Annotated in this window: 56 protein-coding genes and 1 other RNA gene (1 of these 57 cut by a window edge); 18 read left to right on the top strand and 39 right to left on the bottom strand. The window is 65.3% G+C overall.

Annotated elements, in window-relative coordinates:
* From purH to RM96_RS24940, 8 genes are all read left to right on the top strand, one after another.
* A protein-coding gene (gene purH, locus RM96_RS24975) for a bifunctional phosphoribosylaminoimidazolecarboxamide formyltransferase/IMP cyclohydrolase (protein WP_039014414.1) crosses the window boundary here: on the top strand, positions 1-1168 show its 3' portion. Its footprint begins 407 nt before the window's first position; the window shows 1168 of its 1575 coding nt (coding positions 408-1575); its start codon lies beyond the left edge, outside the window; its stop codon occupies positions 1166-1168.
* A 131-nt stretch (positions 1169-1299) separates the two neighbouring features.
* Positions 1300-1845 carry a crossover junction endodeoxyribonuclease RuvC gene (ruvC, locus tag RM96_RS24970; RefSeq protein ID WP_039014413.1) on the top strand — a complete coding sequence of 182 codons (546 nt, stop codon included), beginning with the start codon at positions 1300-1302 and terminating at the stop codon, positions 1843-1845.
* Positions 1846-1943: 98 nt separating this feature from the next.
* Positions 1944-3137 carry a glycerophosphodiester phosphodiesterase gene (locus tag RM96_RS24965; RefSeq protein ID WP_052279728.1) on the top strand — a complete coding sequence of 398 codons (1194 nt, stop codon included), beginning with the start codon at positions 1944-1946 and terminating at the stop codon, positions 3135-3137.
* 70 nt (positions 3138-3207) lie between these two features.
* Positions 3208-3789: a Holliday junction branch migration protein RuvA gene (gene ruvA / locus RM96_RS24960; protein ID WP_039014412.1), complete on the top strand. Its 582-nt coding sequence runs from the start codon at positions 3208-3210 to the stop codon at positions 3787-3789.
* A gap of 34 nt (positions 3790-3823) precedes the next feature.
* Positions 3824-4882, top strand: coding sequence for a Holliday junction branch migration DNA helicase RuvB (gene ruvB / locus RM96_RS24955; RefSeq protein WP_039014411.1), 1059 nt, complete (start codon positions 3824-3826; stop codon positions 4880-4882).
* Positions 4883-5098: 216 nt separating this feature from the next.
* A complete protein-coding gene (locus tag RM96_RS24950) occupies positions 5099-5701 on the top strand; it encodes a hypothetical protein (RefSeq protein WP_039014410.1) in 603 nt (200 codons plus the stop codon).
* Positions 5702-5745: 44 nt separating this feature from the next.
* A complete protein-coding gene (locus RM96_RS24945; protein WP_039014409.1) occupies positions 5746-6330 on the top strand; it encodes a BPSL1445 family SYLF domain-containing lipoprotein in 585 nt (194 codons plus the stop codon).
* 169 nt (positions 6331-6499) lie between these two features.
* Positions 6500-7225, top strand: coding sequence for a queuosine precursor transporter (locus RM96_RS24940; RefSeq protein ID WP_039014408.1), 726 nt, complete (start codon positions 6500-6502; stop codon positions 7223-7225).
* Positions 7226-7247: 22 nt separating this feature from the next.
* Here RM96_RS24940 and RM96_RS24935 read toward each other — a convergent pair whose 3' ends face one another.
* Genes RM96_RS24935 through tyrS form a run of 4 tightly spaced genes read right to left on the bottom strand, consistent with a single transcriptional unit; the run spans position 7248 to position 10363 of the window.
* Entirely contained in the window at positions 7248-7922 is a 675-nt protein-coding gene (locus RM96_RS24935) for a histidine phosphatase family protein (protein ID WP_039014407.1), read from the bottom strand.
* A gap of 16 nt (positions 7923-7938) precedes the next feature.
* Positions 7939-8586: a YbhB/YbcL family Raf kinase inhibitor-like protein gene (locus tag RM96_RS24930; protein WP_039014406.1), complete on the bottom strand. Its 648-nt coding sequence runs from the start codon at positions 8584-8586 to the stop codon at positions 7939-7941.
* Between the two features lie 54 nt (positions 8587-8640).
* Positions 8641-9111: a D-aminoacyl-tRNA deacylase gene (gene dtd, locus RM96_RS24925; protein ID WP_039014405.1), complete on the bottom strand. Its 471-nt coding sequence runs from the start codon at positions 9109-9111 to the stop codon at positions 8641-8643.
* Positions 9112-9121: 10 nt separating this feature from the next.
* A complete protein-coding gene (gene tyrS / locus RM96_RS24920) occupies positions 9122-10363 on the bottom strand; it encodes a tyrosine--tRNA ligase (protein WP_039014404.1) in 1242 nt (413 codons plus the stop codon).
* 231 nt (positions 10364-10594) lie between these two features.
* Here tyrS and RM96_RS24915 point away from each other — a divergent pair, with 231 nt between their 5' ends.
* Positions 10595-11983: a M23 family metallopeptidase gene (locus tag RM96_RS24915; protein WP_039014403.1), complete on the top strand. Its 1389-nt coding sequence runs from the start codon at positions 10595-10597 to the stop codon at positions 11981-11983.
* An 11-nt stretch (positions 11984-11994) separates the two neighbouring features.
* Positions 11995-13122: an anhydro-N-acetylmuramic acid kinase gene (locus RM96_RS24910; protein ID WP_039014402.1), complete on the top strand. Its 1128-nt coding sequence runs from the start codon at positions 11995-11997 to the stop codon at positions 13120-13122.
* Between the two features lie 36 nt (positions 13123-13158).
* On the opposite strand, the gene RM96_RS24905 is transcribed toward RM96_RS24910, so the two are convergent.
* A complete protein-coding gene (locus RM96_RS24905) occupies positions 13159-14064 on the bottom strand; it encodes a LysR family transcriptional regulator (protein ID WP_039014401.1) in 906 nt (301 codons plus the stop codon).
* Between the two features lie 92 nt (positions 14065-14156).
* On the opposite strand from RM96_RS24905, the gene RM96_RS24900 reads away from it, so the two are divergent.
* Positions 14157-14957, top strand: coding sequence for a phytanoyl-CoA dioxygenase family protein (locus RM96_RS24900; RefSeq protein WP_039014572.1), 801 nt, complete (start codon positions 14157-14159; stop codon positions 14955-14957).
* A 46-nt stretch (positions 14958-15003) separates the two neighbouring features.
* Here the strand turns inward: RM96_RS24900 and erpA are convergent, their stop codons facing one another.
* The 4 genes from erpA to rplM form a co-directional block, all read right to left on the bottom strand.
* Complete coding sequence (gene erpA / locus RM96_RS24895; RefSeq protein WP_039014400.1) at positions 15004-15372, bottom strand: iron-sulfur cluster insertion protein ErpA; 369 nt, start codon at positions 15370-15372, stop codon at positions 15004-15006.
* Between the two features lie 103 nt (positions 15373-15475).
* The gene (locus RM96_RS24890; RefSeq protein WP_039014399.1) at positions 15476-15961 is read right to left on the bottom strand and encodes a bactofilin family protein; all 486 of its coding nucleotides are present in this window, start codon (positions 15959-15961) and stop codon (positions 15476-15478) included.
* A 241-nt stretch (positions 15962-16202) separates the two neighbouring features.
* Positions 16203-16595 carry a 30S ribosomal protein S9 gene (gene rpsI / locus RM96_RS24885; protein ID WP_018312775.1) on the bottom strand — a complete coding sequence of 131 codons (393 nt, stop codon included), beginning with the start codon at positions 16593-16595 and terminating at the stop codon, positions 16203-16205.
* Between the two features lie 12 nt (positions 16596-16607).
* Complete coding sequence (gene rplM, locus RM96_RS24880) at positions 16608-17036, bottom strand: 50S ribosomal protein L13 (RefSeq protein ID WP_010813907.1); 429 nt, start codon at positions 17034-17036, stop codon at positions 16608-16610.
* 747 nt (positions 17037-17783) lie between these two features.
* Between rplM and RM96_RS24875 the strand changes: the two genes are divergently transcribed.
* A complete protein-coding gene (locus RM96_RS24875) occupies positions 17784-18206 on the top strand; it encodes an OsmC family protein (RefSeq protein WP_039014398.1) in 423 nt (140 codons plus the stop codon).
* A gap of 55 nt (positions 18207-18261) precedes the next feature.
* On the opposite strand, the gene rnpB is transcribed toward RM96_RS24875, so the two are convergent.
* The 5 genes from rnpB to RM96_RS24855 form a co-directional block, all read right to left on the bottom strand.
* An RNA gene (rnpB, locus tag RM96_RS36450) (RNase P RNA component class A) lies at positions 18262-18602 on the bottom strand.
* 35 nt (positions 18603-18637) lie between these two features.
* Positions 18638-19495: a DUF3025 domain-containing protein gene (locus RM96_RS24870; RefSeq protein WP_052279727.1), complete on the bottom strand. Its 858-nt coding sequence runs from the start codon at positions 19493-19495 to the stop codon at positions 18638-18640.
* 9 nt (positions 19496-19504) lie between these two features.
* The gene (pyrC, locus tag RM96_RS24865; RefSeq protein WP_039014397.1) at positions 19505-20539 is read right to left on the bottom strand and encodes a dihydroorotase; all 1035 of its coding nucleotides are present in this window, start codon (positions 20537-20539) and stop codon (positions 19505-19507) included.
* A 46-nt stretch (positions 20540-20585) separates the two neighbouring features.
* Positions 20586-21893, bottom strand: coding sequence for a glycerate kinase type-2 family protein (locus RM96_RS24860; protein ID WP_039014396.1), 1308 nt, complete (start codon positions 21891-21893; stop codon positions 20586-20588).
* A complete protein-coding gene (locus tag RM96_RS24855) occupies positions 21890-22963 on the bottom strand; it encodes a tartrate dehydrogenase (protein WP_039014395.1) in 1074 nt (357 codons plus the stop codon). Before RM96_RS24855 ends, RM96_RS24860 begins: the two co-directional genes overlap by 4 nt.
* Before the next feature lie 117 nt (positions 22964-23080).
* Between RM96_RS24855 and RM96_RS24850 the strand changes: the two genes are divergently transcribed.
* A complete protein-coding gene (locus tag RM96_RS24850; protein WP_039014394.1) occupies positions 23081-23911 on the top strand; it encodes a class II glutamine amidotransferase in 831 nt (276 codons plus the stop codon).
* Between the two features lie 70 nt (positions 23912-23981).
* Here the strand turns inward: RM96_RS24850 and RM96_RS24845 are convergent, their stop codons facing one another.
* From RM96_RS24845 to RM96_RS24820, 6 genes are all read right to left on the bottom strand, one after another.
* Positions 23982-24716, bottom strand: a complete 735-nt coding sequence (locus RM96_RS24845; protein WP_039014393.1) for an amino acid ABC transporter ATP-binding protein — start codon at positions 24714-24716, stop codon at positions 23982-23984.
* On the bottom strand, positions 24713-25396 hold the full coding sequence (gene gltK, locus RM96_RS24840; RefSeq protein WP_039014392.1) for a glutamate/aspartate ABC transporter permease GltK: 684 nt from the start codon (positions 25394-25396) through the stop codon (positions 24713-24715). The genes RM96_RS24845 and gltK overlap by 4 nt, the downstream gene beginning before the upstream one ends.
* Positions 25397-25405: 9 nt before the next feature.
* Positions 25406-26134, bottom strand: a complete 729-nt coding sequence (locus RM96_RS24835) for an amino acid ABC transporter permease (protein WP_039014391.1) — start codon at positions 26132-26134, stop codon at positions 25406-25408.
* 64 nt (positions 26135-26198) lie between these two features.
* The gene (locus tag RM96_RS24830) at positions 26199-27098 is read right to left on the bottom strand and encodes a glutamate/aspartate ABC transporter substrate-binding protein (RefSeq protein WP_039014390.1); all 900 of its coding nucleotides are present in this window, start codon (positions 27096-27098) and stop codon (positions 26199-26201) included.
* Positions 27099-27349: 251 nt separating this feature from the next.
* Positions 27350-28657: a Glu/Leu/Phe/Val family dehydrogenase gene (locus RM96_RS24825; protein WP_039014389.1), complete on the bottom strand. Its 1308-nt coding sequence runs from the start codon at positions 28655-28657 to the stop codon at positions 27350-27352.
* Between the two features lie 162 nt (positions 28658-28819).
* The gene (locus RM96_RS24820; protein WP_039014388.1) at positions 28820-29764 is read right to left on the bottom strand and encodes a LysR substrate-binding domain-containing protein; all 945 of its coding nucleotides are present in this window, start codon (positions 29762-29764) and stop codon (positions 28820-28822) included.
* Between the two features lie 210 nt (positions 29765-29974).
* Here RM96_RS24820 and RM96_RS24815 point away from each other — a divergent pair, with 210 nt between their 5' ends.
* Positions 29975-30535, top strand: coding sequence for a cysteine dioxygenase family protein (locus RM96_RS24815; protein ID WP_039014387.1), 561 nt, complete (start codon positions 29975-29977; stop codon positions 30533-30535).
* 65 nt (positions 30536-30600) lie between these two features.
* Positions 30601-31059: an Lrp/AsnC family transcriptional regulator gene (locus RM96_RS24810; RefSeq protein ID WP_039014386.1), complete on the top strand. Its 459-nt coding sequence runs from the start codon at positions 30601-30603 to the stop codon at positions 31057-31059.
* Between the two features lie 111 nt (positions 31060-31170).
* Here the strand turns inward: RM96_RS24810 and RM96_RS24805 are convergent, their stop codons facing one another.
* Positions 31171-33060 carry an ABCB family ABC transporter ATP-binding protein/permease gene (locus RM96_RS24805; RefSeq protein WP_039014385.1) on the bottom strand — a complete coding sequence of 630 codons (1890 nt, stop codon included), beginning with the start codon at positions 33058-33060 and terminating at the stop codon, positions 31171-31173.
* Positions 33061-33192: 132 nt separating this feature from the next.
* On the opposite strand from RM96_RS24805, the gene RM96_RS24800 reads away from it, so the two are divergent.
* Complete coding sequence (locus tag RM96_RS24800) at positions 33193-33597, top strand: acyl-CoA thioesterase (protein ID WP_039014384.1); 405 nt, start codon at positions 33193-33195, stop codon at positions 33595-33597.
* Positions 33598-33644: 47 nt separating this feature from the next.
* Here RM96_RS24800 and RM96_RS24795 read toward each other — a convergent pair whose 3' ends face one another.
* The 7 genes from RM96_RS24795 to clsB all read right to left on the bottom strand — a co-directional run bounded on the left by RM96_RS24795 (position 33645) and on the right by clsB (position 43426).
* Positions 33645-34421 carry an enoyl-CoA hydratase gene (locus RM96_RS24795; RefSeq protein WP_039014383.1) on the bottom strand — a complete coding sequence of 259 codons (777 nt, stop codon included), beginning with the start codon at positions 34419-34421 and terminating at the stop codon, positions 33645-33647.
* 47 nt (positions 34422-34468) lie between these two features.
* Positions 34469-35425, bottom strand: a complete 957-nt coding sequence (locus RM96_RS24790) for a DegV family protein (RefSeq protein ID WP_039014382.1) — start codon at positions 35423-35425, stop codon at positions 34469-34471.
* 126 nt (positions 35426-35551) lie between these two features.
* Positions 35552-36751 (bottom strand): acetyl-CoA C-acyltransferase, encoded by a 1200-nt coding sequence (locus RM96_RS24785; RefSeq protein ID WP_039014381.1) that lies wholly within the window; start codon positions 36749-36751, stop codon positions 35552-35554.
* 29 nt (positions 36752-36780) lie between these two features.
* Positions 36781-39204 (bottom strand): 3-hydroxyacyl-CoA dehydrogenase/enoyl-CoA hydratase family protein, encoded by a 2424-nt coding sequence (locus RM96_RS24780; protein ID WP_039014380.1) that lies wholly within the window; start codon positions 39202-39204, stop codon positions 36781-36783.
* A 107-nt stretch (positions 39205-39311) separates the two neighbouring features.
* Positions 39312-41099 carry an acyl-CoA dehydrogenase C-terminal domain-containing protein gene (locus RM96_RS24775; RefSeq protein WP_039014379.1) on the bottom strand — a complete coding sequence of 596 codons (1788 nt, stop codon included), beginning with the start codon at positions 41097-41099 and terminating at the stop codon, positions 39312-39314.
* 74 nt (positions 41100-41173) lie between these two features.
* On the bottom strand, positions 41174-41764 hold the full coding sequence (locus RM96_RS24770) for a TetR/AcrR family transcriptional regulator (protein WP_039014378.1): 591 nt from the start codon (positions 41762-41764) through the stop codon (positions 41174-41176).
* 336 nt (positions 41765-42100) lie between these two features.
* The gene (gene clsB / locus RM96_RS24765; protein WP_152624204.1) at positions 42101-43426 is read right to left on the bottom strand and encodes a cardiolipin synthase ClsB; all 1326 of its coding nucleotides are present in this window, start codon (positions 43424-43426) and stop codon (positions 42101-42103) included.
* Positions 43427-43521: 95 nt separating this feature from the next.
* On the opposite strand from clsB, the gene mobB reads away from it, so the two are divergent.
* Positions 43522-44037, top strand: a complete 516-nt coding sequence (mobB, locus tag RM96_RS24760; RefSeq protein ID WP_039014376.1) for a molybdopterin-guanine dinucleotide biosynthesis protein B — start codon at positions 43522-43524, stop codon at positions 44035-44037.
* A 13-nt stretch (positions 44038-44050) separates the two neighbouring features.
* On the opposite strand, the gene RM96_RS24755 is transcribed toward mobB, so the two are convergent.
* The 7 genes from RM96_RS24755 to RM96_RS24725 all read right to left on the bottom strand — a co-directional run bounded on the left by RM96_RS24755 (position 44051) and on the right by RM96_RS24725 (position 51076).
* On the bottom strand, positions 44051-44824 hold the full coding sequence (locus RM96_RS24755) for an endonuclease/exonuclease/phosphatase family protein (protein WP_039014375.1): 774 nt from the start codon (positions 44822-44824) through the stop codon (positions 44051-44053).
* The gene (gene nudB / locus RM96_RS24750) at positions 44821-45285 is read right to left on the bottom strand and encodes a dihydroneopterin triphosphate diphosphatase (protein WP_039014374.1); all 465 of its coding nucleotides are present in this window, start codon (positions 45283-45285) and stop codon (positions 44821-44823) included. Before nudB ends, RM96_RS24755 begins: the two co-directional genes overlap by 4 nt.
* A gap of 94 nt (positions 45286-45379) precedes the next feature.
* Entirely contained in the window at positions 45380-46270 is an 891-nt protein-coding gene (locus RM96_RS24745; protein WP_039014373.1) for a hypothetical protein, read from the bottom strand.
* Positions 46271-46482: 212 nt separating this feature from the next.
* A complete protein-coding gene (aspS, locus tag RM96_RS24740) occupies positions 46483-48288 on the bottom strand; it encodes an aspartate--tRNA ligase (RefSeq protein WP_039014372.1) in 1806 nt (601 codons plus the stop codon).
* A 52-nt stretch (positions 48289-48340) separates the two neighbouring features.
* Positions 48341-49078 (bottom strand): DUF502 domain-containing protein, encoded by a 738-nt coding sequence (locus tag RM96_RS24735; protein WP_039014371.1) that lies wholly within the window; start codon positions 49076-49078, stop codon positions 48341-48343.
* Positions 49079-49090: 12 nt separating this feature from the next.
* Positions 49091-49420, bottom strand: coding sequence for an FmdB family zinc ribbon protein (locus RM96_RS24730; RefSeq protein WP_039014370.1), 330 nt, complete (start codon positions 49418-49420; stop codon positions 49091-49093).
* A 219-nt stretch (positions 49421-49639) separates the two neighbouring features.
* A complete protein-coding gene (locus tag RM96_RS24725; protein WP_039014369.1) occupies positions 49640-51076 on the bottom strand; it encodes a sodium:solute symporter family protein in 1437 nt (478 codons plus the stop codon).
* Between the two features lie 465 nt (positions 51077-51541).
* Between RM96_RS24725 and RM96_RS24720 the strand changes: the two genes are divergently transcribed.
* A complete protein-coding gene (locus RM96_RS24720; protein ID WP_039014368.1) occupies positions 51542-52162 on the top strand; it encodes a hypothetical protein in 621 nt (206 codons plus the stop codon).
* A 33-nt stretch (positions 52163-52195) separates the two neighbouring features.
* Here RM96_RS24720 and RM96_RS24715 read toward each other — a convergent pair whose 3' ends face one another.
* The 4 genes from RM96_RS24715 to RM96_RS24700 all read right to left on the bottom strand — a co-directional run.
* Complete coding sequence (locus RM96_RS24715) at positions 52196-52822, bottom strand: methyltransferase domain-containing protein (protein WP_039014367.1); 627 nt, start codon at positions 52820-52822, stop codon at positions 52196-52198.
* 55 nt (positions 52823-52877) lie between these two features.
* Positions 52878-54455, bottom strand: coding sequence for a ubiquinone biosynthesis regulatory protein kinase UbiB (gene ubiB, locus RM96_RS24710; RefSeq protein WP_039014366.1), 1578 nt, complete (start codon positions 54453-54455; stop codon positions 52878-52880).
* Between the two features lie 77 nt (positions 54456-54532).
* Positions 54533-55201, bottom strand: a complete 669-nt coding sequence (locus tag RM96_RS24705) for a ubiquinone biosynthesis accessory factor UbiJ (protein ID WP_039014365.1) — start codon at positions 55199-55201, stop codon at positions 54533-54535.
* A gap of 168 nt (positions 55202-55369) precedes the next feature.
* Positions 55370-56134 (bottom strand): Tim44 domain-containing protein (locus RM96_RS24700; protein ID WP_039014364.1); only part of this gene is annotated, 765 nt, incomplete at its 5' end.

Below are 56134 nucleotides of genomic sequence, written 5' to 3'. Positions count from 1 at the left end.
GAACCATCGCGACGTGACCGTGATCGTCGATCCGGCCGACTACGCGGTGGTGCTCGACGAAATGCGCGCCAACGGCAACAGCGTGGGCTATGACACCAACTTCCGCCTGGCGACCAAGGTCTTCGCGCACACCGCGCAATACGACGGCGCAATCACCAACTACCTGACCAGCCTCGGCGCCGACAAGTCGCACCTGGGCCGCAGCGCCTACCCGCAGACGCTGAACCTGGCCTTCGACAAGGTCCAGGAAATGCGCTACGGCGAGAACCCGCACCAGTCGGCGGCCTTCTACCGTGACCTGAAGACCGTCGACGGCGCGCTGGCCAACTACGTGCAGCTGCAGGGCAAGGAGCTGTCGTACAACAACATCGCCGACGCTGACGCGGCTTGGGAATGCGTCAAGTCGTTCGACGCCGCCAACAGCGCCGCCTGCGTCATCATCAAGCATGCCAACCCGTGCGGCGTAGCCGTCGGCGCCAATGCGCTCGAAGCCTACGACAAGGCCTTCAAGACCGACTCGACCTCGGCCTTCGGCGGCATCATCGCCTTCAACGTCGAGCTGGACGAGGCCGCCGCCCAGGCCGTGGCAAAGCAGTTCGTCGAAGTGCTGATCGCGCCGTCGTTCAGTGCCGGCGCGCGTGCCGTGTTCGCCGCCAAGCAGAACGTGCGCCTGCTGGAGATCCCGCTGGGCAAGGGCGTGAACCAGTATGACTTCAAGCGCGTCGGCGGCGGCCTGCTGGTGCAGAGCCCGGACGCCAGGAACGTGCAGCCGTCCGAACTGCGCGTGGTGACCCGCCGTCACCCGACCCCGAGGGAAATGGACGACCTGATGTTCGCCTGGCGCGTGGCCAAGTTCGTCAAGTCCAACGCCATCGTGTTCTGCGGCGGCGGCATGACGCTGGGCGTCGGCGCCGGCCAGATGAGCCGCGTGGATTCGGCACGCATCGCCAGCATCAAGGCGCAGAACGCCGGCCTGACGCTGGCTGGCTCCGCGGTGGCGTCGGATGCGTTCTTCCCGTTCCGTGACGGGCTGGATGTGGTGGTGGATGCGGGCGCGACCTGCGTGATCCAGCCGGGCGGCTCGGTGCGCGACGATGAGGTGATTGCCGCTGCCGACGAGCGCGGCATCGCCATGGTGCTGACCGGCACCCGCCATTTCCGCCACTGATTGACTGGCCTTCCGGCCGGTAAGCCAGAAAGCCGTTCCGCTCCTGTCTAGGGAGCGGAACGGCTTTTGATTTTGCAGTTATGCTTCTGCATCGAAACGACTGAAGGCTCCGGCCCCGCTGCGACTCATCCATGCGTATCCTAGGCATCGACCCCGGCCTCCGCACCACCGGTTTCGGCGTGCTCGAAAAGCACGGCAACAAGCTCGCCTATGTCGCGTCGGGCACGATCAAGAGCGATGGCAACACCAGCCTGCCGGAACGCCTGAAGACGCTGTTTGACGGCATCAGGGAAATCACCCGGACCTACGCGCCAGACTGCGCGGCCATCGAAAAGGTATTCGTCAACGTCAACCCGCAGTCCACCCTGCTGCTGGGCCAGGCCCGCGGCGCCGCGATCTGCGGGCTGGTGGGCAATGGCCTGCCGGTGTTCGAATACACCGCGCTGCAGCTGAAGGTGGCCGTGGTCGGCTACGGCCGCGCCAACAAGGAGCAGGTGCAGGAGATGGTCATGCGCCTGCTGTCCCTGCCCGGCCGCCCGAGCTCCGACGCGGCCGATGCGCTCGGTGTTGCCATCTGCCACGCCAATGGCGGCGATACGCTCGGCACGCTGTCCGGGCTGGCGCCGGAGCTGGCGCGCAAGGGCCTGCGCGTGCGGCGGGGCCGCTTGATTGGCTGAATGGTTGGCTGAATAGCGACAATCAGACTGCGGCCGACGGGCAATCGAGTCGGCGTCTCTTACAATCTGGCATTCGTCTTCCATCAAGGGAATGCCGCATGCCCCGCCTTGCCAGCACCGCCGGTGCGTCGATTTCCGCATCGCTTGCCGCATCCGTTGCCGCGATCCTCATCGCCGGCTGCGCGGCCGTACCAAAGCCGCATGCGCCGACCCGCGCGCCATCGGCATCGCCTTCGGCGCCGACGCTGACCCCCGAAGCCGCCGCGCCGCCAAAGGCGCTGGTGATCGCCCATCGCGGCGCAAGTGCATTGCGGCCGGAACACACGCTGGCCGCCTACGCCAAGGCAATCGAGGATGGCGCCGACGTCGTCGAGCCCGACCTGGTCGCCACGCGCGACGGCGTGCTGGTGGCGCGCCACGAGAACGATATCTCCGGCACCAGCAACGTGGCCGAGCTGCCGCAGTTTGCCGAGCGAAAACGCACCAAAGTCATCGACGGCGAGCGGCTGACCGGCTGGTTCACAGAGGATTTCACGCTGGCCGAACTGAAAACGCTGCGCGCGCGCGAACGCATTCCGCGCCTGCGCCCGGCCAATGCGCGCCTGAACGACCAGTTCGAGATCCCCACCTTTGACGAGATCGTACGGCTGGTGCAGCAGGCTTCGATGCGCACGGGCAGGACCATCGGCATCTATCCCGAGCTGAAGCACCCGACGTACTTCCGCGCCATCGGCCTGCCGCTCGAAGAGAGGCTGCTGGCGGCGCTGCGGGCGCAACCGTACCTGCACCAGGCGCCGGTGTTCGTCCAGTCGTTCGAAAGCGGCAGCCTGCGTACGATGCGGCGCGCGCTGGGGCACGGCATGCCCAATGTGAAACTGGTTCAGCTCATTGGCAATCCGCGCAAGGGCCCCGCCGACTGGCGGCTGGCCGGCGACACGCGGACCTTCGCCGACATGCTGACCACGACCGGCCTGCGCGAAGTGGCGGCCTACGCCGATGGCATTGGCCCCGAGAAAGACAGCGTCGTCCCGCGCGAAGCCGATGGCGGCCTGGGCGCGCCGACCGCGCTGGTGCGCAACGCCCACGCGGCGGGCCTGCTGGTCCATCCGTACACCTTCCGGCCCGAGAACAGCTTCTTGCCGAAGGCGCTGCAAGCCGGCGGCGATGAAGCCACGCGCAGCCCCTCGGGCATGGTGCGCGAAGTGCAGGCATTCCTGGCCGCCGGCATCGACGGCTTCTTCACCGATGACCCGGCGCTTGGCCGGCGAGCTGTCGATACCGCATCAAAATGAAATCCCGTATGGCCGCTGGGCTACACTTGCGGCCACTCCAGACCCAGACTGAACCGACCCACAAGGCATCATGATCGGACGCATCGCCGGCACCCTCATCGAGAAGAATCCCCCGCATCTGCTGGTCGACTGCCATGGCGTCGGCTATGAGATCGACGTGCCGATGAGCACCTTCTACAATCTGCCCGCGACCGGGCAGCCGGTGACGCTGCTGACGCAGCTGATCGTGCGCGAGGATGCCCACCTGCTGTACGGCTTTGGCAGCGCTTCCGAGCGCAATACCTTCCGCGAGCTGATTAAGATCACCGGGATCGGCGCGCGCATGGCGCTGGCGGTGCTGTCGGGCATGTCGGTATCGGAACTGGCGCAAGCCATCACGCTGCAGGAAGCTGGCCGCCTCACACGCGTGCCGGGCATCGGCAAGAAGACCGCCGAGCGGCTGCTGCTGGAACTCAAGGGCAAGCTTGGCGCGGAGCTGGGGCATGCGCCGGGGGCGGCAGCGGTGCACGACAGCGCCGTGGACATCCTCAATGCGCTGCTGGCACTGGGCTACTCCGAAAAGGAAGCCGCGCTCGCCATCAAGCAGGTGCCGGCCGGCACCGGCGTCTCGGACGGGATCAAGCTGGCCCTCAAGGCCCTGTCCAAGGGCTGAAGCGTAGAATGGCGGCTTACTGCATTCCCCTGCCATGATTGAAACCGACAAGCTTTCCGCCCCCGACCGCGTGATCTCGGCCACGCCTGCCTCAACGCACGAGGAGGCCTTCGAGCGCGCGCTGCGGCCCAAGCTGCTCGACGAGTACGTCGGCCAGGAAAAGGTGCGCGGACAGCTCGATATCTTCATGCACGCGGCCCGCAACCGCCGCGAAGCGCTGGACCACGTGCTGCTGTTCGGCCCGCCGGGCCTGGGCAAGACCACGCTGGCCCACATCATCGCGCGCGAGATGGGCGTGAACCTGCGCCAGACCTCGGGTCCGGTGCTGGAGCGGCCCGGGGACCTGGCCGCGCTGCTGACCAACCTCGAAGCCAACGACGTGCTGTTCATCGACGAAATCCACCGGCTGTCGCCGGTCGTCGAGGAAATTCTGTATCCGGCGCTGGAGGACTACCAGATCGACATCATGATCGGCGAGGGCCCTGCCGCCCGCTCGGTCAAGCTCGACCTGCAGCCGTTCACGCTGGTGGGCGCCACCACCCGCGCGGGCATGCTGACCAACCCGCTGCGCGACCGCTTCGGCATCGTGGCGCGGCTGGAGTTCTATACGGCCGAGGAACTGGCGCGCATCGTCACGCGCTCGGCCAGCCTGTTGTCAGCGCGCATCGGTCCGCAAGGCGCGCTGGAAATCGCCCGCCGTGCACGCGGGACGCCCCGGATCGCCAACCGGCTGCTGCGCCGCGTGCGAGACTATGCCGAGGTCAAGGGCGACGGCACCATCACACGCGAAATGGCGGATGCGGCGCTGGCCATGCTCGACGTGGACCGCGTGGGCTTCGACCTGATGGACCGCAAGCTGCTCGAGGCCGTACTGCACAAGTTCGGCGGTGGTCCGGTGGGCGTCGATAACCTGGCGGCCGCCATCGGCGAGGAACGCGACACCATCGAAGATGTGCTCGAGCCCTACCTGATCCAGCAAGGCTATCTGCAGCGCACACCGCGCGGACGGGTGGCGACGGCCGCGGCCTACCGGCACTTCGGCCTGGCCACCCCTTCCGGCGATAGCACCGGCCCGCTGCTCGGCGACGCCTGACACGCTCCCGCAGCGCAGCAAACCCACGACGCCGGCGCCCTGCCGGCCGCCGCTCTGCGTCAATTAAACGTTTTCAAGCGGCGCTGCAAATTTTTTCGAAGTGGATTGCTGGCGCATGGCCGATTGTCCACAATGGCTTCAACGGTTCCCTCTGCGGTTCCCTGAAAGCCGTGCCACCGCGGCGCGGCATCCTTCGTCAAATCGTCAAGGAAAGCCATGATTCACCGCATCAGCCGTTCGCCGTCCCTGCTTGCCGCTGCCCTCGCCGCAGCGCTGTTCAGCGCCGGCAGCGCCTATGCCCAGCGCCCGCCGGCACCGGTCGGCGTTGCCGAAGAAGCAGTGATCAGCGGCAAGATCGTCGATATCGACCCGACCACCAAGGCAGTCCTGGTGCAGGGCCCCCGCGGCAATGTGGTGGAACTGGTGGGCGGCGATGAAGTCCGCAATTTCGGCCAGATCCGCAAGGGCGACATCCTGACCGTGGCTCGCGGCGCTGCCATCGTGGCCAAGCTCGAACCGGTCGACAGCAAGGCGACGGCGCTGGCCGAGTCGGTGGAGCGCACCTCGCGCGCGGCCGAAGGCGGCAAGCCCGGCATCATGCGCGAAATCACCACGACCGTGACGGCGGAAATCACCAAGATCGATCCGGCGAAGCACCTGATCACCTTCCGCGGTCCGCGCGAAACCCTGCGCACCGTCAAGGTCGAGGATCCCGCCATCGACCTCACCCAGATCAAGCGCGGCCAGATGGCCAAGATCGTCTACCGAGAAGTCGTGGCCATTACGGTTAAGGCCCCGGCTGCAGCGGCAGAAAACTGACCCGGTGTGCCGGGCGCGGTACTTTTCCCATCAGGAGGTTACCTATGAATCGACGCCATTTTGTTACCCGGGTTGCCGGATCAGGCCTGCTTGTCGCCACCGTCTTTGCCGCGGGATGCACGACCACGGGCACCAGCGCATCCACCGATCCCACAGCGAAGAAGAAGGAAATCGATTCAGGTGTCGATGGCGCGCTGATCAAGCTGTTTTCGTCGGTGAACGGTTCGCGCGAGCTGGCCGCGCGTGCCCAGGGTATCCTGGTCTTCCCCCGCGTCATCTCGGCTGGTCTTGTGGTCGGTGCCGAGTACGGCGAGGGCGCGCTGCGCTCCAAAGGCTCGACCGTGGGCTACTACAAGACGACGCATGCCTCGTTCGGCCTGACCGCTGGCGGGCAGTCCAAGTCGGAGATCATCATGTTCATGACGCCGGAGGCCTACAACAAGTTCGTCAGCAGCAGCGGCTGGACAGCCGGTGCCGATGCGAACGTGGCGCTGGCCAAGGTTGGCGCCAACGGCCAGCTCGATACCCTGACCAGCCAGCAGCCCGTGGTCGGTTTCGTGCAGACCAATGCCGGCCTGATGTTCGATGTCTCGCTGAACGGCGCCAAGATCAGCAAGCTCGATATCTGAAACAGCGCCTGGGCGGCATGGTCGCCCAAGCTCCCTTGCATGGCGCGAAAATCCCGGCTCCGGCCGGGATTTCTTTTTTTTGCCATGCAGCACCGAGGAGTCCCGGCTGGCATAATCGCGCGAAAAACCTCGTGCGCGGAGCCAGCGCGCCACCAAAACGGGAATCCCCATGTCCGCCATACCTGCCGCCCCCGCCTATTCCGGACGCGTCTACCGGTACTACGACTTCGTCATGGCGGCCTTCGTCACCGTCCTGCTGTGCTCCAACCTGATCGGCGCAGCCAAGGCCGCGCAGGTGACGCTGCCCGTGATCGGCCCGGTGGCCTTCGGCGCCGGCGTGCTGTTCTTTCCGATCTCCTACATCTTCGGCGATGTCCTGACCGAGGTGTACGGCTATGGCCGCGACCGCCGGGCGGTGTGGGCCGGATTCGCGGCGCTGGCCTTTGCCACCTTCATGAGCCTGGTGGTGCTGCGCATGCCGGTGGCACCGTTCATGGCGGACTATCAGAAAAGCCTGGAAGACGTGTTCGGCAACACCTGGCGGATCGCCTTCGGCTCGCTGATCGCCTTCTGCTGCGGCAGCTTTACCAACAGCTATGTGCTGGCCAGGATGAAGCTGTGGACCGCGGGGCGCTGGCTGTGGACCCGCACCATCGGCTCGACGCTCGCCGGCGAACTGGTCGATTCCTCACTGTTCTATGTGATCGCCTTCTACGGCATCTGGCCGCTGGAGAAGGTCGTGCAGGTCGCGATTGCCCAGTACTTCCTGAAGACCGGCTGGGAAGTCGTGATGACGCCCGTGACCTACAAGGTGGTGGCGTTCCTCAAGCGCGCCGAGAACGAGGACTGGTACGACCGCAATACCGATTTCACGCCATTCCGGCTGCGCGTGTAAGGCGCCGGGCCCGCCGGCAGTTTCAGGGAACGCGCCGGTCGACCTCGTCCAGGGCCAGCGACTCCAGGTGAGTCACATCGCCCCACTGCGCCAGGGTCAGCCGGTGGCTGTCACTGCGCAGGCGGTTGATGCTGGCATTGAGCAATTCATGCTCGCGCGGCGCCTCCAGTGTCATGCCCGTCGCTTCCCGGTACAGGCAGTCCAGCACGCCACCGTGCGCCACCAGCGCGATCCGCTCGCCTGGATGCCGGCGCGAGAGAAACAGCGCGATATCGACCGCCCGTTCATGGAAACCGGCCAGCGACTCGCCCTGGTCCGGCGCGTAATCGGGCACACGCGCCTGCCAACGGGCAAAGTCTTCCGGCAACTGCTCCGCCACCTCGGCGTAGGTCTTGCCCTGCAGCGTGCCGTAGCTGCGCTCGCGCAGGCGCGGCTCGGGCCTGACCTTGAGCCCGAGCGATTCGGCCAGCGGCGTCGCGGTCTGCATGGCGCGTGAGAGGTCGCTCGAGTAGACCGCATCGATCGGCTCGCCCGCCAGCGCCGCCGCAAGGGCGCGCGCCTGGGCGCGGCCGGTCTCGTTCAGCGGAATGTCGAGCTGGCCTTGCAGCCGCCGCTCCCGGTTCCAGGCCGTCTCGCCATGACGGATCACGATCAGGTGGGTGAAGGCCAGCGAATGCGGCCCGGAGCTTAGCGACATGCCCTTTCCTTGCGCCTTATCTGGACAGGTTGGGATTGAGCGTATAGGTGCCGGTCAGGCTGGCCTGCGCCAGGATGTGACCCTCGATCGCCTCGCGCACCTGCGCGCCTGTGAACGTGCCCTCCACCGGCAGCCGCTCGATATCCAGCGCATAGATGGTGAACACGTAATGGTGCAACAGCGTATCGTTCCATGGCGGGCAGGGACCGTCGTAGCCGTAGTAGTCGCCCTTCATGTCCGGATCGTTGGCAAACCAGCCGGTGTAGTCGTTGGTGCCGTGGCGCAGGCCGCCCGCCGTGGCGGTGCCGCCGACAGCGTCGGGGCCGGGCTTGCCGCGTGCGATGACGCCATCACTGTGCGAGCCGGCGGAGATCGTCGTCAGGCCCTGCGGAATATCGACCAGCACCCAGTGGAAGAAGTCCACGCGCGGCAGCGAAGCCGGCACCTCGCGGCCCTCCTGGTTCACGTCGTCGCCCTTGCTCGGGACATCGCGATCGTGGCAGATCAGCACGAAGGAACGCGTCTCGACCGGGGCGTCTTCCCAGTGCAGGTCGGGATTGCGGTTGTTCGACAGGGCCACGTGGGCGGCGGCGTCCGGCACGCAAAAAGCGAACTCGCCCGGAATCGGCGCGTTGTCGTTGAAGGACTTGCTCCAGAGTTTCATTTGTCTCTCCTTGTCTGGTGGCGCCGCACCGGGCGCGGCGCCACTGAATTCCTGTCAGGCCGATCCTGCCGGCGGCACGCGCAGCCAGAACGTCACCGGGCCGTCATTGGTCAGGCTCACCTGCATCATGGCTCCGAACTCGCCGGTCTGCACGTGCGGATGCGCGGCACGGGCCCGGTCCACGAAATACTCGTAGAGGCGTCGTCCGTCCTCGGACGACGCCGCCGGAGTGAAGCTGGGCCGCGTACCGCTGTTGGTATCGGCCGCCAGCGTGAACTGGGACACCACCAGCAGGCCGCCGGCATTGCCGTTGCCGTCCATATTCTGCACCGGCAGGTTCATCTTGCCGGCCGCGTCCGAAAACACGCGGTACGACAGCATCTTGGCGAGCAGGCGCTCCGCCTGGGCCTCGCTGTCGCCGCGCTCGGCACAGACCAGCGCCAGCAGTCCGGCGCCGATTTCACCGGTGGTGCGGCCCTCGACCGTGACCCGGGCCTGCGCGACCCGCTGGATCAGCGCGATCATCCCTGCCGCCTCAGGCCAGCGTGACGCGCGCGAAGCGGCGCTTGCCCACCTGCACCACATAGGTGCCGGCCGCGACCTTGGTCGACTTGTCGCTGACCGTGGTGCCATCGATCTTCACGCCGCCCTGCTCGATATTGCGGTTGGCTTCCGAGGTAGACGGCACCAGGTTGGCCTGCTTGAGCAGCTGGGCGATGCCCAGCGGCGCGCCTTCGAGGCTCACCGCCGGAATATCGTCCGGCACGCCGCCGCGGGCGCGGTGATTGAAGTCTTCCAGCGCTTTTTCGGCATCTGCCGCACTGTGAAAGCGCGTGACGATTTCCTGCGCCAGCATCACCTTGCAGTCGCGCGGGTTGCGGCCCAGCGCCACTTCCTGCTTCATCAGGTCGATCTCGCTCATCGGGCGGAACGACAGCAGCGTGTAGTACTGCCACATCAGGTCGTCCGAGATGCTCATCAGCTTGCCGAACATTTCGTTGGGCGCCTCGGTCACGCCGACGTAATTGCCCTTGGACTTCGACATCTTCTCGACGCCGTCCAGGCCCACCAGCAGCGGCATGGTCAGAATGCACTGCGGCTCCTGGCCGTATTCCTTCTGCAGCTCGCGCCCGACCAGCAGGTTGAATTTCTGGTCGGTGCCGCCCAGCTCGATATCCGCCTTCAGCGCGACCGAATCGTAGCCCTGCATCAGCGGATAAAGGAACTCATGGACCGAAATCGGAATCCCAGACCGGAACCGCTTGGTGAAGTCGTCGCGCTCCATCATCCGGGCCACGGTGTACTTGGCCGCCAGCTGGATCATGCCGCGCGCGCCAAGCGGATCGCTCCACTCGCTGTTGTAGCGGATCTCGGTCCTGGCCGGGTCGAGCACCAGGCTGGCCTGGCGGTAGTAGGTCTGGGCGTTGGCCTCGATCTGCTCGCGCGTCAGCGGCGGGCGGGTGGCATTGCGGCCGGACGGATCGCCAATGGTCGAGGTGAAGTCGCCGATCAGGAAAATCACCTGGTGGCCCAGATCCTGCAACTGGCGCAGCTTGTTCAGGACCACGGTATGGCCGATGTGGATGTCAGGGGCAGTCGGATCCAGGCCGAGCTTGATGCGCAAGGGCACGCCGGTGGCTTCGCTGCGGGCCAGCTTCTGCAGCCATTCGGATTCGATCAGGAGTTCGTCGCAGCCGCGCTTGGATACCTCCAGGGCATGCATCACCGACGGCGTGAGAGGGTATTTGGCCGCGGGGCCCGAGGAAACTTCAGTCATGACGTAAGTCTTTGAAAAACATGGAAATTTAGGAAAATTCCCGACAGCGGCTGGCGCCGGATTTTGCTATAATCCGCGCTTCCTGGCCGCCAGCGGAATCTATCCTGTGCGCCACCCGCCACTTCAGGCGGCAAATAATGATGAATTGCCCGCGCCGCACCTCGGGGGAGGAAGGCAGACGACACACATCGTCGCGGCAGCGGTGCCCGAACCAAGGTTGAATTTTACGTGATGTGGTCAAGACTCCGCGAAGTTTTCGCGCGCGAGCTGGTGGTTCTCGTCGACCCGACCAACCCCCAGCATGCACGACGACGCAAGCAACTGACAGCTTCCGTCGGCGCGATTTTCACGCTCGGCATGGCCGCTGCGATGGGCGTTGCGCCCCGCACCGCCTATGACGACCCGCAAGCGCCGCGCCTGCAGGAATCCCTGCGCATGCCCGATGTGCGCGCGCAACTCGAACAACTGACCGATGCCGAAGCCGTCTACGTGCGCGAAGAGCGCATGCAGCGCGGCGACACCATCGCCACGCTGCTGCGGCGGCTCGGTGTAGACGATCCCGACGCCCAGGCCTTCATCGTCAAGAACCCCACCGCGCGCGGCCTGTTCAATCTCAATCCCGGCCAGGCTGTCCAGGCCGAGATCGACGAAAGCAACATGCTGGTGTCGCTGCAGGCCAACCTCGGTGGCGACGCGGCATCTTCGCGCGAGCTCGTGATCGAGCGCGTCGAGCCCGCCAGCCCGAACGGCAGCACCAGCTACAAGGCACGCGTGCAGAGCGTGGAGAACGACCTGCGCTATGAAATGGCGTCGGGCGCGATTTCCGCCGGCGGCTTCTTCAAGGCCATGGACGCGGCCAGCGTGCCGGATGAAGTGGTCCAGCAGATGATCTCGATCTTCTCCGGCGTGATCGACTTCCATCACGACATCGCCAACGGCGACCGCTTCCGCATCATCTACGAAGCCGGTTTCCGCGATGGCGACTTCGTACGAAACGGGCGCGTGGTGGCCGTGGAACTGATCAACCGCAACCAGCTGCACCAGGCGCTGTGGTTCGCGCCGGATGGCAGCAAGGACGGTGCCTACTACACCTTCGACGGGCGCAGCATGAAGCGTCCGTTCCTGCGTTCGCCGGTGGAGTTCTCACGCGTGTCGTCGGGCTTCGGTGGCCGCGAGCACCCGCTGCACAACTACTGGGCGCAGCACAAGGGCGTGGACTTTGCCGCGCCGACCGGCACCAAGGTATTCGCCACCGGAGACGGCGTGGTCGAGTTCGTCGGCCAGCAGAACGGCTACGGCAATATCGTCATCCTGAACCACGCCAACGGCTACTCGACCTACTACGCGCACCTGTCCGGCTTTGCCGGCATGCAACAGGGCCAGCGCGTGTCGCAGGGCCAGGTGATCGGCTACGTCGGCCAGACCGGCTGGGCAACCGGGCCGCATCTGCACTATGAGTTCCGCTTCAATGACGTGCCGCAGAACCCGCTCACCATCACGCTGATGGAAGCGCCTACGCTGACCGGCAAGGCGCGCCAGGAATTCCTGGGCTACACCAGCGAAATGCTGAGCCGCATCAACGCGCTGCGCACCTACAACGTCCTGACCGCCGCCAACTGATCCGGCCGCCAATGACCCTGCCCTCCGATCGTTTTATCGGCATCATGTCTGGCACCAGCATGGATGGTGCCGATGCCGTCCTGGTGGATTTCGGAGGGCCGCGCCCGGTCGTGCTGGCCGCCGCGCACCAGCCGTTCCCGGCATCGCTGCGGGAAGACTTTGGCAAATTGCAGCAGCCCGGCGAGGACGAGATCCATCGCGAGGCACTGGCGGCCAATGCGCTCGCGCGTGTCTACGCGGAAAGCGTGGCCACTTTGCTGCGCGATGCGGGCCTGGGCGCGGAGCAGGTTGCCGCGATCGGCGCGCATGGTCAGACCATCCGGCACCGTCCAAGGCTTTACGACGGCATCGGCTACACGCGGCAGAGCCAGCATCCCGCATTGCTGGCCGAACTGAGCGGCATCGACGTGGTGGCCGACTTTCGCAGCCGCGATGTGGCGGCGGGCGGCCAGGGCGCGCCGCTGGTGCCGGCGCTGCATCAGGCACTGTTCGGCGACGCGGACGAAACGCGCGTTGCCTGCAATATCGGCGGCATTTCCAATATCAGTGTGCTACCGGCCAACGGCCGCCCGGTGACCGGCTTTGACTGCGGCCCGGGCAACGCGCTGCTCGACTACTGGATCGCGCGCCATCGCGGCCTGCCCTTCGACAGCAACGGCGACTGGGCCGCCAGCGGCACGGTCGACGAAGCGCTGCTCGCGCATTGCCTGTCAGAGCCCTATTTCGACGCGCCGCCTCCCAAGAGCACCGGCCGCGACCTGTTCCACGCCGGCTGGCTGGAAGCCCGTCTCGCGCCCTTCCACAGCCGCGCGCTCGCACCGGCCGATGTGCAGGCCACCCTGGCCGCGCTGACGGCCGAAGCCATCGCGCGCGACGTCAGGACGCATGCGCCTGACGCCCGCCGGCTGATCGTCTGCGGCGGCGGCGCCCGCAACGCCTATGTCATGGCGCGCCTGGCGCTGGCACTGCCCGGCGTAGCCGTGCAGACCTCGGACGACTACGGCGTGCCGGTCTCGCAGGTCGAAGGCATCGCGTTCGCCTGGCTGGCTCGCCAATGCCTGCTGCGCGCCCCGGGCAATGTGCCCACCGTCACCGGCGCCGCCGGACCGCGCGTGCTGGGCGCCATCTACCCCCGCTGAAACGGATCGTCGACAAGCGCTGATCGCCGGCCTGGTTCAGGCCGGCTCGGCGTGACCTGCCTCGCAAACCCACTTCACGAAGGCCTGCGCCAGCGGCGACGCGCGCATGGCCTGTGAACGCGCCAGCACGACCCGCTGCGGCGTCACGGGCTCGCGCAGCGGGCGGCAGGCAATCGGAAGGCCGTCGTAGCTGTGATCCCCCGCCGGCCGCGTGCACGACAGCGCCACCCCGTAGCCATGTGCCACCAGCCCACGCTGCATCTCGAAGGTCTGGGTGTACTGGTGTAGTTGCGGGTGCAACCCATGTGCCCAGAACAGTGACAGGAAGTATTCGCGCGTCTGGGCGATGTCCTCGAGGATCAGGCGTTCCTGCGCCAGCGCAGCGAGGCTCACGTCCGACTGGTTGGCCAGAGCGTGATCGGCCGGCAGCAGCGCATAAGGCGGGAGTTGCGCCAGCGTCCAGCGCTCGACGCGCTGGTCGAAGCCGAGATCGTAAGTCAGTGCCAGCTCTGCCTTTCCCACATTGAGCGTGCGGTGCACCGTGGCCAGGTCGGCTTCGAACAGCGTCACCGATACGCCCGGATGGCGCTCCCGGAAACCGGCCAGCAGCCGGGGGACATAGTAGGGCCCCAGATCCTGGAAGCAGGTCAGCGACAGCTGCCCGCTCAGCCCGCGCTGCCCGCCCTCGTCGACGGTAATGCCAGCAGCAAGCGCCAGGATGTCCCGCGCCTGGCCCAGCAAGCGCTGCCCGGCTGGCGTGAGTTCCAGGCCCCGGCTCACCTGGCGGCGGAACAGCGGCTCGCCCAGTGTCTCCTCGAGCTGCGCGATGGCGGTCGATACCGAAGGCTGCGAAACGTGGCGCGCGCGTGCGGCGGCGCTGATGCTGCCGTGCTCGGCGGCCGCGACGAAGTATTCGAGCTGTCGGAACGAGAAGGCGATCATGATTTCCTATACTACAGCATAGGAAATATATGCTTTTCCTATTGCCCTGCGACACCGATACTGGCGCCATTCCCAATACCAGAGCATTCGCCATGGAAATCACCGCAGCACAGATCGAGACTTACCAGCGTGACGGCGTACTGGTCCTGCGCGGCGCGTTCACCGGCTGGGTCGAACGGCTGCGCGAAGGTTTCGAACAGAACCTGGCCGAACCCGGGCCGTTCGCCATCGAGAACGTGCGCAACGGCGAAAGCGGCCGATTCTTTGAGGATTTCTGCAACTGGCAGCGAATCGCGCCGTTCGACGCCTTCATCCGCCACTCGCCCGCTGCGGCCATCGCCGGACGCATCATGCAGTCGGGAGCCGTGCAGGTCTTCCACGAACACATCCTCGTCAAGGAACCGGGCACGGCCAAGCCCACGCCGTGGCACCAGGACCTGCCCTACTACTGCGTGGATGGCCTGCAGACGGCGAGCTACTGGATTCCGCTCGACCCTGTCACGCATGCCAACACGCTGCGCGTCGTGGCGGGCTCCCATCACTGGCCGAAGCTGGTTCGCCCAAAGCGCTGGGCCAGCAATGAGAACTTCTACGGCGGCGACGATGCCTTCATGGAGATGCCGGACGTGGAGGACGGCAGCCACACCATCCTGGCGCCAGAGCTTGAGCCGGGCGATGCCGTCGTGTTCGACTTCCGCACCGTGCACGGCGCCGCGGGCAATACCGGCACCAGCCGGCGCCGCGCGTTTTCGGCGCGCTTCCTGGGCGACGATGTGCGATATATGGAACGCCCCGGGCGCACCTCCCCGCCCTTCCCCGGCATCAATCAGCGAACAGGGGAACGGCTGCGGGAGGACTGGTTCCCGGTGGTCTGGGAGGCGTCGCGAAAATAAAAAAAGCGCACCGGGCGGTACGCCTTCTTCTGGTGAAACTGGCGGATCAGACCGAGAACGACGAGCCGCAACCGCAGGTGGTGGTTGCGTTCGGATTCTTGATCACGAACTGGGCGCCGTTGATGTCTTCCTTGTAGTCGATCTCTGCGCCGACCAGGTACTGGTAGCTCATCGAATCGATCAGCAGGGTGACACCGTTCTTGACCATCGTGGTGTCGTCTTCATTCACTTCCTCGTCGAAAGTGAAACCGTACTGGAAGCCGGAGCAGCCGCCGCCCTGCACGAACACGCGCAGTTTCAGTTCGGCATTGCCCTCTTCCTCGATCAACTGCTTGACCTTGTCGGCGGCGCTGTCGGTAAAGACGAACGGTGCCGGCACGTCCTCGGTGACGGGTGCCTCTGCGACTGCGTTCATGGGAAGTTCTCCTGTTTAGATACCACTGTATTCTAAGCGCTACTGGGAAATCGTGCCGAAACCCCGTATTTTCAAGGGCTTCTGCGTTCAATTTCTGTGGCGTTCAGGCCGCCTTTTCCGCAGGACTGCCGCTTTCGGCGTCAACGGTCTCTCCGAAGGGCACCTCCGCGACGGCACTTTCCGGCCGTTCCACGCTTTCGGCCACCATGAGATTCGGGAGCGCCTTGATCTCTGCCTGCCCAAGCGGCACGAGGCGGCCTTCGACCAGCGCACCCTGATGCATCTCCAGCGCTGCATAGTGCACCTCGCCCAGCACGCGGGCGTGAGGCTGCAGTTCCAGCAGATCGCCGGCATGAACCGGGCCTTTTACCGTGCCGTTCAGGATCAGGTGACCGACTGTGATCTCTCCCTCGACCATGCCTTTTTCGCTGATGACCAGCATGCTCGGCTTGCCGGCCACGGCATGGATATTGCCGCGCACGCGCCCGTCCAGGCGCAGCCCGCCGGAGAAGACGATGTTGCCGTCAATGGCGGTGTCTTCGCCGATCAGCGTATCGATCGAAAGTCCCTTCTTCTTGGAAAATAGCATCTCACTCTCCTCTTTCGTTCGTCCCGGACACTCTATGCCCTGCAAAAGTGTTCATCTGGCGACATGGCCGAGATTGTATCCGCGGGCCGCGCAATATACCCCACAAAAGTATGGCAAGCGGCATCGTCTTTTCCGTCGAACAGCCATTTTTCCCGGCGCACCGACGAAAAAAAACCGCACGACAGGCGTGCGGTTTTTCCGGCTTCGCATGATCCGGCAGGGCCGGACCAGCGAAAACGCATCAGCGCTTCGAGAACTGCTTGCGACGACGCGCCTTGTGGAAGCCGACCTTCTTACGTTCGACTTCACGTGCATCGCGCGTGACGTAGCCAGCCTTCGACAGGGCCGACTTCAGGGTCGCATCGTAGTCGATCAGGGCACGGGTGATGCCGTGGCGCACTGCGCCGGCCTGGCCCGTTTCACCACCGCCGGTCACGTTGACCTTGATGTCGAACGTTTCGCCGTGGGCGGTCAGTTCCAGGGGCTGGCGCACGATCATCAGCGAGGTTTCGCGAGCGAAATACTCTTTGATGGGCTTGCCGTTGACGACGATGTCGCCCTTGCCCGACTTGATGAAGACACGAGCCACAGCGCTCTTGCGGCGGCCAGTACCGTAATTCCAGTTACCGATCATGGATTGGCCTCCTTAGATTTCCAGCGCCTTGGGCTGCTGCGCTTCGTGCGGATGCTCGGCTTCGGCGTAAACCTTCAGCTTCTTGATCATCGCATAGCCCAGCGGACCCTTCGGCAGCATGCCCTTCACAGCTTTTTCCAGGGCGCGGCCCGGGAAACGCTGCTGCATCTTGCCGAACGTCGTTTCGTAGATACCGCCCGGGTAGCCCGAATGGCGATAGTACTTCTTGTCCGTTTCCTTGGTACCCGTGACACGCAGCTTGGCTGCATTGACGATGATGATGTAATCACCCGTGTCGACGTGCGGAGTGAATTCCGGCTTGTGCTTGCCGCGCAGACGGCGTGCCACTTCGCTGGCGACACGGCCGAGGACTTTGTCCGTCGCGTCAATCACGTACCAGTCGCGCTTTACCTCATGAGGCTTGGCGGAAAAGGTCTTCATGATTTTTCCTGACTATTAGAGACTGCCCGAAACCTGACTCGCGAAGGCTTGTATTCGCCCCTGCAAGTCTTGTGGCCGATCCTTTGGACCTGACCCTCCTGCTTGTATTTGCAGGCTCTCCCTGACTTCTTCTTCCGCGGGCATGACGGAAAAGCCTGCGATTATACTTCTGCCAGACACACCGGCACAAGCAAAGTCTGGCAATTCCGTCAAGATTGTGGCAGCGCTACGCCGGGCCGGCGCCGCTTGCTTCACTTCCTGGCGGGCGAGCGGGTAACAGGGGCGAAAAAAAACCCAAGCCGGTTGAGGCCTGGGTTCGAATCCACCAAAGGAGGAGGGTGGAGGAGACACTTGGAGATCGACGGGGCGTATTGCTTGCGGTGCGGAGGGCTTGGCCTCGGGCTTCGCTTTCGCACTCTGGCGCGCTGTCAGCGCCGTCGTTCAATGATTCAAATTATACATGGGGTAATCCCTGATGCAAGGGAAATCTGCAGTGCGAAATGCAATTTCGTATTATGGAAAGAAAAATGCTCTGCCGCCCGCAGCATCTTCTTGTTTAAAAACAAAGAGATAGTGTTAGGTCATGGCTACCGCAAGCTTGACAAACTAGAGGAAACCCTCAGTTTCCATAGGGATATCGGCACGCCAAAGCCAAACTTGACGATGCCATATACTAAGAATTGCAAGATTCGAGATCACTCGCTTGTGATCGGATACACACAAACACGAACGACAGGAACGAACAAAATGGAATGCAATGTGACATGGATGGGCGCCGAAGGCATGAGCTTTGTCGCCCAGACCGGCAGCGGCCACATCGTCGCGATGGACGGCGCGCCGGAGGGCGGTGGCCACAACCTGGCGCCGCGGCCGATGGAAATGGTCCTGCTGGGTACCGGCGGCTGCACCGCCTATGACGTGGTGCTGATCCTCAAGCGCGGACGCCAGGACGTGCGCGGCTGCAGCGTGAAGCTTGAAGCCGAGCGCGCCAGCGAGGACCCGAAGGTCTTCACCCGCATCAACTTCCATTTCGTGGTGACCGGCAGCAATCTAAACCCCGCCACCGTGGAGCGCGCCATCAAGCTGTCGCACGAGAAGTACTGCTCGGCCTCGATCATGCTGGCCAAGACCGCCGAGATCACGCACACGCTGGAAATCGTCGAAGGCTGAGGCAGGACGGATGCCCGCGCCGTGGCCCTTGCCAGGCCGGGTCATCCTGAAGAAGAAGCAAAGCAGGCCGATAAGCCGGATTCTGTGCACGCCGCCCGCCTTGCGGCCGACAGCGCGTGACAACCATTCCTCTAGGCCGGCTGTTACCAGCCGGCTCCAGCTCCCTACCCGCAGACTCAGCGGGCCGCTTCATCGCCTGCCTATTTGGGATTGCTCCAGGTGGAGGTTACCGCGTTTCACCCTTCCCGCCAGGCGAACCCGGCGGCAAGACTCGTCTCTGTGGCCCTATTCCGCACGTTGCCGTGGATGGCTGTTAGCCAACACCCTGCCCTGTGGAGTCCGGACTTTCCTCCCCTTGCACCTTGCGATGCAAGCAGCGGTTGTCTGGCCTGCTTTGCGGCCCGCAGTCTAACACCGTTGCGGGGTTACGGTCAGCCGGGGGGCAGGTCGCGGCGGCGGCCCAGGCGAAAGACGGTGGTATCGGCATAGAAGCCTGCGTCGGCATTCTCCGCACACCAGCCGGGAATCCCCATCACGGGCAGCGGCGCGAAGCTGCGCCCGCCCTTCAAGGCGTCCCGTTCTGCCGCGGCGAGCAGGGACGCAGCCAGCCGTTCATCCAGTTCCGGCAATGCCGCCTGCTGTGCATATGGCGCGAATGGCAATGTCCAGGCGTGCGCCGTCACGGACTTGTAGGGCCGCACCAGCTTCTCGAGCAGCGCATGCCCGAACGGAACAATGGCGCAGTCACGGCCCCAGGCCGCGCGGGCATTGACGAACAACTGCTGCCAGGCAAACCCCGTCAGCGCCGACGCCAACCCACGATCCGCGCTCAGGAACAGCACGGCGTTCTCGTCGAACAGCGTTGCCGCATCGCGCACGCCGCCGCGGCCGGCGCGCACGCCTTCGCGGTCGATCACTTCTGCCTGGATGCGGTTGAGTTGCCGCTTGGTGTGCGGGAAGAGGAGCCACACCAGCGCGTTAAAGAAATCGTGGAGATTGTCCCGGGTCGGGACCACGCCGGCGGCAAAGATGTGCGCCTCGTAGGCGACGCCGTCGGGCAGCGCATCCTGCGCGATAAACCGTAGCGGCTGGCCGCGCGCATTGCGCAAATCGCGGCCGGCGGCGAGTTCGTCGAGAATCGCCCGGAGGTCCGCGCCGCCGCGCACGGCAGTCGCGAGCGCGGCCCCGGGTTCAGCGAAAGGCCGAAACCAGGGCCGCGACCAATCGATCTCAGCCAGTGAAGCGGCGAACGCGTCGTCCGCCGCCGGCGCCGGAGCCGGAGCCGCCAAGGCTCTGGATCAGCGCGCTTTCCAGCGCAGCGTTTCGCCGCCGCGCAGCGGCACCAGCGTGGTGTCGCCGTACGGCAGTTCGGCTGGCAGCTGCCAGTCTTCGCGTTCCAGCGTCAGCGTGCCGGCATTGCGCGGCAGGCCGTAGAAGGCCGGCCCGTTGAAGCTGGCGAACGCCTCCAGCTTGTCGAGCGCGCCGGCGGCATCGAAGGCTTCGGCGTACAGCTCCATCGCGTGCAGCGCGGTGTAGCAACCGGCGCAGCCGCAGGCATGCTCCTTCAGGCCGCGTGCGTGCGGCGCGCTGTCGGTGCCGAGGAAGAAACGCGCGCTGCCGGAGGTGGCGGCGGCAACCAGGGCCTCGCGGTGGGTCTCGCGCTTGAGCACCGGCAGGCAGTAGTAATGCGGGCGAATGCCGCCGGTAAAGATGGCGTTACGGTTGTACAGCAGGTGATGGGCGGTGATGGTGGCGCCGACCGGGCCGCTCGCTTCGCGCACGTACTCGGCCGCGTCCTTGGTGGTGATGTGCTCGAACACTACCTTCAGCTCCGGGAAATCACGGCGCAGTGGCGTCATCACGCGGTCGATGAAGACGGCTTCGCGGTCAAAGATGTCGATGCTGGCGTCGGTCACCTCGCCGTGCACTTGCAGCGGCATGCCCACGCGCTGCATGGCTTCCAGCGCCGCGCTGCAGCGGCGGATATCGGTCACGCCGGCATCGCTGTTGGTGGTGGCGCCCGCCGGATACAGCTTGACGCCATGCACGAAGCCGCTCGCCCTGGCCGCAATGATTTCCTCGGCCGTAGTGTTGTCGGTCAGGTACAGCGTCATCAGCGGCTCGAACTGCATGCCGGCCGGCAGCGCCGCCAGGATGCGGGCGCGATAGGCCTGGGCCTGTTCCACCGTGGTCACGGGCGGCTTCAGGTTCGGCATGATGATGGCGCGGGCGAACTGGCGGGCGGTATCGGGCAGTACGGCGGCAAGTGCCGCGCCATCGCGCAGGTGGAGGTGCCAGTCGTCCGGGCGGGTGATGGTGAGCTTTTGGGTCATGGCTTGCTTGGCCTGCCGCCACAAGCGGCGGCGGGCATTGGTAGGTTTAGAGAATCAGGATGGCGCGGTAGTCGTTCACATTGGTGCGCGTCGGTCCGGTCACGACCAGGTCGCCGATGGCATCGAACAGGCCCCAGGCATCGTGCGCGTCGAGCTGGCGACGCGCCGGCACGCCGGCAGCTTCGGCCCGAGCCAGCGTGGTCGGATCAGCCAGCGCACCCGCGTTGTCTTCCGAGCCGTCGATGCCATCGGTATCGGCGGCGATGGCATGGACGCCGTCCATGCCCGCCAGTTCGATCGCCAGCGAGAGCAGGAATTCCGAGCACCGCCCTCCCCTGGCCTTTCCGGCACTGCCGGTCGGCAATGTGACCGTGCATTCGCCACCCGAAATCAGCGCGACGGGCGCGGCAAACGGCACATTGTACGCGCGAATTTCGCGCACCAGCGCCGCGTAGACGCGCGCGACCTCCTGTGCTTCGCCCGTCACGGTATCGCCCAGCACCACCGGCGTGATCCCGCGTGCACGGAACAGCTCGGCGGCGGCTTCGAGACTGCCGTGGGCGGTTGCGATCATGCGGTTGTCTACGCGGTCGAACAACGGATCGCCCGGCTTGGGCGTCTCCGCTACCTCGCCGCGCGCGCCGCGCTCGAGGTGCGATTGCACGCTGGCCGGCACGGCGGCGCCATGGCGGCGCAGGATGTCGAGCGCATCGGCATAGGTGCTGGGATCGGCCACGGTCGGCCCGGACGCAATCGCGCTGGGGTCGTCGCCCGCCACGTCCGAAACGATCAGCGTGGTCACCGGCGCACGGCTGGCCTGCGCGAGCCGGCCGCCCTGGATGCGCGAAATGTGCTTGCGCACGATGTTCATCCCGGTGATCGGGGCGCCACAGCGCAGCAGCTCCTTCGTGGTGGCCTTGAGATCGGCCATGGGGATGCCCTCGGCCGGCAGCGACAACAGGCTCGAACCGCCGCCCGAAACCAGCACGAGCAGGCGATCCTGCGGCGTCAGCGCCTGCACGCGCGCAAGGATGTCAGCCGCCGCCTGCTCGCCCGCCTCGTCGGGAACCGGATGGCCGGCCTCGATCACCCGCACGTGTTCGGTCGGCAGGCCGTGGGCATAGCGCGTGACGACCAGCCCTTCCACATCCGCCTTGCCGGCGTAGGCGCGCTCCACGGCCGCAGCCATCGACGCCGCCGCCTTGCCGGCCCCGACCACCAGCGTGCGGCCGCCGGTCTGCGGCGGCGGCAGGTGCTGCGCGACGATCCTGAGCGGATCGGCCGCCGCCACGGCGGCATGAAAACTGTCCAGCAGCAGCGCGCGCGGATCTCCGCTGAATGTGACGGTGCTCACAGCGCCTCCGCAATCGCGCGGCCGAGATCGGCGGTTCCGGCCTTGCCGCCGATGTCGCGCGTCAGCGGCGCGTGCGCCGGGCCGGCCGCGAGCACCTTCTCGATCGCGGCGAGCACGGCGGCGCCGGCTTCCGCGTGGCCAAGATGCTCCAGCATCATGGCGCCACACCAGATCTGCCCGATCGGATTGGCGACGCCGCGCCCGGCGATGTCCGGCGCCGAGCCGTGCACCGGCTCGAACAGGCTCGGGAAGGTGCGGTCAGGATTGATGTTGCCCGACGGGGCAATGCCGATGGTACCGGTGCAGGCCGGGCCCAGGTCCGACAGGATGTCGCCGAACAGGTTGCTGGCCACCACCACGTCGAACCAGTCGGGATGCTGCACGAAGTGCGCGGTCAGGATATCGATGTGGTACTTGTCGACCTTCAGGCCGGGATAGTTGGCCGCCATCGCCTCGACCCGCTCGTCCCAGTACGGCATGGTGATCGAAATGCCGTTCGACTTTGTCGCCGAGGTCAGGTGCTTCTTCGGTCGCTTCTGCGCCAGCTCGAACGCGAACTTGAGAATACGGTCCACGCCGGTACGGCTCATCACGGTTTCCTGCACCACGATCTCGCGCTCGGTGCCCGGGAACATGCGTCCGCCGATGCTGGAATACTCGCCCTCGGTGTTTTCGCGAACCACGTAGAAATCGATGTCGCCAGGCTTGCGGTCCGCCAGCGGGCTCTTGATGCCGGGCATCAGACGCACCGGGCGCAGGTTCACGTACTGGTCGAATGAGCGGCGGAACTGGAGCAGCGAGCCCCACAGGGAGACGTGGTCGGGCACGGCGTCGGGCCAGCCCACCGCGCCGAAGTAGATGGCGTCGTATTTCACCAGCGTGTCGAACCAGTCGTCCGGCAGCATCTTGCCGTGACGGGCGTAGTAGTCGCAGCTGGAGAAATCGAAGTGATCCCACTGGAAATCGATGCCGAAGCGGCGCGCGGCGGCATCCATGACGCGAATGCCTTCGGGCATCACTTCCGTGCCGATTCCGTCTCCGGGAATCACGGCGATCTTGTATTGGCTCATAGTTCTGGAGAGGTTCGTGCAGGATGACCGGGGCGCGCTTGGCAGCGGCCCGTACGCGCGGGATAATGTCTGCATTCTATTGCAAAGCGGCAGCCCGCTGCCGACCGGTGCCCCGCCATGTGCCAGCTGCTAGGCATGAACTGCGCCACGCCGACCGACGTGACGTTCTCCTTCACCGGCTTCGCCGCCCGCGGCGGCCTGACCGACCATCACGCCGACGGCTTCGGCGTGGCGTTCTTCGAGGACAAGGCCTGCCGCCTGTTCATCGACAACCAGTCCGCCGGCACCTCGCCCGTAGCGGATCTGATCAAGCGCTACCCGATCAAGTCGAAGAACGTCATCTCGCATATCCGCAAGGCCACGCAGGGCACGGTGCTGCTGGAGAACTGCCACCCGTTCATGCGCGAACTGTGGGGCCGGCACTGGATCTTTGCCCACAACGGCGACCTGAAAGGCTTCGCCCCCTACCTGTCCGGCGTCTACCAGCCGGTGGGCGACACCGACAGCGAACTCGCCTTCTGCACGCTGATGCAGGGACTGCGCAAGCGCTTTCCCGGCTCGCAGCCACCGCTGAACGAGCTGGGCCATGCACTGGCCGACATCACGCGCGAAATCACGCTGCACGGCGTCTTCAATTTCCTGCTCTGCAACGGCCAGGCCCTGTTTGCGCACTGCTCCACGCACCTGTATTACCTGGTGCGCCAGTGGCCGTTCTCCACCGCGCACCTGATCGACGCCGACCTGTCGATCGACTTCGCCCAGGTCACCACACCCGACGACCGCGTCGCCGTCATCGCCACCCAACCGTTGACCGACAACGAAACCTGGACGCGCTTCGCGCCGGGCGAGCTGATCATGTTCGAGGACGGCCGGCCCACCATGACGCTGACCGTGCCGATCCCGCCGGAAGTGCAGGCCAAGAACGCGGCCAATACCGCCTGCACCTGACAGCGCGGATCGCTGCCTTGACGAAAAAGGGACGCCGCAGCGTCCCTTTTTCGTTGGCCGGCCCAGGTTGTCAGTGATGCAGGATCTTCGACAGGAACTGGCGCGCGCGCTCTGAGCGGGCTTCGATATTGCCGAAGAACTCTTCCTTGTCGCAGTCCTCGACGATCTTGCCCTGGTCCATGAAGATCACGCGGTTGGCCACCTTGCGAGCGAAACCCATTTCGTGGGTCACGCACATCATGGTCATGCCTTCCTGCGCCAGCTGCACCATCACGTCCAGCACTTCGTTGACCATTTCGGGGTCAAGCGCGGAGGTCGGTTCGTCGAACAGCATGCAGATGGGATCCATCGACAGCGCGCGTGCAATCGCCACGCGCTGCTGCTGGCCGCCCGACAGCTGGCCGGGGAACTTGGCCGCCTGGCTCTTTAAGCCCACGCGCTCCAGGTACTTCAGGCCCTTGGCGGTCGCCTCTTCCTTCGAGCGGCCGAGCACCTTCATCTGGGCGATGGTCAGGTTCTCGGTGATCGACAGGTGCGGGAACAGTTCGAAGTTCTGGAACACCATGCCCACGCGCGAGCGCAGCTTGGGCAGGTTGGTCTTGGGATTGCCCACGGAGGTGCCGTCGACCAGGATGTCGCCCTTCTGGAACGGCTCCAGCGCGTTCACGGTCTTGATCAGCGTGGACTTGCCCGAGCCCGACGGGCCGCACACCACCACCACCTCGCCCTTGGCTACCTTGGTGGTGCAGTCGGTCAGCACCTGGAAGGCGCCGTACCACTTGGAGACATTGTTGATTTCGATCATACAGCCACCTTTTTCTGGTAACGCTTGACCAGCAACGAAGCGGAGAAGCAGATAACAAAGTACACGAAGCCGGCGAACAGCAGCATTTCCACGATGCGGCCGTCACGCTCGCCGACGCCGTAGGCCTGGCCAAAGAAGTCGGCCAGCGCGCTCACGTAGACCAGCGACGTATCCTGGAACAGGATGATGCCCTGGGTCAGCAGCAGCGGCACCATGTTGCGGAACGCCTGCGGCAGGATCACCAGCCGCATCGACTGGCCGTAAGTCATGCCCATGGCCTGGGCGGCGAACATCTGGCCGCGCGACACGCTCTGGATACCCGCGCGGATGATTTCGGAGTAGTACGCCGCCTCGAACAAGGCAAACGCAATCAGCGCCGACGTCATGCGCAGGTCGGACGCGGGCGACAGATTGAACGTGCTTTGCAGCAGCTGCGGAATGATCAGGAAGAACCACAGCAGCACCATGACCAGCGGAATGGAGCGGAAGATGGTCACGTACCCCTGCGCAAACCAGTTGAGCGGCTTGATGGACGACAGTCGCATCATCGCGAGGATGGTGCCCCAGACGATGCCGACGATCACCGCGGTAACGGTGATCTTGAGCGAAACCAGCATCCCTTCGCCCAGTACGTCGAGGGTGGCGGAATTGATGGAGCTGAAATCAAAGTGATATGCCATGACGCCCCCTTACTTGCCGCCGATGAAGCCGGGCACGCGGGTGCGGCCCTCGACCCAGCGCATGATCAGCATCACCGTCACGTTGATCAGCGCGTACATCAGCGTGACCGCAATGAACGATTCATACGGTCGCGCCGTGTAGTCCACCAACTGGCGGCCCTGGGCCGCCAGTTCCAGCAGGCCGATGGTCGACGCCACCGCGGAATTCTTGAAGATGTTCAGGAATTCCGAAGTAAGCGGCGGCACGATGACCCGGAAAGCCACCGGCAGCAGTATGTAGCGATACGTCTGCGCCAGCGTGAGACCCATTGCCAGGCCGGCGTTCTTCTGGCCGCGCGCCAGCGAGTTGATCCCCGAGCGCACCTGTTCGCAGACCCGTGCCGCGGTGAAGGTGCCCAGGCACAGCATCGCCGCCAGGAACTGCTGGGCGAACGGGTTCATCTGCTTGATCGCTTCGCCGCCGGGCAGCAGCTCGGGCGCGACGAAATACCAGATGAACAGCTGCACCAGCAGCGGGATATTCCGGAACACCTCGACATACGTCGCGGCAAGTCCCGAAAGCCATTTGTTTGGCACGGTGCGCAGCACGCCAAGCACCGTGCCGATGATCAGGGCAATGATCCAGGACGAAAGCCCGAGAGCGAGCGTGACCTTGAGGCCGGAAATCATCCAGTCCAGGTAGGTCTCGTTCTGGGCGGCCTGTTCGAGGAATACTCCCCAATGCCACGTGTAGTTCATGATGCGTCCTCAAAAAGAAACGGAAGGACATTGCCTTCCGTTTCGCACTCCTGTAGCTGGCAGGTCAGTCGAGTGCCTTGTCGTTCGGGGTCTTGAAGAGCGCCTTCATGTCTTCGGACAGCGGGAAGTCCAGATTCAGGCCCTTCGGCGGCACCGGTTGCATGAACCACTTGGTGTACATGGTGTTGATCGTACCGTCCTTCATCAGGCCGGTGATCACGGTGTCGGAAAGCTTCTTGAACTGCGGGTCGTCCTTGCGGATCATGCAGCCGTACGATTCACGCGATTGCGGCTTGCCGACCACAATCCAGTCCGACGGGTTCTTGGCCTTGGCGCGCTCGCCGTACAGCAGTGCGTCGTCCATCATGAACGCCACGGCACGGCCCGATTCCAGCGTCAGGAACGACTGGCCATGGTCCTTGGTGCTGATGATGTTCATGCCCAGCTTCTGGTCGTCGTTCATCTTGCGCAGCAGGCGCTCCGACGTGGTGCCGGCGGTGGTCACGACATTCTTGCCCTTCAGGTCGGCCCAGTCCTTGATGCCGCCATCCTTCTTCACCATGATGCGGGTGCCGATGATGAAGATGCTGGTCGTGAACGATGCCTGCTTCTGGCGTTCCAGGTTATTGGTAGTCGAGCCGCACTCGATGTCGATGGTGCCGTTCTGCAGCAGCGTAATGCGGTTCTGCGAAGTGATCGGGATTTCCTTCACCTGCAGGTTCGGCATCTTGAGCTGGTCCTTGATGGCTTCCACGATCTTCATGTTGATATCGTAGGAATAGCCGACCTGACGGACGCCGCCGAGGTTGTAGTTGAACGGAATCGACGAATCGCGCACGCCAAGCGTAATCACACCGGTGTCTTTGATCTTCTTCAGCGTGCCCGTCAGTTGCTCAGCCGCCTGTGCGGTACCGCACATGAAGCCAGCTGCAATCATCAGGGAAGCCAACTTGGCAAAATTCATAACATCTCCTTGACCATGAAGAGAAAGGCGGGATTCTAATGACAAACCTCCCACTGATGAAACAGTATTGCGCAGCATGCGGCGCAAGACAACTGGGTTTTCTCCTAGAAGGGCAGATTTGAGGCATAGCTGCGCACCGGCGCAACATATGACAACGCGGCTGCCGGCATTGCCGGCAGCCGCGTCTGGCGCTCACGATTGGATCTGCTGCAGCGCACCATCAAGGACGGCCCGCGCAGCAGCACCTGCCATCAGGGATAGAGGCCGCGCATTTCACGAGCCTGCAGAATGCGGGTACAGGCAACGATAAATGCCGCGGTCCGCAATGTCACCTTGTTGTCCTGGGCGACTTGCCAGATTGCACGGAATGCCTCTTGCATGATTCGTACCAGGCGCTGGTTGATCTCCTCTTCCGTCCAGAAGAAGCTCGAGAAATCCTGCACCCATTCGAAGTACGACACCGTAACGCCGCCAGCGTTGGCAATCACGTCCGGTGCGACCAGGATATTGCGCTCGCGCAAGATATCGTCGGCTTCCGGCGTGGTCGGGCCGTTCGCACCTTCAATGACCATCTTTGCCTTGATCTGGGGCGCGTTCTTGGCAGTGATCTGGCCTTCCAGCGCGGCCGGGATCAGGATTTCGCAGTCGACCTGCCAGAACTGCTCGCCCGAGATGACCTCGGCGCGGTAGCCTTCGATGGTGCCGCTGTGCGATGCATATTCCATCATCGCCGGCACGTCCAGGCCGGCCGGGTCGTACAGCGTGGTGCGATGGTCCTGCACCGCCACGACCTTGGCCCCGGCTTCATGGAACAGCTTGGCGGCGACCGCGCCCACATTGCCGAAGCCCTGCACCACGACGCGGGCGCCCTTGATATCCAGGCCCAGGTTGCGCGCGGCTTCCGAGCCGACCACGAACACGCCGCGGCCAGTCGCCTCGCGGCGGCCCAGCGAGCCGCCAAGCGAGATCGGCTTGCCGGTCACCACGCCGGTCGACGTGCTGCCCGAATTCATCGAGTAGGTATCCATCATCCATGCCATCACCTGCTCGTTGGTGTTGACGTCCGGTGCCGGAATGTCCTTGTTCGGCCCGATGATGATGTTGATTTCGCTGGTGTAGCGGCGCGTCACGCGCTCCAGTTCGGCGCGCGACAGGCTGCGCGGGTCGACGCGGATGCCGCCCTTGGCACCGCCGTAAGGCACATTGACCGCAGCATTCTTGACCGACATCCAGGCCGACAGTGCCATCACTTCGGACAGCGTCACGTCCTGGTGGAAGCGCACCCCGCCCTTGCCCGGGCCGCGCGACAGGTTGTGCTGCACGCGATAGCCTTCGAAGTGGGCGATGGTGCCGTTGTCCATTTCGATGGGCACGTCGACGATCAGCGCGCGCTTCGGGCGCTTCAGGGTCTCGACCCAGCGTGCCAGGGAGCCCAGGTAAGGCGTGACACGGTCGACCTGCTGCAGGTAGATGCCCCACGGGCCGAGATTGTCGGCATTGAGGTAAGACGGGAGTACGTGGTTCTGGACAGCGATATTGGACGGTGCTGCGGATGACATCGGTTGGTTCCGGTGTGAAGGATGCCCGCAAGCTTAGGAGAGGCCGACCCGGCGAATCCAATGCCGTTTGATCATTCCATCATGCAAAACTTGCATAACCATCCCACCCAGTGAAATAGACCAACAGAGCCGCTTTTCACCTGTCAACCGGACCGCCGGTCGCTAGCCAACCAGCGTTGCCCAGACCTGGTCGACCAGCAGGCGCTTGCGGCGAGCCGGCGCGCCGCGCCGCTCGTTGCCGTTCTCGGCCGGCCGCTCGCGGTAGAGGCGGATCTCCATGTCGATCGACAGCGGCAGGCCGCGCGCCGACTCCGCCCGGACCAGCCGGCCCTGCGCCACGTCGTCGTGGACCGCGCTCTCGGGCAGGAAGGCCATGCCATGCCCGGCCAGCGCCATCACCTTGAGGGCTTCGGCCATATCCGTCTCGTAGCATTTGTCGAGCTTGAGTTCCTCCGCCGTATCCGCCAGCAGCAGATCCACCATGCGGCCGAGGAACGCGTTGGGCGTATAGCTGAGGAAGGGCACCGGCTTCTTGTCGGTGCCGGGCAGGCGGAACAGGGGCTTGCCGGCGGCATCGGGCACGCTGTAGGGCGACAGCCTCTCCGTGCCAAGCACGAGCATGTCGTAGTGCGCCGGGTCGAGCTGGATCGCCTGGCGCGCATGGTGATAGACCATGACCAGGTCGCAGCCGCCTTCCACCAGCATCAGCACCGCGTCGTGCACGTTCAGCGCGCGCAGCCGGCACGGCACCGTGCCGACCTTGCGCTCCAGCGCCTTGAGCCATTCCGGAAAGAACGTCAGCGACAGCGTGTGCGGCACCGCGAATTCCAGTACCTGCGCATTCGCCGAACGCTGCCCACGCATCAGCGCGCGCGTCTCGCTGACCTGCGCCAGCATCGCCAGTGCCTGCTCGTAGAACACCTTGCCGGCGGAGGTCAGGCTGGTCGGGTAGCTGGAGCGGTCGATCAGTTCCGTTCCGACCCACGCTTCCAGAGACTGGATGCGCCGCGAGAACGCGGGCTGCGTGACATGCCGCAGTTCGGCTGACCGCGAGAAGCTGTGCGTCTCGGCCAGGCTGACGAAGTCTTCAAGCCATTTGATTTCCATGGTGCGGATTATCCACCTGCGCCGCGGCGCACGTCACCTGACCTTGGCTGGCTTCCTCACTCATGCCAACTTTGAGCATTTAATGCTTATTTCAAACTGTTATGTAGAACAGGAATACAATTGCAGCCGATAACGGACGACAAAACGCATGCCTGTGCTCTGACCCGGCCAATATGATGAACGCATATCAAGAAGGCTCAGGAGCCCACCATGCCATCCCCATCCGCCCTGGCTGCCGCTCGTCCGGCCCGCCCGCCGCTATCCGCGCCACTCGACCAGCTCGCGCTGAGCATGGAAGCCACCTTCGCGCAGAGTGCGCGCATGGTGGCGAGCGGCATCGAGGCACACCTGCCCGATGCCGGCACGCTGCTGGCCTGCCTGCCGCCCGGCGCACTGCTCGGCGATCCGGATACGTATGCGCGCCACCTGGTCTATGCCGATCCGCTGGCGCGCTTCTCGGCGATGCTGCTGGTCTGGAGGCCGGGGCAGGCGAGTCCGGTGCATGGCCATCGCACCTGGTGTGCATACCGGGTGCTGCGCGGTACGCTGAGCGAGCGCCATTACCGCTGGGACGCTGCCAGCCAGCGCGCGCGGCTCACCAATACCGTCGCGCGCAGTGCCGGCGATACCTTCAGCGTACCGGCGGGCCTGCAGCATATCCATGCGCTGGACAATGCAGGCGAGGACGTCGCAGTCTCGCTGCATATCTACGGCGTCGACCGCGATCACATTGCCACTGGCGTCAACCTGCTGGTGGATACCGAAAACTAGCCCGTGCCGCGCGAGGTGTCGGCGCGAGCAGGCCAGCCGAATAACCTCCTGACATAGGCAGACCCATGGACCGCTACGACAAACAGATCCTCGCCATCCTGCAGGAAGACGCCACCGTGCCAGTGGCTGAAATCGGCGAGCGGGTCGGCCTGACCTCCACGCCTTGCTGGCGGCGCATCCAGAAGCTTGAAGAGTCCGGGCTGATCCGAAAGCGCGTTGCACTGCTGGACGCCGAGAAGCTGAACGCCGGAGTAACCGTGTTCGTCTCGGTGCGCACCAGCCAGCACAACCTGAAGTGGCTCAAGCAGTTCCACGGGCTGGTGGCGTCGATTCCGGAAGTCACCGAGTTCTACCGCATGGCAGGCGATACCGACTACCTGCTGCGCGTCGTCGTCCCCGACATTGCCGCCTACGACCGCGTCTACAAGAAGCTGATCCAGGGCGCGGAGCTGGCCGACGTCAGCTCCAGCTTCGCGATGGAGCAGATCAAGTACACCACCGCGCTACCGCTGGACTACGCATAGGCCGGCAGCAACGGCTTATCCCGGTGCGCCCAGCCCGTCATGCGCTTTTCGACAACGGCGAACAGCCGATCACCAAGTCGAGATTCTCGGCCCGTCGCGGCGCGAATGGATTCAGGCGTCCTGGGTAGCGTCGCCCACTTCGATAGCGAGCGCATCCACCACCTGCTCGCCGCTTGCGGCGCTGCGCGCCTGGATCTCCCACATTTCCGCATAGCGGCCGCCGGCGCGCATCAGGTCCGCGTGCGTGCCGCGTTCGACGATGCGACCGTGGTCCATCACGAGGATCTGGTCTGCGTGAACAACGGTAGAGAGGCGGTGCGCGATCAGCAGCGTGGTGCGGTTCTGCGCCAGGCGCATCAGCTCGGCCTGGATGGCTTGCTCCGTACGCGAATCCAGCGCAGAGGTGGCTTCGTCGAAGACCAGGATCGGCGGATTCTTCAGCAGCGTGCGCGCAATCGCCACGCGCTGCTTTTCTCCGCCCGACAGCTTGAGCCCGCGCTCGCCCACGGGGGTGTCATAGCCCTGCGGCAATTCGCTGATAAAGCTGTCAATCTGCGCGGCGCGTGCGGCGGCGATGACTTCATCACGGCTGGCATCGGGCCGGCCATAGGCGATGTTGTAGAAGATGCTGTCGTTGAACAGCACTGTGTCCTGCGGCACGATGCCGATGGAGCGGCGCAGGCTGTCCTGTGTGATGCTGCGGATATCCTGCCCGTCGATCAGGATCGCACCGCCGCTCACGTCGTAGAAGCGGAACAGCAGCCGCGCCAGCGTCGACTTGCCGGAACCGCTGTGGCCGACCACCGCGGTCGTGGTGCCGGCGGCGATGGTGAAATCCACGTCGTCCAGGATCACGCGGTTGGACTCATAGCCGAAGCGCACGTGGCTGAAACGGACTTCGGCGCCGGTGTTCCTGAACGGCTGCGCGCCCGGCGCATCGGCCACCTCCTGGTGCGTGCCCAGCAGCACGAACATGCGGTCCATGTCGGTAGTGGCCTGCTTGATCTCGCGGTAGATCACGCCGAGGAAGTTCAGCGGGATATAAAGCTGGATCATCAGCGTATTGACCAGCACCAGGTCGCCCAGCGTCAGCTTGCCCGCCACCACCCCCACCGTAGCGCGCCACAGGATCAGGATCAGCCCGACCGCGATGATGGCTTGCTGGCCGAAATTGAGGAACGACAGCGAATTCTGCGAGCGGATCGCAGCGGTGCGGTACTTGAGCAGGTTCTCGTCATAGCGCCGCGCCTCGTATTCCTCATTGCCGAAGTACTTGACCGTCTCGAAATTGAGCAGGGAATCGATCGCCTTCTGGTTGGCGCGCGAATCCAGCTCGTTCATCCTGCGGCGGAAATGCGTGCGCCATTCCGTCACCACGATGGTGAAGACGATATAGCCCCCCAGCGCGCAGCCGGTGATGGCGGCGAACCAGATGTCGTAGTGCAGCACGAAGAAGCCCATCACGAGCGCCATTTCCACCAGCGTCGGCAGGATGCTGTAGAGCGAGTACGAGATCAGGGACTGGATGCCGCGCGTGCCTCGCTCGATGTCGCGGCTCATGCCGCCGGTCTGGCGGTCCAGGTGGAAGCGCAATGACAGCGCATGCAGGTGCCGGAACACCTGCAGCGCAATCTCCCGCACCGCGCTCTGCGTGACCTTGGAAAAGAGGATCTCACGCAACTCCGTGAAGAGCGTGGCCGACAACCGCAATACGCCATAGGCAACGATCAGCCCGACCGGCACCACCAGCAGCGCCCGCGGATCGCCCGCGGTGATGTTCATGCTGTCGATCAGCCGCTTCATCAGCACCGGCACGCCCAGGTTGGCCACCTTGGCCGTGACCAGGCACGCCAGGGCCAGCATCACCCGCCACTTGTAGTGCCAGACATAGGGCAGCAGGTTGCGCACAGTCTGCCAGTCGCTGCGGGGGGCGCGCTGGCCGGGGAAGAGTGTGGCGGGCCGTGCGGGGGCAGGCTCGGCAGTCGTGGAATAGCGGCGCATACGTTAGAATTCGGGCCAATGGCCGATTGTCGCAGAGATCGCGCCAGCCGGCAGGAGACGCCCCCGGCATGCGTGCCGCCGCCTCCCTGCCCTGCGCTCCCGCACTGCTGCCCTCCTTCCCCGATTCCCGCCATGAATGCACCCCACACCGTCTCCGCCCTGCCCGCCGGCAAGAGCCCCGCGCTGCGCGTCGTGCCGATGCCCGCCGATGCCAACGTGCACGGCGACGTGTTCGGCGGCTGGATCATGGCGCAGGTCGACATCGCCGGCTCCATCCCGGCGGTAGAACGTGCGCAGGGGCGCGTGGCGACCGTCGCCGTGAATTCGTTCCTGTTCAAGTACCCCGTGTTTGTCGGGGACCTGGTCAGCTTCTATGCGGATATCGAAAAGACCGGCCGGACGTCGATCACCGTGTCGGTCGAGGTCTATGCGCAGCGCATGCGCCATAGCAATGAGATCGTCAAGGTGACGGAAGCCACCTTGACGTATGTGGCGACGGATGAATCCCGCCAGCCGAGGGTACTGCCTGCGGTGTGAGTTCGTGGGGTTGGCCAAGCCTGGAGCCAGCCAACCCCCGGGAAGACTTACGCAAACCGCGAAAAATCCGGCTTTCTCTTCTCAAAAAACGCCGAGAACGCCTCCTTCGCCTCCGGCGCCACCAGCATCCTCCGGAACACGGCCCCCTCTTCCGCCATCTGCTTTTCCACGAGCGAGACGTCCGCGCCCTTCATCAGGCGCTTGGTTTCGCGCAGCGAAGACGCCGGCAGGGCCGCCAGCTTGCGCGCCTGCTGCAAGGCAAAGTCGTGCAACTCCGCAACCGGCAGCACGCGGTTGACCAGACCGATTTCATGCGCTTCCTGCGCGCTGAAAGGCTCACCCAGCAGCAGCTTCTCCGCAGCCCGCTGGTAGCCCAGCAGGCGCGGCAGCAGCAGGCTGGAAGCGGCTTCCGGGCACAGGCCCAGTTGCGCGAATGGCAGCGACAGCTTTGCCGTTTCCGATGCGTAGACCAGATCGCAGTGCAGCAACAGCGTCGTCCCCACGCCCACCGCAGCGCCGCTCACGGCGGCAACGATTGGCTTGCTGGCGTGGCTGATCTGGTAGAGGAACTGGAATACCGGCGGCTGCTCCGCGCCCTCGCCGGCGGTCGGCGGGCGCTGCATGAAATCTTCCAGGTCGTTGCCGGCGGTGAAGATCTCGGCCTTGCCGCGGATCAGGATCGCGCGCACCGCCGGATCGCCTTCCGCCGCGCGCAGCGCATCGGCCATGGCCTGGTACATCGCTGCCGTGATGGCGTTCTTCTTCCCGATGCGGTCGAATTCGATGGTCAGGATGCCCTGATCGATGCTGGTGCTGATGCTCATGGATACCTCGTCTCGTGCATTTGTTGCTGTGATTGCCGCCCGCTGTCCTACTCAAGCGCAGGCGGCGTCTCGGAAAGATAGCTCAGGCCGAAAGCGCGCGCCCCGACGTTGAGCGCAACTGTCAGGCTCATCGGCGCAAGCATCAGTTCAACCTCATGCTCGCGCGCCGCGCGTTCGAGCGACTGGTAGGCCGGCATGTCGCGCACCGTACGGAGCGGCCCTGCGTAGCAGACCGACACCACGGGCGTCAGCAGGCTGCCGGTGCGAATGCATTCCTCCGCATGCGCCAGCACGCGCCGGATGCCTTCATCGGAACCGCGGACCTTGGCCACCGCATCGGTACGGCCCTTGTGCATGCGGATGATGGGGCGGATGTTGAAGGCGCTGCCCAGCATGTAGCGGCCCCACGTAATGCTGTCCTCGCCTTTCAGCTTGGCGCGCGTATACATGTAGAGCAGTTCGTCGGGGACGAGGAACGTGTGGGAGGCGTCGCGCAGCCGGTTCTCGACGGCTTCGACCACCGCCTTCGACCCGGCGCCGTCAGCCACCATGCGTGCCGCCTCCCGCACGATCAGCGCCTGCCCCGGCCCGATCGCGCCGGTATCGACGACGGTCAGGTCGAACAACCCCGAACGCCCCGCCTCCTTGCGCAGCCGGACGCTGCGGGCGGCGGTGCCGATGACCGCGCCGGTCGCATGCATGTAGAGCTTGCTGCGCGTGCTGGCAATGGTCAGCAGGATCGCCCGGTCGCAGCCCGCCACCACGTTGCGCAGCATGTGGTCTTCGAGTTCGCGCTCGACCAGCGGGATCGACTCGGCGTAGTGGTCCTGCTTGCCGATCAGGTACTGCTGGTACAGCGACGGGAGTGCCTCTTCGTCACGCGTATCGGCGACAAAGCGGTCGCCGGCGCGGATGCGGAACGGAATCGTCTGCACCTTCAGCGCGGCCATCACGGAACGCGGCATGTCGCATGCCGCATCGGCCAGAATTGCTGTCTCCTGCATATTGTTGTCTCCTCCTTATCTGGTGTCCCGCATGGCGGGTGGCAGTTCACTCCTTTTGTGGGTCCTGCTTTTCTTCACCTGACGGAAGGGCAGGACGGCCTGCCTCGGCCGCCCCGCTGGCGCGTTTCAGACGCGCTCGAAGATACCTGCTGCGCCCATGCCCGTACCGACGCACATGGTCACCATACCGTACTTGAGGTTGTGCCGACGCAGCGCGTGCACGACCGTGGCCGAGCGGATCGCACCGGTGGCACCCAGCGGATGGCCCAGCGCGATGGCGCCGCCCATGCGGTTGACCTTGGCCGGGTCCAGTTCCAGGTCGCGCATCACGGCCAGCGATTGCGCGGCAAACGCTTCGTTCAGCTCGATCCAGTCGATCTGGTCCTGCGTCAGGCCCGCGGCCTTCAGCGCGGCCGGAATCGCTTCCTTCGGGCCAATGCCCATGATCTCGGGCGGCACGCCGCGCACCGCGAACGAGACGAAGCGCGCCAGCGGCACCAGGTTGAACTGCTTGAGGATCTTTTCCGAGACCAGGATCAGCGCACCGGCGCCGTCTGAGGTCTGCGAGCTGTTGCCGGCGGTCACGCTGCCCTTGTTGGCAAACACGGCGCGCAGCTTGCCGAGGCCTTCGAGCGACGTGTCCGGACGCGGACCTTCATCCAGCGCGATCGTGCGCGTCTTCACGCTCACCTGGCCGCTGGCGAGGTCGGGGAAACGCTCAACGATTTCGATCGGCGTGATCTCGTCCTTGAACTCTCCGGCCTGCTGCGCCGCGACGGCCTTCTGGTGCGAGGCCAGCGAGAACGCATCCTGGTCCTCACGGCTGACCTTCCATTGCTGCGCCACCTTCTCGGCGGTCAGGCCCATGCCGTAGGCAATGCCGACGTTCTCGTCGCGGGTGAAGATCTCCGGCGACATCGACGGCGAGTTGCCCATCATCGGCACCATGCTCATCGATTCCACGCCGGCGGCGATCATCACGTCCGACTCGCCCACGCGGATGCGGTCGGCCGCCATCGCCACCGCGCTCACGCCCGAGGCGCAGAAACGGTTGACGGTAATGCCGCCCACCGTGTTGGGCAGGCCGGACAGCAGCGCGCCGATACGGGCGACGTTCAGGCCCTGCTGCGCCTCAGGAATCGCACAGCCTACGATGGCGTCTTCGATCAGCTTCGGGTCGAGATTGGGCACCTGCGCCACGGCCGCCTTCAGGATGGTGGCCAGCAGGTCGTCCGGGCGCGTGTTCTTGAACGCGCCCTTGGGCGCCTTGCCGATCGGCGAACGGGTGGCCGCAACGATGTATGCGTCTTGCAGTTGTTTCATGATTTCGATGCCTCGCTTGCCTGTTAGTTACCTTAGTTACGTACAGGCTTGCCGGTCTGCAGCATGCCCATGATGCGCTCCTGCGTCTTGCCGGTGCCCAGCAGGTCGACGAATGCCTTGCGCTCCAGCGCCAGCAGCCATTCCTCGCTCACCAGCGAGCCAGCCTCGACGTCGCCGCCGCACACCACTTCGGCGATGCGGGAGGCGATCAGGAAGTCGTGGGCGGAGATAAAGCCGCCGTCGCGCATATTGACCAGCGACGCCTTGATGGTGGCGACACCCGAGCGGCCGGCCACCGGGACCAGCGTCGGCAGCGGCGCGCGGTAGCCGGCGTTGGCCAGCGCGCGCACTTCGTTCTGTGCCACATAGAGCAGTTCGTGCACGTTGAACACGATCCTGTCGGACGGCTGCAGGTAGCCCATCTGGCGCGCTTCCAGTGCAGAGGCCGAAACCTTGGCCATGGCCGCGCTCTGGAAGCGGTTGGTCAGGAACTGCAGGTAGTTGGTGCTGCCAGCCGATTGTGCGGCACGTGCGGCTGCCAGCGCAGCTTCCTTCAGGCCGCCGCCCGCTGGCACCAGGCCCACACCCACTTCAACTAGGCCGATGTACGTTTCCAGCGCCGCCACGCGAGCCGCCGAATGCAGCATCAGTTCGCAGCCGCCGCCCAGCGCGATACCGGATGCCGCGGACACCACCGGCACCGAGGCGTACTTCACGCGCATCATGCCATCCTGGAACTTCTTCACGAACGGCTCGATGCCCTTGGCGCCGCCCATCATGAAGGCAGGCATCGCCGCCTCGAGGTTGGCGCCGGCGGAGAACGGGCCGCCCGGCGCGCCGAGCTGCAGCGAGGTCGGCTGCCACACCACCAGGCCCTTGTAGCCGGCTTCGGCAAGGTCGATGGCGCGGGTCAGGCCGTCGATCACATCCGGCCCGATCGTGTTCATCTTGCTCTTGAACGACACCACCAGCACGTCGTCCTGGCCTTCGCTCACCCAGATGCGCACGGCATCGTTCTCTTCGACGGTGCGGCCCGCCTTGCGCGGATCTGCCGCGTCCGAGCCCCTGAGCGAGGCGCGGAATACCTGGCGCTCATACACCGGCAGCGTGCTGCGGGCGACGAACGACTGCGTGGCCGGCGACCACGAACCGGCGGCGGCGTGCACACCCTGGTTCTCGGCCACGGGGCCTGCGAACACCCAGGCGGGCAGCGGCGCGGCCGACAGCGCCTTGCCGCCTTCGACGTCTTCCTTCACCCATTCGGCGACCTGCTTCCAGCCGGCCGACTGCCAGTCTTCAAACGGACCCGAATTCCAGCCGAAGCCCCAGCGGATGGCCAGGTCGATGTCGGCAGCGGAGCCGGCGATCTGTTCCAGGTACACGGCGATGTAGTGGAACACGTCGCGGAACACCGCCCATAGGAACTGCGCCTGCGGATTGGTGGATTCGCGCAGCAGCCTGATGCGCTCTGCCGGTTCCTTCTTCAGCATGCGCACGACGATCTCGTCCGCTTTCTTGCCCGATTCGACGTACTGGCCGGTCCTGGCGTCGAGCACCTTGATCGCCTTGCCTTCCTTCTTGTAGAAGCCGGCGCCCGTCTTCTGGCCCAGTGCACCTGCGTCGACCAAAGCCTTCAGCACGGCAGGCGTCTTGTAGACCGGAGCGAACGGGTCGTCCCGCAGGTTGTCCTGCATGGTCTTGATCACGTGCGCCATGGTGTCCAGGCCGACCACGTCCGCGGTGCGGAAGGTGGCGGACTTGGCGCGGCCCAGCTTGGAGCCCGTCAGGTCGTCGACCACGTCGAACGGAACGCCGTACTTCTCGGCTTCGGCAAACACGGCCAGGATCGAGAAGATGCCGACGCGGTTGGCGATAAAGTTGGGCGTGTCCTTGGCGCGCACCACGCCCTTGCCGAGCGTGGTGGTCAGGAAGGCTTCCAGCTTGTCGAGGATCTCCGGCTGCGTGGTCGCGGTGGCGATCAGCTCGGCCAGGTGCATGTAGCGCGGCGGGTTGAAGAAATGCACGCCGCAGAAGCGCGCCTTCAGGTCCGCGTCAAACCCGTCGGACAGCGCCGTGATCGACAGGCCCGATGTGTTGGTGGCGAAGATCGCGTGGGACGCCAGGTGCGGGGAGACCTTCTTGTACAGGTCGTGCTTCCAGTCCATGCGCTCGGCGATCGCTTCGATCACCACATCGCATTCCTTCAGCAGTGCGATGTCGTCTTCGTAGTTGGCAGCCCGGATCAGGCCGGCTTCGTCCTTGATGCCGAGCGGCGCGGGCGACAGCTTCTTCAGGTTCTCGATGGCACGCAGCGCGATGCCGTTCTTCGGGCCTTCCTTGGCCGGAAGATCGAACAGCACGACCGGCACGCGTGCATTGACGAGGTGCGCGGCGATCTGCGCCCCCATGACGCCGGCACCCAGCACGGCGACTTTCTTGACGATGAAATTGGACATGCGCGCTCCTGGATTAGTGAGCGTTGAGATGAGAGAGTGGGCGTGGCCCTTGGCTGCCGTCCGCGCCCCGCTCCCGCAACGGGAACGGAGCGCAAGCCGGCGGTAAATCAGAACAGGTCTGCGTCCAGCGCCATCAGCGTGGCCGAACCGGCGCGCGCCTTGCGGATTTCGGCAGCAGTTTCCGGCAGCAGCCTGGCGAAGTAGAAGCGCGCCGTGGCCAGCTTGGCCGTGTAGAACTTGTCGCCGCTGGCTTCCTTCTCCAGCGCGATCTTGGCCATGCGGGCCCAGAAGTACGAGAACACCAGATGGCCCACCACGCGCAGGTACGGCACCGCGGCGGCGCCCACTTCATCGGCGTTGCCCATCGCCTTCATGCCGATTTCCATGGTCAGCTTCTGGACCTTGTCGCCAATGTCGGCCAGCGGGTTGATGAACTCCTGCATGGCTTCGTTGGTGCCTTCGGCTTCGACGAATTCCTGCACGATCTTGCCGAAGGCCTTCATCCTGGCGCCCATGTCGCCCAGGATCTTGCGGCCCAGCAGGTCCAGCGCCTGGATGGTGTTGGTGCCTTCGTAGATCATGTTGATGCGGGCATCGCGCACGTACTGTTCCATGCCCCACTCGGCGATGTAGCCGTGGCCGCCGAATACCTGCATGCCCTCGTTGGTGGAGGTGAAAGCGTTGTCGGTCAGGAAGGCCTTGATCACCGGCGTCAGCAGCGCGACCAGGTCGCCGGCCTGCTTGCGCACGGCTTCGTCCGGGTGCGACAGCTCGCGGTCGATCTGCAGCGCGGTCCAGTAGCTGAAGGCACGGCCGCCTTCGACGTAGGCCTTCTGCGTCAGCAGCATGCGGCGCACATCCGGGTGCACGATGATCGGGTCGGCAGGCTTGTCCGGCGCCTTCGGGCCGGTCAGCGCACGCATCTGCAGGCGGTCCTTGGCGTAGGCCAGCGAGTTCTGGTACGCCACTTCGGTCAGGCCCAGGCCTTGCGCGCCTACGCCGAGGCGGGCAGCGTTCATCATCACGAACATAGCATTCAGGCCCTTGTTGGGCTCGCCCACCATCCAGCCGCGCGCGCCGTCCAGGTTCAACACGCAGGTGGCGTTGCCGTGGATGCCCATCTTGTGCTCGATCGAGCCGCACTTGATGCCGTTGCGCTCGCCCGGGTTGCCGTTGGCATCCGGAATGAACTTGGGCACCACGAACAGCGAGATGCCCTTGGTGCCGCCCGGCGCGTCCGGCAGGCGGGCCAGCACCAGGTGGATGATGTTCTCCGCCATGTCGTGCTCGCCGGCCGAGATGAAGATCTTGGTGCCCGTAATGAGGTACGAACCATCGGCCTGCGGCTCGGCCTTGCTGCGCAGGATGCCGAGGTCGGTGCCGCAGTGCGGCTCGGTCAGGCACATGGTGCCGGTCCATACGCCGGAAACCAGCTTGGGCAGGTAGGCCTGCTGCAGCTCGGGCGTACCGTGTGCGTGCAAAGCCTCGTACGCGCCGTGCGACAGCCCCGGGTACATGGTCCATGCCTGGCTGGCCGAGTTCAGCATCTCGTAGACCACATTGTTGATCACGATCGGCAGGCCCTGGCCGCCGAAAGCGGGATCGCACGCCAGTGCCGGCCAGCCGGCTTCCACGTACTGCTGGTAGGCTTCCTTGAAGCCGGTAGGCGCCTTCACCACGCCATCGCCGACGTAGGTGCAGCCCTCGCGGTCGCCGACCTGGTTGAGCGGGAATACGACGTCCGCGCAGAACTTGCCGGCTTCTTCGATGACCTGGTTGATGGTGTCCGCGTCGATGTCCGCGTGCGGCGGCATCGCCTTGAGTTCGGCTTCGGCGCCGAGCAGTTCATGGAGCACGAACTGCATGTCGCGCAACGGTGCGGTGTACTGGCCCATCAGAGACTCCTTGGAGTTATACGATGCCGCCACGCCGCCCGCTCGCTTGCGCGATGGGGTCCGACCCGGCGACCTCAGGTACGGTAAGACTGAATCAGTTTGTTAAGCGCGACCATGGCAAGTTCGGCACTGTCCGGCAGGCGCAGGAAACGGGCGTCATGATGCAAGCCTAGTTCAAGGCTGTACATCTCGAACAGCATCAGGCGCGGATCGCAATCCGCGCGCAGGTGCCCTTCCTGCTTGGCCTGGTCGATGGCCCGCATCAGCGCGGCGCGCCAGATGGTGACGCTCTTGACGAGCTCGTCACGCACCAGGCTTTCCGCGCGGTCGTCATACTCGACCGCGCCACTGATGTAGATGCATCCGGTCGTCACTTCCTGGATGCGCTTCTCCATCCACCGGCGCACCATCGACCACAGCCGGGGCAGGCCGCGCGGCTCGTGCAGCGAGGGGTAGAAGACCTCCTGCTCGAACCTGCGGTGATACTCCCGCACCACCTCTACCTGCAGGTCTTCGCGCGAACCGAAATGCGCGAACACGCCGCTCTTGCTCATCTGCATGCGTTCCGCCAGCAGCCCGATGGTGAGTCCTTCGAGGCCGTCGCGGGACGACAATTCCAGTGCGGCATCCAGAATCGCCACGCGCGTCATTTCCCCCTTGCGCATCGGCGCGGGAGAGGCGGTAGCAGATTCGAGACGGGCTGACTGGTGTCGCATGTTTTTTCTCCGTTCTTTGCGACGCCACATCGTGCGTCGCGGTATGACCCTGACATTGCTTTTATTGCCTGCAGCGCCCGGAATATCCGGGTTTTGCCGCGAATGCACGCAGTCTAAGCCAAAAAAGAACGGTCGTTCAGATTATTCTGTCGAGACTCGCGCCCATCAAGCTTTTAATTAGACCGGTGTTTCTAAACGGACTGCGCTGCAGCATCGCCAGCAATGCCCGGATTGTCACTGGTTGCAGGAAGTCCGGTGCGGCAGGGCAGCATGGCGTGCACGCGCTCAGTAGCGCCCCGTCACTCCGGCAATGACGACGCCCAGGCGCAACACCATATAGGCCGCCCAGTTGGTCAGGCGGCGCCATGTGGAGCGCCGCGCATGGGTTTCCGGCATGACGCGGACGCTGCGCAGTTCGATCGCGCGCTCGAGCTCGGTGCGCAACTCGGCGGCAAAGGCGGCATCGTAGACCGAAATATTGGCCTCGCGCGCCAGCAGCAGGCTGAACGGATCCATGTTGCTGGATCCGACCGTGGCCCATGCTTCATCCACCACGCCAACCTTGGCATGGAGAAAGCTCTCGGCGTATTCGTAGATTTCCACACCGGCATCCAGCAGGCTGGCGTAGAGGGCGTGCGTAGCAAAATGCTGCAGCCGGTACTCGACCATGCCTTGCAGCAGCAGGCGCACGCGCACACCCCGCTGGCGGCACGCCAGCAGCGCGCGCCGCATCTTGTGGCCAGGCAGGAAGTAGGCGTTGGCGAGAATCACATCCTGGCGCGCCGCGCCCAGTGCGCGCAGGTATTCGCGCTCGATGGCGCGGCGGTTACGCAGGTTGTCGCGCAGCAGCAAGGCCGCGCGCACGCCACCGGACTCTTCCGGCCGGGGTGGCATGTCCGTGATCAGCGGATAGTCGGCGGCGGCCCCTGCCAGGCCCACTTCGCGCATCTCGCCGCGGAAGGACAGGCGCCACCAAAGCCGCTCCGCGGTCAGCGCGATGCGATCCACCAGCGGCCCCCTGACCTCCACGGCGAAGTCGTAGCGCGGCCCCAGGCCCGCCTGGTCGAATGGTCCGTGGTTGTGGTCGTCGATGATGTTGATGCCGCCGACAAAGGCGACCTGCCGGTCCACCACGGCGAGCTTGCGATGCAGCCGGCGCAAATGCCGCCGCGCGAGCGTAAAGCCGCGCATCGCACGATAGACGCGCAATTGCACGCCTGCGGCACGCAGGCGCTCCGCCAGCGCCGCGGGCATGTCGCCGGCGCCGAAGCCGTCCACCGTCACGCGCACGGAAACGCCCCGCTGCGCCGCGCGGATCAGCGCATCGCTGACTGCCTGCCCGGCGGGGTCGTCGGCATAGATGTAGGTCTCCAGCATGACCAGGACGACAGCCTGGTCGATAGCCGCAACCAGTGCCGGAAAGTATTCCTGGCCGCTGCGCAGGAGGCGCACGCGGTTGCCGGCCACCGGCTTGCCACGCCGCCACGCCCAGCGCAGCATGTGGGCCCGTGCGGCGTGCCGGCCGGTGTCCGCAGCCTCGCCCCGCAACGCGGCATTGGCCGCGCTTGCCGGAACTTGCTCGGAACGTGCCTGATCGGATATCCGTGACATGACGAGATTATGAGACACCCGGCGCCACCTGCACATCGGCGCACGCAACTCTGCTATTGTCGGTGGCTACTTATGTCACTGGAACGGAACACATCGTGAAGGTATTCGGCATTACGGGCTCGTCCGGCAGCGGCAAGACCACACTGCTCGATCAGCTGATTCCCCGCTTCGTCGCGGCCGGCGAGCGCGTCGCCGGCATCAAGCACACCCACCATGGATTCGATCCGGACAAGCCGGGCAAGGATTCCTGGCGCATGCGCGAAGGCGGCTGCAGGAATGTCGTGCTGGTCGGGGCGCGTCACATGACGCTGATGCGGCACTACCCCGAGGACGTACCTTCCCCGGAGCTGGCCGATGCACTCGCCGTGCTTCCGGCCGATATCGATCTTGTGCTGGTCGAAGGCTACAAGCGCAGCGATTTTCCCAAGCTGGAGGTGTTCCGGCCGAGCCTGGGGCGTACACCGCTGTGGGATGAGGTGCCGGGCGTGGTGGCAGTGGCAAGTGACGAGCCGGCCGTCGTCGCAAAAATGACCGGACTGCCAGTGCTCGATTTGTCGGACGCTGAAGAGATCTACGCGTTCATCCGGGACTATCCGGCGGCCAGCCGCTGAGCAGCGGTCCCGCTCAGGCCGCCTTGCCGCGCGGCTGTGAGTCGGTGCCGCCCGTGTGTTCAAGCTCGGCGACCAGCGGCACGTGGTCCGAGCGCTGCGCCCAGTCGCGTCCGGTCAGCGCATGGGCGCGCTCGATCTCGAAGCCGCGCACGTAGATGCGGTCGAGTTGCCACCACGGCATGTGGCTCGGAAAGGTATGCAGGCGAGCGCCGCGCGCGTGCGATGCCTCCACCGCCCCCAGCGTGTTGCAGATCTGGGAATCGAGCCGGTGGTTCCAGTCGTTGAAATCGCCCGCGATCACCAGCGGTGCGTCCGACGGCACCACGGTGCGCACGCGCTCGACCAGCGCGTCGGCCTGGCGGGCGCGGCTGCGTGCGAACAGGCCGAAGTGCACGCAGATCAGGTGCGCCTCCACCCCGTTCACTTCGGCCACCGCATGCAGCAGCCCGCGCTGCTCGAAGCGGTGATCCGAAATATCCAGGTTCTCCGACATCAGGATCGGATGGCGCGACAGGATGGCGTTGCCATGATGGCCGTGCTCGTACACCGCGTTGCGGCCATAGACCGAATGCGGGTAGGCGTCCGTCGCCAGGTAGTTGAGCTGGGTGTGGTCCGGATCGAACAGCGCGGCGGCCACCAGCCGGTCATTGCGGTCCTGCACTTCCTGCAGGAACACGATATCGGCATCCATGGACTGCAGGCCGGCGCGCACATTCTGGATGCGCGGGCGGCGTGAAATTCCGGTCACGCCCTTGTGGATGTTGTAGGTGACCACGCGCAGCTTCATTCGCCGGCTCCGCAAACGGCGGCGGCACGCCAGGCCAGCTGCCGCACCGCCTCGGCGTTGCTGCTCGAAAAGCACTGCAGTGCCGCGTCTTCCCATGGCAACCAACGGTACCGAAGATGCTCGCGCGGCGCCAGCGTCACCGGCAGCGGCCCGGGCACGCACAGCCCGAACCAGTGCTCGGTATTGCGCGTGACGCCGGCCTCGTAGCGATGGCGCCACTGCGGATAGATCTCGTACTGGATGGTGTGGTGCCAGTCGGTGAGCGCGTGCTCACCTGCGATGATGCCCGTTTCCTCCGCCACTTCCCGCGCGGCGGTCAGCGCCAGCGGTTCGTCGGTGGCATCGAGGCTTCCGGTCACGGATTGCCAGAATCCGGGCCGGTCGGCGCGTTCCAGCAGCAAGACTTGCAGGTCTGGCGTGTAGATCACGACCAGCACGGATTCGGGAATCTTGTAGGGCATGGGACTGGGTTGAAGGATAAACCCAAGGATAGCGCAGGCGCGCCCGCTTGCCACGCGAAAGCTCGGTGGCAAGCGGGCGCACGCAGTGCATGCGTCATGCAGCGTTGCGCGGCACGTCCACGGCCTGCGGCACGCTGCGATGCCAGGTGTCGAAGACATCCGGCGAATTGCCATGCCCCCACGCCGCGCGGAGCTGGTCCATCAGCGGCGCCAGCGCCTGGCGGTAGCGCTGCGCGGCAACATGCGCATGCTCGGCCAGCGCGTCAGCGCTTTCCCGCGCTTGCGCCTGCAGCTGCGTGCGTTCGTGCGCGATTTCCTTCTCGCGCAGGCCCAGTGCGTTGTACTTCTGGATCAGGAAGCGCTGGTAATCGCCGCCATCCACGCCCTGTGCGGCCTGCGTATTGACCTGCTCGAAACGCATGACGATGCTGGCGGTTTCCTGTTCGATATGCGCGGTCTCGCCGGCCAGTGCCTGCAACGCCTCTTGCAGGCGCTGCGCATCGCGGCGATGTGCCTGGACTTGTGCCGCTTCTTCGTCGTACGTGCGCTGCGCGCCCAGGTAAGCCTGCACTACCGGTTGCGGGGCCACCACCAGAAGAGGATCGGCGCCGCCTGCACGTTGCCCGGCGAGCAGCGCATCATCTGCCAGCCGCAGGTTGCCCAGCTCTTCCAGCCAGCGCCCGCGCGTCATCACGGCGGCAACCGTATCGAGCGCGAGCCGGCGCAAGGCCTCGGCACGCTGCATTTCGACCGGCTCGGCCACGGGCAGCGGACTCGCCGCCTGCGCGGCATGGGCGATGTCCGGGACGCAGGCCGCCACCGTGGTGGCGACCGACTCGGACATGGCCTGCGCCGAGCGGCGCACGGCGCGCCGCAGCTCGAAGCGCGCCAGCATCATCATGATCAATCCCGCCACGAGCCAGGTCAGGATCGTTTGGGCATGGGCCAGCAGGAACTGGCGAATTAGGTCGACATCCAGGGTCACGTCTGATTCCTCCCGCGCCGCCGGCGGCCTTCATGCGGGCACTCGGCATTTTGCGCAATAAAAAAGAAAGACATTGCCGCAAGGCCCTTCGTTCCGACTAGTAACAAATCGAAACCAATGGCATTGGGCCCTGGCGCAATCAACCAACATTGCGCAGGCAACAAAAAAGCCGCGCGAACGCGGCTTTTTTGTTGCGAAAAACGTCAGATCGCTCAGGCCGTCTTCGGCTCCGCCGCACGCAGACGAATATGCAGTTCGCGCAGCTGCTTCTCGTCTACCGAGCTCGGGGCCTGGGTCAGCAGATCCTGGGCACGCTGGGTCTTCGGGAACGCGATCACGTCACGGATCGAATCGGCGCCGGCCATCATCGTCACGATGCGGTCCAGGCCGAAGGCCAGGCCGCCGTGCGGGGGCGCGCCGTACTGCAGCGCGTCCAGCAGGTAGCCGAACTTGGCACGCGCTTCTTCCTCGCCGATCTTGAGCGCGCGGAACACCTTGCTCTGCACGTCCTCGCGATAGATACGGACCGAGCCGCCGCCCATTTCCCAGCCGTTCAGCACCATGTCGTAGGCCTTGGCGATGCACTTGCCCGGATCGGTTTCCAGGTACTGCAGGTGCTCGTCCTTCGGGCTGGTGAACGGGTGGTGCATGGCCACCCAGCGGGCGTCTTCCTCGTCGTACTCGAACATCGGGAAGTCGACCACCCACAGCGGCTTCCACACGTCTTCGAACAGGCCGTTGGCCTTGCCGAATTCGGAATGGCCGATCTTCAGGCGCAGGCCGCCGATGGCGTCGTTGACCACCTTGGCCTTGTCCGCGCCGAAGAAGATGATGTCGCCGTCCTGGGCGCCGGTGCGCTTCAGGATTTCATCGATGGCGGCGTCGTGCAGGTTCTTCACGATCGGCGACTGCAGGCCGTCGCGGCCCTTGGCCACTTCGTTGACCTTGATCCAGGCCAGGCCCTTGGCGCCGTAGATGGCGACGAACTGGGTGTACGCATCGATTTCGCCGCGCGAGATCGCACCGCCGCCCGGCACGCGCAGGCCGACCACGCGGCCGTTGTCGCTGTTGGCCGGGCCGGAGAACACCTTGAAGTCGACGTCCTTCATCACCTCGGTCAGTTCGGTGAATTCCAGCTTGACGCGCAAGTCGGGCTTGTCCGAGCCAAAGCGGGCCATGGCCTCGCGGAACTCCATCACCGGGAACCTGGCGTCCAGGTCGACGTTGATGGCGTTCTTGAACACCGTGCGCATCATGTCCTCGAACAGGTCGCGGATCTCCTGCTCGGTCAGGAACGAGGTCTCGCAGTCGATCTGCGTGAATTCCGGCTGGCGGTCGGCGCGCAGGTCTTCGTCGCGGAAGCACTTGGTGATCTGGTAGTAGCGGTCGAAGCCCGACACCATCAGCATCTGCTTGAAGATCTGCGGCGATTGCGGCAGCGCGAAGAAGTGGCCCGGGTTCACGCGCGACGGCACCAGGTAGTCACGCGCGCCTTCGGGCGTGCTCTTGCCGAGCATCGGGGTTTCGATGTCGATGAAGCCCTGGGCGTCCAGGTACTTGCGCACTTCCATCGCCACCTTGTAGCGCAGGCGCAGGTTGTACTGCATCTGCGGGCGGCGCAGGTCCAGCACGCGGTGCGTCAGGCGCGTGGTTTCCGACAGGTTGTCATCGTCGAGCTGGAACGGAGGCGTGACCGACGGGTTGAGCACGGTCAGCTCGTGGCACAGCACCTCGATCTTGCCCGAGGTCAGGTTGGTGTTCTCGGTGCCGGCCGGACGGGGACGCACCTTGCCCGTGATCCGGATGCAGAACTCATTGCGGATCTCTTCGGCGGCCTTGAACATCTCGGGGCGGTCCGGGTCGCACACGACCTGCACCAGGCCTTCGCGGTCGCGCAGGTCGATGAAGATCACGCCGCCATGGTCGCGGCGGCGCTGCACCCAGCCGGTCAGGGCCACTTCCTGGCCCGAGAGTTGTTCGGTCACCAGACCGCAGTAATGAGTACGCATGGAGGACATAGGAGAATTCCCGGTAATACGCGGCCACCTGGCAAACGCAGGCGGCCCGTGATCAATTTGAATGCGAAGGATCGGTTGTCTCGACCGCTTCTTCGCGGCCGGCGGCGGTGCCGGCAGCGATGGCGGGGGCGACCGCATCCGACGGGCGGCTCGCGCCGCCGTTCTTGCGGGGCAATTCCGCCGGTGCCACCACGCCCATCGAAACGATGTACTTCAGCGCGGCATCGACGGTCATGTCGAGTTCGATGGTGTCGGCCTTGGGCATCATCAGGAAGAAGCCCGAGGTCGGGTTCGGCGTGGTCGGTACGTACACGCTGACGTACTCGCCCTGCAGGTGGTTCTGCACGTCGCCGCCGGGGCGTCCGGTCAGGAAAGCGATGGTCCACGAGCCCTCACGCGGGTACTGCACCAGCAGCGCCTTGCGGAAGGCATTGCCCGACGACGACAACAGCGTGTCGGACACCTGCTTGACGCTGGTATAGATCGGGCCGACCACCGGAATATGACCCAGCAGCGCCTCCCACCACCGCACCAGGCGCTGCCCGATGAAGTTGTGCGCGAGCACGCCCACCAGCAGGATGCACAGCAGCGTCAGGATCGCGCCGAGGCCGGTCACGCGCTTGCCGAACAGCAATTGGTCCGGCCGCCAGGCTTCGGGCAGCAGCGCCAGGCTCTGGTCCATCGTGCCGATGATGAGGCTGAGCACCCACAGGGTAATGCCCAGCGGCACCAGCACCAGCAGCCCGGTCAGGAACCAGGTCTTCAGCGCGGAAGTTTTCTTGATCGCCACGGCTCGCCCGGATCAGTGGCAGGCGCAGGCGCTGCCGCAACCACCGGCGGCCGGGGCTGCGGAGGCGCTGTCGGAGGAGGACGACTCTGCCGCTGCCGGGGCACTGGCAGCGCCTGCCGCCGCGCCGGCCGTGGCGGGGGCACTGCTGCCGCCGCTGCCGCCGCGGAAGTCGGTCACGTACCAGCCCGAGCCCTTGAGCTGGAAGCCGGCCGCGGTCAGTTGCTTCTTGAAGGTTCCCGCTGCGCCGCAGGACGGGCAGTCGGTGAGCGGGGCATCACTCATTTTCTGCAGCACATCGCGCCCGTGGCCGCAGGCGTCGCAACGGTAGGCATAGATCGGCATAGTGGTTCTTTCGCGAAAAATCTGGATCGGAACAGTGCGGGCAATCGCCTGCGCGCCGGCCGGGCAGACCGGCAGGAATATCGCGCAACGATGCAAAGCCTTGAATTATAAACTGTTACCGGCCTGCCTGACGGGAGGAAATAAGGGGACAAAGCACAATAGCCCGTGGCGGGCAGCTTTATGAAATCGCGCGGCATACCTGTCCCGCGCGATTTGCCCTCAGGCGATATGGACTTCCTTGACCGGCGCGTGATCCGCAATCCACTGCGGCAGCAGCGAACCGACCACCATGCCGCTGATCGAGAACATCAGGCCGACCATCTGCGGCGGCATCACCGCATCGGCAAAGGCCACCTCGCAGGTCAGCCAGGAGCCCAGGCCGAGCAGGATGGCCGCGAGCCCGCCCTGGCGGGTTGCAGGCTTCCAGAACATGCCGAAGGCCAGCGGGACGAACGACGACACCAATGTGACCTTGTAGGCATTTTCCACCATATGGAAGATCGACAGGTGTGAGTTCAGCGCGAACAGCGTCACGGTGGCGGTGAACACCAGCACCACGGCCTGCATCACGCGCAGGAACTGCTTGTCGTCCAGATGGCGGAAGTACGGGCGCAGGATGTTCTCGGCAAACGTTACCGAAGGCGCCAGCAGCGTCGCCGAGGCGCAGCTCTTGATGGCCGACAGCAGCGCGCCGAAGAACATCACCTGGGCAAACATCGGCGCGTGCTGCAGGATCAGCTGCGGCAGGATCAGCTGCGAATCGGCGTTGATGTACTTGTTGACCATGTCCGGATCGATCAGGGTCGCCGAGTACGCCAGGAACATCGGGATGAAGGCAAAGAAGAAGTACAGCACGCCGCCCAGCACCGAGGCCCGGCCGGCGATCTGCTCGGTGCGCGACGACGTGACCCGCTGGAACACGTCCTGCTGCGGGATGGATCCCAGCATCATGGTGAACAGCGCGGCCGCGAACCCGACGATCTGGATCAGGTCCAGCGAGGGCAGGAATTCGAACTTGCCCGCCGCCGCCGCGTGCGACACCACCGCCGCCACGCCGCCGGCCTGGCCGCTGACCTCGTAGCCGATATAGAGCATGCCGACCACGATGATGATCATCTGGATGAAATCGGTCACCGCGACCGACCACATGCCGCCGAACAGCGTGTAGACCAGTACGCTGGCGGCGCCGATCATCATGCCGGCATCCTGCGACAGCGCGCCGTCGGACACGGTATAGAACACCAGCCCGAGCGCCTTGATCTGCGCGGCGACCCAGCCCAGGTAGGACACCACGATGCACAGCGTGGTCAGCACCTCGGCCAGCCGCCCGTAGCGGTTGTGATAGTAGTCGCCGATGGTGAGCAGGTTCATCCGGTACAGCGGCCGGGCGAAGAACAGGCCCACCAGGATCAGGCAGAGCGAGGAGCCGAACGGGTCGGAAACCACGCCCGACAGCCCTTCCTTGAGGAACACCGCCGGAATGCCCAGCACGGTCTCGGAGCCAAACCAGGTCGCAAAGACGGTGGCGGTGACGATATAGAACGGCAGGCTGCGGCCGGCCACGGCGAAGTCGGTCGTGTTGCGCACGCGCAGTGCCGCCCACAGGCCGATGCCGACCGAGATTACCCAGTAGATGATGACAAACCAGATCAGCATGCCGCTGCCCTATGCAGAAAATGCCCTTGTGGCGAAAAACCGAATGCCGGGTGGCGCCTCTTAGTCCACTGACCAGCGCATCATTGCGCGCGGCTGCCCGGAGTCCAATTCATCGGTCGGGGCCGCATGGGTGGCCTGGGAGCGGGTCCCGGCCTGCGGTCGTAGCCGAATCAAAACGCGGATTATAGCGACGCAGACCCATCCGGGCGAAAAAAATTCCCCGCCGGGCGCAAATCCCCGGGACGGTGCATCGTCATCGCCACTGGGCCGCAGATCGACTGTTGCTGGCGCGCCAAATTCCGGGGGCCAGGCGCCCCTGCCCTCCCGCGGATCGCATGGAAAACAAGCCGTTACACGGATTACAAACCCGCTGTCGGCGTGGATGCCGGACCGGGCATTAGAGCAGCCAGGCCACGCGCACTACCGCTCGCGGGCCATTCCTGAACGAGACAGAGGAGAAGCCACATGCCCAACAACCGTCCCCGCACCCTGCGTACCACCCTGCTGATCGGCGCCGGCCTTGCCGCTGCCCTCACGACCGGGATCGCGGCTGCACAGACAGCCGCCATTACGCACGACGTGCAGCGCGACGCCAACCAGCAGCAGCGGATCGAGAACGGCCTGCAGTCGGGCAGCCTGACCACCCGCGAAGCCGCCAGCCTGGAAAAGCAGACCGCGAAGGTCGACCGGATGGAGGCCAATGCGATGAAGAACGGGTCGGTGTCGCCGCGCGAACAGGCCTCGATCCAGCGGGCCGAGAATCGCGTCAGCCAGGACATTTCGCGCGACACCCACAACGGGCGGATCGGCAACCCCGACAGCGCATCGTCGCAGCGGATGCAGGCCGATGTGCAGCGCAATATCAACCAGCAGCAGCGGATCCGCAACGGCGTGCAGAACGGCTCTCTGACCAATCGCGAAGCGGGCAGCCTGGAACGCGGGCAGGCCCATGTCGACAACCGCGAGGCACGCGTCGGCCGCAACGGTCACATCAGCCAGGGCGAGCAAGGCAGCATCGCACGCACGGAGAACCGCAGCAGCGGCAATATCTACCGCGAGAAGCACAACGGCCATCGCCGCGGCTGATCCCGCCGCTATCGAGGCAAGCCGCCGCCGGCCTCAGTCCGGTCGGCGGCGCCAGACCTGCCAGCGCTCCTGTGCGTTGAATACCGGCAAGGGGGCCACGGACGCGCGGTCGTCGATGCGATCGAAGGCCGGGGTCAGCAGCGCGTCCAGTTCGGTGGCAGGCATGGCGAACGGCGGTCCGCCGCGCATATCGCCCAGATAGAAATAGCCGGCCAGCAGGCCGCCGGGCGGCAACAGCGCCGCAACGCGCTCGGCATACGCTTCCCGCAGCGCCGGCGGCAAGGCACAGAGGAAGGCGCGTTCGTAGATCAGCTCGCAGCGCGGTTCCGGGGTGAACGCGAAGAAATCCGCCTCGTGGACCACCGCGCCCGCGGCCCCAAGCTCGCGCCTGGCCGAAGCCACAGCCTGCGGCGAGAAATCGATGGCCGTCACCGGCCAGCCGCGCTCATGAAGCCAGGCTGCCTCCCAGCCGTTGCCGCAGCCGGGGATCAGCGTCGGGCATGGCGCCATGGCGGCGATGAAGGCCTGGAACTCCATTGGCACGCCGTGCATGTCCCAGGGCGTGAATCCCTGTTCGAAACGTTCGTCCCAGAATGCCGGATCGGCCGCATTCCGCGTGGCGAATGTCGGCGTGGGGGCGGGCTTGTCTGCCTGGCTCATGGGTATGTCTCCGCGTTTTGCCTGATCTCGTTCTTGTTATAGATACGAGGGCCGCCTACCAGTAGCCCGCCCACGCCAGCACGTGTGTCAGCACGATGCCGGCGATAAAGCCGCCCACCAGCAGCAGCGTCGTGCCGACCAGCCGGTTGGTGCGGCGCTGCTCGACGACCAGCATCGCCAGCAGCCGCTCCTGCTCGCCGTTCGTGTTGAGCGCGCGGCGCTCCAGGAACTGGTGCGCCAGGCGCGGAAAGTCCGGCAGCATCTTGGCCCACAGCGGCGCCTCGACCTTGACCCGTTCCCACGCGCCCTTCCAGCCCACCTGCTCATGCATCCACCGCTCCAGGAACGGCTTGGCGGTCTTCCACAGGTCCAGGTCCGGATCGAGCTGACGGCCCAGCCCTTCGATATTGAGCAGCGTCTTCTGCAGCAGCACCAGCTGCGGCTGGATCTCGACATTGAAGCGGCGCGAAGTCTGGAACAAGCGCATCAGCACCATGCCCAGCGAGATTTCCTTGAGCGGCTTGTCGAAATACGGCTCGCAGCACGCACGCACGGCGCTCTCGAGTTCCTCCACCCGGGTATCGGGCGGCACCCAGCCGGATTCCACGTGCAGCAGCGCCACCCGATGGTAGTCACGGCGGAAGAAGGCAATGAAATTCTGCGCCAGGTAATTCTTGTCGAACTCGGACAGCGCGCCGACGATGCCGAAATCCAGCGCGATATAGCGGCCGAAGGTCTCCGGCTGCACCGAGACCAGGATATTGCCGGGGTGCATGTCGGCGTGGAAGAAGCCGTCGCGGAACACCTGCGTGAAGAAGATCTCGACGCCCTCCTCCGCCAGCTGGTGCATGTCCACGCCCGCGGCCTTCAGCGACTCGGTGCGCGAGATCGGGATGCCGTGCATGCGCTCCATCACGAACACCGTGCTGCTGCACCAGTCCCAGAACACCTCGGGCACCAACAGCAGGCTGGTATCGGAAAAATTGCGGCGCAGCTGGCTGGCGTTGGCGGCCTCGATCATCAGGTCGAGTTCGTCGTGCAGGTACTTGTCGAACTCGGCCACCACCTCGCGCGGCTTGAGCCGCTTGCCGTCGGCCCAGAAGCGCTCCATCCAGGTGGCCATGTCGCGCATCAGCGCGAGGTCGCTGTCGATCACCGGTAGCATGCCCGGGCGCAGCACCTTGACCGCAACCTCGCGGCCGTGGCTCGGGCCGCCCTTGAGGGTGGCGAAGTGGACCTGGGCGATCGAAGCGCTGGCAACGGGCTGGTGCTCGAAAGTCTCGAACAGTTCCGACAGCGGCCGGCCCAGCGCACGCTCGATGATCTTCACCGCCACCGCCGAATCGAACGGCGGCACCTGGTCCTGCAGCTTGGCCAGCTCGTCGGCGATGTCCGGCGGCATCAGGTCGCGCCGCGTGGACAGGACCTGGCCGAACTTGACGAAGATCGGCCCCAGGCTGGTCAGCGCGCGGCGCAGGCGTTCGCCGCGCGGCATCTCGAGCTTGCGGCCGACGGTGATGACGCGCACCAGGAACCGGATCTTGCGGTTCTTGAAGCCGGACAGCACGAGCTCATCCAGGCCGTAATAGATGATGACGAAAAGGATCTTGCCAAGGCGCAGGAGGCGGGTCATGCGGAAATCTTCACAGGGCGGTAGCGGCGGGCTGCAACAAAGGCAGCGGAGGTTGGCGTCATGTCAGCGGGCGCGGCTCAGCGATGCGCCGATGGCAACGTGCCCGGCGGATTGGCCCGGGCGCGCTCCAGCCGTTCCAGGCGCTTTTCGAGCCGGGCCAGGTCGTCGCGCAGGCGGCCCACGTCGTTCCCGAGCGCATCCAGCGCGGCATGGCGCACCAGCGTGGGCTGCTCGTCCAGCAGGTATTCGGTGACGTTGTCCACCAGCGCACGCCCGACGCGCGTGGCTTGCTCGTGGACTTGGCGCGCGCCGTCGACAACGCGCTGCGCCACGCTGTCGCTGAGCGGCCCGCCCATGATGCCGCGCAGGGCCCGGGACAGATCTTCAGCCGCATCCCAGCGCAGGTTGCGCGCCAGCGTGGACACCGTGTTGGCCAGTTCCGCATCGCCTTCGATACGCACATGGCGCATTGCCGCGGCCTGGCCGCCATCGGCAACGTCGGCGGCCACCAGCGGCCATTGCTGCATTGGCACCAGCAGGGTCACCGCAGGCGCTTCCGCCATCGGCGCCAGTTCGGTCTCGCCGTGCTCGGTGACCTTCAGTGCCAGCGCGAATGCGGCGGCGTCGAAGCGGATCACGCGGCCGGCAAACGGCACCAGCAGGTTGCGGGCCCACGGCTCCTGCTCGAGCAGGTGGTTCAGCGCCGCGACGGCGGGCGTGGCCAGGGCGGAAGGCAGAGAATTCATGGCGGCGGGTCGGGCAGTGGCGCTGGGTGGCGGAAGCCGGGCGGAAGCAAGGCAGGGCACCGCCGCGCGGCACCCTTCTCCGAAACAAAAAGGCCCACGTTTTCACGTGGGCCTCCATTCTAAGCTACTCCCCCCGGCACATCACCCGCCACGGGGCATACGCTGCACTCAGGACTCCTGCTGGATACCTGCCAGCAACCAGCCGCCGCTGCCGGTAGCCGGCTTGGCGAGGTTCCAGACCTCGGCGAACGGCTGGGCCGCTTCGCCCGCGCGCTCGCGGATCATGCCCGTGAAGCGCACGCTGGCCAGATGCTGGCTGGCGTTCGATTCGATGCCCAGCAACTGCGCTTCCAGCGTGACCACATCCGTCTTGTTGACTTCGGCGCCGCGCTCGGACAGGTCCATCTTGATCTCGGCGAACATTTCCGGCGTGGTGAACTCGCGGATGTCGTCCAGGTTGCCCGCGTCCCAGGCTGCCTGCAGGCGTACGAAGTGCACCTTGGCATTGCGCAGGAAGGCTTCAGTATCGAAGTCCGCCGGCACGCCCCAGGGCTGCTGGGCCACGGCACCCGCCGCAGCACCCGCGACCGGTGCGCCAACCGGCGCCGGCGTCACCGGCTCCGGCGCACCGACCGGCACCTGCTGGCGCAGCATCGGCTCGGCATTGCGGTCCATGCCGCCGGCACCCGCGTAGGCGGGTTGCTGGGCGCGGCTGCCGCCGCGGAACTTGCGCACCAGCCAGATCACCACGAAGGCGACCAGCGCAATCAGGATCAGGTTGGACAGGAAGCCCAGCGCCGCGCCGCCCAGGCCGAAGTGCGACAGCAGCCAGCCGATACCCAGGCCGGCAGCGATGCCGCCCAGGATGCCGCCCCAGTTGCGCTTGGGTGCGGCGGCCGCGGCGGCGCCCGCCGCACCGGCGGTGGCCGGCGC

Source organism: Cupriavidus sp. IDO (assembly GCF_000812465.1).
Lineage (GTDB): Bacteria > Pseudomonadota > Gammaproteobacteria > Burkholderiales > Burkholderiaceae > Cupriavidus.
The sequence above is the reverse complement of the archived record's forward strand: the minus strand, read 5'-3'. Positions and strand labels throughout refer to the sequence as shown.

Bases quoted from the DNA above. Each gene is read 5' to 3' on its own strand.
- RM96_RS24715 (WP_039014367.1), bottom strand. From the start codon at position 52,822: ATGAGCCAGGCAGACAAGCCCGCCCCCACGCCGACATTCGCCACGCGG.
- RM96_RS24855 (WP_039014395.1), bottom strand. From the start codon at position 22,963: ATGAGCCAATACAAGATCGCCGTGATTCCCGGAGACGGAATCGGCACG.
- RM96_RS24940 (WP_039014408.1), top strand. From the start codon at position 6,500: ATGTCCGCCATACCTGCCGCCCCCGCCTATTCCGGACGCGTCTACCGG.
- RM96_RS24800 (WP_039014384.1), top strand. From the start codon at position 33,193: ATGAATGCACCCCACACCGTCTCCGCCCTGCCCGCCGGCAAGAGCCCC.
- RM96_RS24790 (WP_039014382.1), bottom strand. From the start codon at position 35,425: ATGCAGGAGACAGCAATTCTGGCCGATGCGGCATGCGACATGCCGCGT.
- RM96_RS24820 (WP_039014388.1), bottom strand. From the start codon at position 29,764: ATGGAAATCAAATGGCTTGAAGACTTCGTCAGCCTGGCCGAGACGCAC.
- RM96_RS24915 (WP_039014403.1), top strand. From the start codon at position 10,595: ATGTGGTCAAGACTCCGCGAAGTTTTCGCGCGCGAGCTGGTGGTTCTC.
- RM96_RS24810 (WP_039014386.1), top strand. From the start codon at position 30,601: ATGGACCGCTACGACAAACAGATCCTCGCCATCCTGCAGGAAGACGCC.
- RM96_RS24935 (WP_039014407.1), bottom strand. From the start codon at position 7,922: ATGTCGCTAAGCTCCGGGCCGCATTCGCTGGCCTTCACCCACCTGATC.
- RM96_RS24815 (WP_039014387.1), top strand. From the start codon at position 29,975: ATGCCATCCCCATCCGCCCTGGCTGCCGCTCGTCCGGCCCGCCCGCCG.
- RM96_RS24775 (WP_039014379.1), bottom strand. From the start codon at position 41,099: ATGGGCCAGTACACCGCACCGTTGCGCGACATGCAGTTCGTGCTCCAT.
- ruvA (WP_039014412.1), top strand. From the start codon at position 3,208: ATGATCGGACGCATCGCCGGCACCCTCATCGAGAAGAATCCCCCGCAT.
- RM96_RS24845 (WP_039014393.1), bottom strand. From the start codon at position 24,716: ATGATCGAAATCAACAATGTCTCCAAGTGGTACGGCGCCTTCCAGGTG.
- RM96_RS24725 (WP_039014369.1), bottom strand. From the start codon at position 51,076: ATGCTGATCTGGTTTGTCATCATCTACTGGGTAATCTCGGTCGGCATC.
- RM96_RS24890 (WP_039014399.1), bottom strand. From the start codon at position 15,961: ATGCTATTTTCCAAGAAGAAGGGACTTTCGATCGATACGCTGATCGGC.
- RM96_RS24720 (WP_039014368.1), top strand. From the start codon at position 51,542: ATGCCCAACAACCGTCCCCGCACCCTGCGTACCACCCTGCTGATCGGC.
- dtd (WP_039014405.1), bottom strand. From the start codon at position 9,111: ATGATCGCGCTGATCCAGCGGGTCGCGCAGGCCCGGGTCACGGTCGAG.
- rplM (WP_010813907.1), bottom strand. From the start codon at position 17,036: ATGAAGACCTTTTCCGCCAAGCCTCATGAGGTAAAGCGCGACTGGTAC.
- RM96_RS24945 (WP_039014409.1), top strand. From the start codon at position 5,746: ATGAATCGACGCCATTTTGTTACCCGGGTTGCCGGATCAGGCCTGCTT.
- ruvC (WP_039014413.1), top strand. From the start codon at position 1,300: ATGCGTATCCTAGGCATCGACCCCGGCCTCCGCACCACCGGTTTCGGC.
- RM96_RS24780 (WP_039014380.1), bottom strand. From the start codon at position 39,204: ATGTCCAATTTCATCGTCAAGAAAGTCGCCGTGCTGGGTGCCGGCGTC.
- RM96_RS24730 (WP_039014370.1), bottom strand. From the start codon at position 49,420: ATGCCGATCTATGCCTACCGTTGCGACGCCTGCGGCCACGGGCGCGAT.
- tyrS (WP_039014404.1), bottom strand. From the start codon at position 10,363: ATGACTGAAGTTTCCTCGGGCCCCGCGGCCAAATACCCTCTCACGCCG.
- pyrC (WP_039014397.1), bottom strand. From the start codon at position 20,539: ATGACCCAAAAGCTCACCATCACCCGCCCGGACGACTGGCACCTCCAC.
- RM96_RS24705 (WP_039014365.1), bottom strand. From the start codon at position 55,201: ATGAATTCTCTGCCTTCCGCCCTGGCCACGCCCGCCGTCGCGGCGCTG.
- RM96_RS24850 (WP_039014394.1), top strand. From the start codon at position 23,081: ATGTGCCAGCTGCTAGGCATGAACTGCGCCACGCCGACCGACGTGACG.
- RM96_RS24770 (WP_039014378.1), bottom strand. From the start codon at position 41,764: ATGCGCAAGGGGGAAATGACGCGCGTGGCGATTCTGGATGCCGCACTG.
- nudB (WP_039014374.1), bottom strand. From the start codon at position 45,285: ATGCCCTACAAGATTCCCGAATCCGTGCTGGTCGTGATCTACACGCCA.
- RM96_RS24795 (WP_039014383.1), bottom strand. From the start codon at position 34,421: ATGAGCATCAGCACCAGCATCGATCAGGGCATCCTGACCATCGAATTC.
- aspS (WP_039014372.1), bottom strand. From the start codon at position 48,288: ATGTCCTCCATGCGTACTCATTACTGCGGTCTGGTGACCGAACAACTC.
- RM96_RS24755 (WP_039014375.1), bottom strand. From the start codon at position 44,824: ATGAAGCTGCGCGTGGTCACCTACAACATCCACAAGGGCGTGACCGGA.
- RM96_RS24875 (WP_039014398.1), top strand. From the start codon at position 17,784: ATGGAATGCAATGTGACATGGATGGGCGCCGAAGGCATGAGCTTTGTC.
- ubiB (WP_039014366.1), bottom strand. From the start codon at position 54,455: ATGACCCGCCTCCTGCGCCTTGGCAAGATCCTTTTCGTCATCATCTAT.
- erpA (WP_039014400.1), bottom strand. From the start codon at position 15,372: ATGAACGCAGTCGCAGAGGCACCCGTCACCGAGGACGTGCCGGCACCG.
- rpsI (WP_018312775.1), bottom strand. From the start codon at position 16,595: ATGATCGGTAACTGGAATTACGGTACTGGCCGCCGCAAGAGCGCTGTG.
- ruvB (WP_039014411.1), top strand. From the start codon at position 3,824: ATGATTGAAACCGACAAGCTTTCCGCCCCCGACCGCGTGATCTCGGCC.
- gltK (WP_039014392.1), bottom strand. From the start codon at position 25,396: ATGGCATATCACTTTGATTTCAGCTCCATCAATTCCGCCACCCTCGAC.
- clsB (WP_152624204.1), bottom strand. From the start codon at position 43,426: ATGTCACGGATATCCGATCAGGCACGTTCCGAGCAAGTTCCGGCAAGC.
- RM96_RS24830 (WP_039014390.1), bottom strand. From the start codon at position 27,098: ATGAATTTTGCCAAGTTGGCTTCCCTGATGATTGCAGCTGGCTTCATG.
- RM96_RS24835 (WP_039014391.1), bottom strand. From the start codon at position 26,134: ATGAACTACACGTGGCATTGGGGAGTATTCCTCGAACAGGCCGCCCAG.
- RM96_RS24805 (WP_039014385.1), bottom strand. From the start codon at position 33,060: ATGCGCCGCTATTCCACGACTGCCGAGCCTGCCCCCGCACGGCCCGCC.
- RM96_RS24965 (WP_052279728.1), top strand. From the start codon at position 1,944: ATGCCCCGCCTTGCCAGCACCGCCGGTGCGTCGATTTCCGCATCGCTT.
- RM96_RS24950 (WP_039014410.1), top strand. From the start codon at position 5,099: ATGATTCACCGCATCAGCCGTTCGCCGTCCCTGCTTGCCGCTGCCCTC.
- RM96_RS24905 (WP_039014401.1), bottom strand. From the start codon at position 14,064: ATGATCGCCTTCTCGTTCCGACAGCTCGAATACTTCGTCGCGGCCGCC.
- RM96_RS24825 (WP_039014389.1), bottom strand. From the start codon at position 28,657: ATGTCATCCGCAGCACCGTCCAATATCGCTGTCCAGAACCACGTACTC.
- RM96_RS24910 (WP_039014402.1), top strand. From the start codon at position 11,995: ATGACCCTGCCCTCCGATCGTTTTATCGGCATCATGTCTGGCACCAGC.
- RM96_RS24900 (WP_039014572.1), top strand. From the start codon at position 14,157: ATGGAAATCACCGCAGCACAGATCGAGACTTACCAGCGTGACGGCGTA.
- RM96_RS24930 (WP_039014406.1), bottom strand. From the start codon at position 8,586: ATGAAACTCTGGAGCAAGTCCTTCAACGACAACGCGCCGATTCCGGGC.